The 44,726-nt window shown below is 61.8% G+C and carries 41 protein-coding genes; 23 read left to right on the forward strand and 18 right to left on the reverse strand.

All coding sequences use genetic code 11. The features are described from left to right. Window positions 1-16 precede the first annotated feature (16 nt). Window positions 17-1,132 (forward strand): ISL3 family transposase, encoded by a 1,116-nt coding sequence (locus BFQ01_RS19965; RefSeq protein ID WP_256097652.1) that lies wholly within the window; start codon window positions 17-19, stop codon window positions 1,130-1,132. Window positions 1,133-1,231: 99 nt separating this feature from the next. Next, window positions 1,232-6,301 (forward strand): dermonecrotic toxin domain-containing protein, encoded by a 5,070-nt coding sequence (locus BFQ01_RS19970; protein WP_065926604.1) that lies wholly within the window; start codon window positions 1,232-1,234, stop codon window positions 6,299-6,301. Between the two features lie 31 nt (window positions 6,302-6,332). Here BFQ01_RS19970 and BFQ01_RS19975 read toward each other — a convergent pair whose 3' ends face one another. The 3 genes from BFQ01_RS19975 to BFQ01_RS19985 all read right to left on the reverse strand — a co-directional run bounded on the left by BFQ01_RS19975 (window position 6,333) and on the right by BFQ01_RS19985 (window position 8,946). Continuing rightward, window positions 6,333-6,959: a LysE family translocator gene (locus tag BFQ01_RS19975; RefSeq protein WP_065926605.1), complete on the reverse strand. Its 627-nt coding sequence runs from the start codon at window positions 6,957-6,959 to the stop codon at window positions 6,333-6,335. 14 nt (window positions 6,960-6,973) lie between these two features. Further along, window positions 6,974-8,320 (reverse strand): NCS2 family permease, encoded by a 1,347-nt coding sequence (locus BFQ01_RS19980; RefSeq protein ID WP_065926606.1) that lies wholly within the window; start codon window positions 8,318-8,320, stop codon window positions 6,974-6,976. A 191-nt stretch (window positions 8,321-8,511) separates the two neighbouring features. Continuing rightward, window positions 8,512-8,946 (reverse strand): MarR family winged helix-turn-helix transcriptional regulator, encoded by a 435-nt coding sequence (locus BFQ01_RS19985; protein WP_065926607.1) that lies wholly within the window; start codon window positions 8,944-8,946, stop codon window positions 8,512-8,514. An 81-nt stretch (window positions 8,947-9,027) separates the two neighbouring features. On the opposite strand from BFQ01_RS19985, the gene BFQ01_RS19990 reads away from it, so the two are divergent. Then, window positions 9,028-10,194, forward strand: coding sequence for an aminotransferase-like domain-containing protein (locus BFQ01_RS19990; protein WP_065926608.1), 1,167 nt, complete (start codon window positions 9,028-9,030; stop codon window positions 10,192-10,194). Between the two features lie 10 nt (window positions 10,195-10,204). After that, window positions 10,205-10,807: a glutathione S-transferase family protein gene (locus BFQ01_RS19995; RefSeq protein ID WP_065926609.1), complete on the forward strand. Its 603-nt coding sequence runs from the start codon at window positions 10,205-10,207 to the stop codon at window positions 10,805-10,807. A 60-nt stretch (window positions 10,808-10,867) separates the two neighbouring features. Here the strand turns inward: BFQ01_RS19995 and BFQ01_RS20000 are convergent, their stop codons facing one another. Continuing rightward, window positions 10,868-11,764, reverse strand: a complete 897-nt coding sequence (locus BFQ01_RS20000) for a LysR family transcriptional regulator (protein WP_065926610.1) — start codon at window positions 11,762-11,764, stop codon at window positions 10,868-10,870. A gap of 130 nt (window positions 11,765-11,894) precedes the next feature. Between BFQ01_RS20000 and BFQ01_RS20005 the strand changes: the two genes are divergently transcribed. From BFQ01_RS20005 to BFQ01_RS20015, 3 genes are read left to right on the forward strand one after another with little or no spacing between them, the layout of a single operon-like run. Continuing rightward, window positions 11,895-13,187: a CitMHS family transporter gene (locus tag BFQ01_RS20005; protein ID WP_065926611.1), complete on the forward strand. Its 1,293-nt coding sequence runs from the start codon at window positions 11,895-11,897 to the stop codon at window positions 13,185-13,187. A 1-nt stretch (window position 13,188) separates the two neighbouring features. Then, entirely contained in the window at window positions 13,189-14,514 is a 1,326-nt protein-coding gene (locus tag BFQ01_RS20010; protein ID WP_065926612.1) for an acyclic terpene utilization AtuA family protein, read from the forward strand. Continuing rightward, window positions 14,511-14,837 carry an AtuA-related protein gene (locus BFQ01_RS20015; protein WP_065926613.1) on the forward strand — a complete coding sequence of 109 codons (327 nt, stop codon included), beginning with the start codon at window positions 14,511-14,513 and terminating at the stop codon, window positions 14,835-14,837. Before BFQ01_RS20010 ends, BFQ01_RS20015 begins: the two co-directional genes overlap by 4 nt. A 46-nt stretch (window positions 14,838-14,883) precedes the next feature. Here the strand turns inward: BFQ01_RS20015 and BFQ01_RS20020 are convergent, their stop codons facing one another. Both BFQ01_RS20020 and folE read right to left on the reverse strand, forming a co-directional pair. Then, the gene (locus BFQ01_RS20020; protein ID WP_065926614.1) at window positions 14,884-15,255 is read right to left on the reverse strand and encodes a glutathione S-transferase N-terminal domain-containing protein; all 372 of its coding nucleotides are present in this window, start codon (window positions 15,253-15,255) and stop codon (window positions 14,884-14,886) included. A gap of 101 nt (window positions 15,256-15,356) precedes the next feature. Next, a complete protein-coding gene (gene folE / locus BFQ01_RS20025) occupies window positions 15,357-15,902 on the reverse strand; it encodes a GTP cyclohydrolase I FolE (RefSeq protein ID WP_019826593.1) in 546 nt (181 codons plus the stop codon). 304 nt (window positions 15,903-16,206) lie between these two features. Between folE and BFQ01_RS32990 the strand changes: the two genes are divergently transcribed. The 3 genes from BFQ01_RS32990 (at window position 16,207) to BFQ01_RS20035 (ending at window position 16,886) form a co-directional block, all read left to right on the forward strand. Continuing rightward, window positions 16,207-16,368, forward strand: a complete 162-nt coding sequence (locus BFQ01_RS32990) for a zeta toxin family protein (protein WP_256097765.1) — start codon at window positions 16,207-16,209, stop codon at window positions 16,366-16,368. Beyond that, complete coding sequence (locus tag BFQ01_RS32995; protein ID WP_256097766.1) at window positions 16,293-16,541, forward strand: zeta toxin family protein; 249 nt, start codon at window positions 16,293-16,295, stop codon at window positions 16,539-16,541. Before BFQ01_RS32990 ends, BFQ01_RS32995 begins: the two co-directional genes overlap by 76 nt. A gap of 156 nt (window positions 16,542-16,697) precedes the next feature. Next, window positions 16,698-16,886: a hypothetical protein gene (locus BFQ01_RS20035; RefSeq protein WP_065926615.1), complete on the forward strand. Its 189-nt coding sequence runs from the start codon at window positions 16,698-16,700 to the stop codon at window positions 16,884-16,886. A gap of 52 nt (window positions 16,887-16,938) precedes the next feature. Here the strand turns inward: BFQ01_RS20035 and BFQ01_RS20040 are convergent, their stop codons facing one another. The 3 genes from BFQ01_RS20040 to BFQ01_RS20050 form a co-directional block, all read right to left on the reverse strand. After that, window positions 16,939-17,496, reverse strand: a complete 558-nt coding sequence (locus tag BFQ01_RS20040) for a Smr/MutS family protein (RefSeq protein ID WP_016976371.1) — start codon at window positions 17,494-17,496, stop codon at window positions 16,939-16,941. Window positions 17,497-17,571: 75 nt separating this feature from the next. Continuing rightward, window positions 17,572-17,892: a hypothetical protein gene (locus tag BFQ01_RS20045; protein ID WP_027603931.1), complete on the reverse strand. Its 321-nt coding sequence runs from the start codon at window positions 17,890-17,892 to the stop codon at window positions 17,572-17,574. 141 nt (window positions 17,893-18,033) lie between these two features. Continuing rightward, on the reverse strand, window positions 18,034-18,624 hold the full coding sequence (locus BFQ01_RS20050; RefSeq protein WP_065926616.1) for a cysteine hydrolase family protein: 591 nt from the start codon (window positions 18,622-18,624) through the stop codon (window positions 18,034-18,036). A gap of 240 nt (window positions 18,625-18,864) precedes the next feature. Here BFQ01_RS20050 and prmB point away from each other — a divergent pair, with 240 nt between their 5' ends. After that, window positions 18,865-19,773: a 50S ribosomal protein L3 N(5)-glutamine methyltransferase gene (prmB, locus tag BFQ01_RS20055; RefSeq protein ID WP_065926617.1), complete on the forward strand. Its 909-nt coding sequence runs from the start codon at window positions 18,865-18,867 to the stop codon at window positions 19,771-19,773. 234 nt (window positions 19,774-20,007) lie between these two features. On the opposite strand, the gene BFQ01_RS20060 is transcribed toward prmB, so the two are convergent. Together BFQ01_RS20060 and BFQ01_RS20065 are read right to left on the reverse strand one after the other, a co-directional pair. Further along, window positions 20,008-20,817 carry a hypothetical protein gene (locus tag BFQ01_RS20060; RefSeq protein WP_027603934.1) on the reverse strand — a complete coding sequence of 270 codons (810 nt, stop codon included), beginning with the start codon at window positions 20,815-20,817 and terminating at the stop codon, window positions 20,008-20,010. A gap of 99 nt (window positions 20,818-20,916) precedes the next feature. Next, window positions 20,917-21,879, reverse strand: coding sequence for an alpha/beta hydrolase (locus tag BFQ01_RS20065; RefSeq protein WP_065926618.1), 963 nt, complete (start codon window positions 21,877-21,879; stop codon window positions 20,917-20,919). Window positions 21,880-22,022: 143 nt separating this feature from the next. On the opposite strand from BFQ01_RS20065, the gene aroC reads away from it, so the two are divergent. The 4 genes from aroC to BFQ01_RS20085 all read left to right on the forward strand — a co-directional run bounded on the left by aroC (window position 22,023) and on the right by BFQ01_RS20085 (window position 25,291). Next, window positions 22,023-23,114, forward strand: a complete 1,092-nt coding sequence (gene aroC, locus BFQ01_RS20070) for a chorismate synthase (protein ID WP_027603936.1) — start codon at window positions 22,023-22,025, stop codon at window positions 23,112-23,114. A 10-nt stretch (window positions 23,115-23,124) separates the two neighbouring features. Then, window positions 23,125-24,285, forward strand: coding sequence for an MFS transporter (locus BFQ01_RS20075; RefSeq protein WP_065926619.1), 1,161 nt, complete (start codon window positions 23,125-23,127; stop codon window positions 24,283-24,285). Beyond that, a complete protein-coding gene (locus tag BFQ01_RS20080; RefSeq protein ID WP_065926620.1) occupies window positions 24,282-24,812 on the forward strand; it encodes a 1,2-dihydroxy-3-keto-5-methylthiopentene dioxygenase in 531 nt (176 codons plus the stop codon). The genes BFQ01_RS20075 and BFQ01_RS20080 overlap by 4 nt, the downstream gene beginning before the upstream one ends. Before the next feature lie 209 nt (window positions 24,813-25,021). Then, window positions 25,022-25,291, forward strand: a complete 270-nt coding sequence (locus BFQ01_RS20085; protein ID WP_065926621.1) for a response regulator transcription factor — start codon at window positions 25,022-25,024, stop codon at window positions 25,289-25,291. 62 nt (window positions 25,292-25,353) lie between these two features. Here BFQ01_RS20085 and BFQ01_RS20090 read toward each other — a convergent pair whose 3' ends face one another. After that, window positions 25,354-25,632: a DUF3509 domain-containing protein gene (locus BFQ01_RS20090; RefSeq protein ID WP_027603943.1), complete on the reverse strand. Its 279-nt coding sequence runs from the start codon at window positions 25,630-25,632 to the stop codon at window positions 25,354-25,356. A gap of 396 nt (window positions 25,633-26,028) precedes the next feature. Between BFQ01_RS20090 and BFQ01_RS20095 the strand changes: the two genes are divergently transcribed. The 5 genes from BFQ01_RS20095 (at window position 26,029) to BFQ01_RS20115 (ending at window position 31,733) form a co-directional block, all read left to right on the forward strand. Further along, the gene (locus BFQ01_RS20095; protein ID WP_065926622.1) at window positions 26,029-27,855 is read left to right on the forward strand and encodes a long-chain-acyl-CoA synthetase; all 1,827 of its coding nucleotides are present in this window, start codon (window positions 26,029-26,031) and stop codon (window positions 27,853-27,855) included. 96 nt (window positions 27,856-27,951) lie between these two features. Continuing rightward, complete coding sequence (locus tag BFQ01_RS20100) at window positions 27,952-28,467, forward strand: ankyrin repeat domain-containing protein (protein ID WP_027603945.1); 516 nt, start codon at window positions 27,952-27,954, stop codon at window positions 28,465-28,467. A 41-nt stretch (window positions 28,468-28,508) separates the two neighbouring features. After that, on the forward strand, window positions 28,509-29,039 hold the full coding sequence (locus BFQ01_RS20105) for a hypothetical protein (RefSeq protein WP_065926623.1): 531 nt from the start codon (window positions 28,509-28,511) through the stop codon (window positions 29,037-29,039). Window positions 29,040-29,106: 67 nt separating this feature from the next. Beyond that, window positions 29,107-29,298 (forward strand): PLDc N-terminal domain-containing protein, encoded by a 192-nt coding sequence (locus tag BFQ01_RS20110; RefSeq protein ID WP_003172956.1) that lies wholly within the window; start codon window positions 29,107-29,109, stop codon window positions 29,296-29,298. Between the two features lie 347 nt (window positions 29,299-29,645). After that, window positions 29,646-31,733: an LTA synthase family protein gene (locus tag BFQ01_RS20115; protein ID WP_065926624.1), complete on the forward strand. Its 2,088-nt coding sequence runs from the start codon at window positions 29,646-29,648 to the stop codon at window positions 31,731-31,733. 69 nt (window positions 31,734-31,802) lie between these two features. Here the strand turns inward: BFQ01_RS20115 and BFQ01_RS20120 are convergent, their stop codons facing one another. Then, a complete protein-coding gene (locus BFQ01_RS20120) occupies window positions 31,803-31,955 on the reverse strand; it encodes a DUF3309 family protein (protein ID WP_015885095.1) in 153 nt (50 codons plus the stop codon). A gap of 329 nt (window positions 31,956-32,284) precedes the next feature. Between BFQ01_RS20120 and BFQ01_RS20125 the strand changes: the two genes are divergently transcribed. Both BFQ01_RS20125 and csrA read left to right on the forward strand, forming a co-directional pair. Continuing rightward, a complete protein-coding gene (locus BFQ01_RS20125; RefSeq protein WP_065926625.1) occupies window positions 32,285-33,100 on the forward strand; it encodes an SDR family oxidoreductase in 816 nt (271 codons plus the stop codon). A gap of 127 nt (window positions 33,101-33,227) precedes the next feature. Then, complete coding sequence (csrA, locus tag BFQ01_RS20130; protein WP_065926626.1) at window positions 33,228-33,425, forward strand: carbon storage regulator CsrA; 198 nt, start codon at window positions 33,228-33,230, stop codon at window positions 33,423-33,425. Window position 33,426: 1 nt separating this feature from the next. On the opposite strand, the gene BFQ01_RS20135 is transcribed toward csrA, so the two are convergent. The 4 genes from BFQ01_RS20135 to BFQ01_RS20150 all read right to left on the reverse strand — a co-directional run bounded on the left by BFQ01_RS20135 (window position 33,427) and on the right by BFQ01_RS20150 (window position 38,521). Next, complete coding sequence (locus BFQ01_RS20135; RefSeq protein WP_003236706.1) at window positions 33,427-33,654, reverse strand: YheU family protein; 228 nt, start codon at window positions 33,652-33,654, stop codon at window positions 33,427-33,429. Window positions 33,655-33,713: 59 nt separating this feature from the next. Beyond that, window positions 33,714-34,898, reverse strand: coding sequence for an osmoprotectant NAGGN system M42 family peptidase (locus BFQ01_RS20140; protein WP_065926627.1), 1,185 nt, complete (start codon window positions 34,896-34,898; stop codon window positions 33,714-33,716). 110 nt (window positions 34,899-35,008) lie between these two features. After that, a complete protein-coding gene (gene ngg, locus BFQ01_RS20145) occupies window positions 35,009-36,745 on the reverse strand; it encodes an N-acetylglutaminylglutamine synthetase (protein WP_065926628.1) in 1,737 nt (578 codons plus the stop codon). 3 nt (window positions 36,746-36,748) lie between these two features. Continuing rightward, window positions 36,749-38,521 (reverse strand): N-acetylglutaminylglutamine amidotransferase, encoded by a 1,773-nt coding sequence (locus tag BFQ01_RS20150; protein WP_065926629.1) that lies wholly within the window; start codon window positions 38,519-38,521, stop codon window positions 36,749-36,751. Between the two features lie 310 nt (window positions 38,522-38,831). On the opposite strand from BFQ01_RS20150, the gene BFQ01_RS20155 reads away from it, so the two are divergent. Further along, a complete protein-coding gene (locus tag BFQ01_RS20155) occupies window positions 38,832-43,652 on the forward strand; it encodes an NEL-type E3 ubiquitin ligase domain-containing protein (RefSeq protein ID WP_065926630.1) in 4,821 nt (1,606 codons plus the stop codon). An 8-nt stretch (window positions 43,653-43,660) separates the two neighbouring features. On the opposite strand, the gene mnmC is transcribed toward BFQ01_RS20155, so the two are convergent. Further along, window positions 43,661-44,726, reverse strand: a 1,066-nt coding sequence (mnmC, locus tag BFQ01_RS20160) for a bifunctional tRNA (5-methylaminomethyl-2-thiouridine)(34)-methyltransferase MnmD/FAD-dependent 5-carboxymethylaminomethyl-2-thiouridine(34) oxidoreductase MnmC (RefSeq protein ID WP_083244915.1), incomplete at its 5' end; no start/stop codon positions are given.

The raw sequence follows: 44,726 nt of genomic DNA on the forward strand, positions 1-44,726 counted from the left end.
TCTAAAGATCGATCTGATTCCCCACGCCACCCGATTCCCTTCCTGCGGCGGCTGCCAAAAACCTTGTTCAACCACTCATGAGTATTGCGAGCGAACCGTTCGTGATCTGCCCATTCTCGGTCGCGCGGTGCGCCTCAGCATTTTGCTCAGGCGTGTTGGCTGCCGCGACTGTGGAAAACGCATGGAGGCCGTCAGTTGGCTGGATCGCTATGCCCGCATGACGCGCCGCTTGGCCGAGGCGGTCATTCAGGCCTGCGAGCGCCTTCCCACCCTGCACGTGGCCCAGATGTTTGGACTGCATTGGGACACTGTTCGGTTGCTGGAGCGTCGAGCCTTGCAGGCGGTGTTGAGTGAGTTGCCGAAGGCGCAACCACGACGCCTGATCATGGACGAGTTCGCGTTATTCAAAGGTCATCGTTACGCCAGCGTTGTGCTGGATGCCGATACACGACGAGTGCTGTGGATCGGTGAAGGCCGTAGCCGAGCGGCAGTCAGGCCGTTCTTCGAGGAGCTGGGGCCGGAGGGCTGCGCTCGAATCGAAGCGGTGGCGATGGACATGAATACTGCTTTTGATCTGGAGGTTCGCCAGCATTGCCCGAAAGCGCGAGTGGTCTACGACCTTTTCCATGTGGTGGCCAAATATGGCCGAGAGGTGATTGATCGGGTCCGCGTCGACGAAGCTAATCGGCTGCGTCATAACAAGCCGGCTCGCAAGGTCATCAAGCAGGCACGATGGCTGTTGCTGCGTAACCCACAGAACCTGAAAACGCCGGAACAACAGGTCCATTTGCAGGATTTATTGGAGGCCAACCAATCGCTGATGACAGTTTATTTGATGAAGGCTGAACTCAAAACGCTCTGGACACCGAGCACTGCCTGGACCTGGAGATCGGCCTGGAAGCAATGGCTGCGCCATGCATATGAAAGTGAAATACCGGCTCTGATCCAGTTTGCCAAACGGCTAAAGGGTTATTGGCGGGGCATCGTCAGTCGGGTTCGCTGGCCGATGCACACCGGTCAGTTGGAAGGAATAAACAATCGAATAAAGGTCATCAAACGGATGGCGTACGGTTACCGGGATAGCGAATTCTTCTTCATGAAGATCAAGAGCGTCTTTCCCGGTAATCCGTGATGAACCTTTTTTTTGCCTGCCGGTTTTGCGCTCAACTATGTAGCGCCGCAGTGGTCCGTCCGTTGCCTAGCCTTTTCCTTCCATATACAGGGAGGCGATATGAGCACGGTAACGGACAATCAGTTGGACCCCATCAGAGCCGGGTTGACCCGGCGTATCAACGCAACGGCGCAACCGAGCCGGGTCATCAATGAACTGCACAATGCGGGCCTGCGCTGCGAGGTCACGGCCAAGGGCCTTGGGCAGTTGCTCGACCGTGCGCCACGGATTGGCTCGATCATTCGCCAGGCCTTGCGCGACGCATTCGGTGTCGACCCCGACACCCAGTTGCTCAAGGTGCCCCTGGCGCTTGAGGGCATGCCCCACACGCGGGACTTGGTTGAGGCCAGCCTTGGGCTACTGGCGGCGCGGCAGCAGACGCCCCCGGCCCCCGTCCCGGATGATAGGGCCGGGCAGGCGCTGAGCCAAGCCTTAGGGCCGGACTGGCCCGGTCGCTTCGACACCGTAATGGCCCGCTACTGGGACGGCCTGGCCGCAGACTCATGGCGATCAAGGCGAGCCCGCTGGCATGAGTTGTATCAGGCCTTTCTTGCGAGCCAGGCCGTACTCGCCCATGGCGTGTTCGAGTTGTCGGATCATGGCCTGGACATGGTGCAAAGCCTGCTCGACGCGCCGACGGCCGAAGCGCGCCAACGGGCGGGCGGCGACTGGGCGAGCTTGAACGTATCGTCGCTGTACTGGCCACTGAAAGGCGCGACGCCCGTGGCCTTGAGCGGCGGGTTGCACCTGTACCGTGCGGGCCAGCGTCATCAGCGCCAAGTGATTTTTCTACCGGGGTTGGCCCAGGGATTTCACGAATTCGGCTCCTTGGTCCAATTGCAGGAGGCGTTGCCGGCATTGGTCAGTCGCTACCTGGACGGCTGGTGGCAGCGTTTGCCGCTGCGTCAACGACACGCGGTGCCGGACCTGTTCGTTGCTGAATTTCCCGGGTTCAGCCTGCAGCCGGCAGACCCCATTGAAGACGATGCACTGCAACAGGCCGCCGACGCTTTACTCGCCACCCAATGGCAAAACGAATGGGACACCGTGGCGCAGGTCAACCTGGCCTTGTTGTTTCCCCGGGACGCCATCCGCGGTACCCACGGCAGCCTCGTCGAGCGCTTACGCACGGTTGAGCGGCAGCGGCGGCAGTTGATCCCGCTGCGTCCGTCCTTGCATCGAGCGCTGGAGACTTTGCTGGGCTGGGACGCACACCGATGTCGTGATCACATCCACTTTGCCAGCCTGGCCCGCGAGCTGCCCAAGGGTGCCTGTGAACAGACGGTGGCGCGTTATGAGCAAGGCTTGTTGGCGCTGCTGGACCCTGCCGATGCCAGCCAAGAGACCCCAGCCTGGGCGCAGATGCAGGTGCTGCATCAGCAATGGCAAACCCATCAATCCCAGGCATTGGCGATGCTGGAGGCGCATGAAGCAAGCCTTGGCGACCTGGATTTCTGGAGTCGAAAAGTCGCGGGGCAACCGCCCAGGGGCGTCCTGTTATTGCGGGCCCGGCGCGGCGCGCTCGAGAGCGAGGCACGGTTGCAGTGCCACCTTAAATTGATCAGCGAGGGCCAGCAGCAACAGGTCGCGCAGGGCATGGTCAAGCCCGGCGCCACGTGGGTAACGGGGGTTGTGATTGAACACCAGCGCCTGCTGGGCGCGCTGGTTATCTGCACGGCTGAGGCCGTCCAGCAACCGGTGATGTTGTATGTGCCTGGACGGCAGGGAGGGCTTCAGGCGTTTGCATCGCTGGCAAGGTTGTCCGAAGCACTCAGCGCCAGCTTCAAGGCGATCGACCGTTCGCCGCTGTGGGATTGTCTGCATCGCACCCAGCGCAGTGCCGTCCTGGCCAAGGTCCGAGCGTTGAAGGTCGACGAGCCGGTGAGCGTCGAGTATCCGCAGATCGACGGCGACGGCTTGCTGCTGGCGATCAAAGAGCAGATTAAGGGCTTCAATCAGCTCGACCATCTGTTGGCAGCCGGCGAGCCCGTGTTCAGCGAAGTCAGTGATCCGTCGTTCGCCAGGCTGGCGCTGGCGGATGAGGCGGTCAACAGTCTGCAGGTGCCACCTTGCGAGGCGTTTGAACAGGCCCTCGCCAGCGTGCAACTACTGCGGCTTGCCGCTGCCGAGCGCAAGCGGCTTCCAGCCTGGCTGGAGACCGCGCAGGCTTGGCCGCGCAAGCGTTATCGGCGCCTACAGGCGTCATCCCTGCGCAGTTGGCAGGCGCTGGAGTCAGGCGTATTCGAGCGTTTGCCGGCACTGACGGTGTTTGCCCGCGACGCGTTGATCAAGCGGCTGCAAGATGACGGTTTTTACCCTGGGTTGGATATTGACCAGCCGCTGTTGGACATGCCCGATGATGTCAGCGCCCATTGGGTGGGGCATCCAGAGCGGGCGGTGGGGGAGTCCGGCGCGAAAATCGTGGTCAGCCAGGAGCGGCAGACCTACAGCCTGTTGCAATTGGCGTTGCATAACCTTGATGCGAAAGCGCCCTGGGCACGTTGGCGGCTGCAGAAGGCCCATTATCTGCAGCCAGCCTGGAAGGATCGCCTCAGCCCCGACTACTTGCTGGCCACGCTATCGAGGCTGGACCTCGCACAGCGCTATGCCCAACAGATTCGCCAGGCGTTTTATGGCGACCCCCACAGCGACGATCCACAGACCCTGCGACCAGCATTGCTGCGTGCGTTCAAGCAGGCGGCGCAGTGGCATCTGTTCAGCGCCGCCAACAGTGGCCTGAGCGCGCCCGGCCAGCGTTTGTTCGCGCTGGCATTGGCGGCGCAGAGCCGTGCCGATCTTGAGCGTGACGGCCACAGCGTGCAGTTGTGCACGGTCAGGCTGGAGGCGCTGACACTGCCGGCGCCACGGCATATCGCCGGCGTGGTGGTGATCATTGACGAGGTGGATGATCGCTGCGTGCTGTATTGGCCTGACAGCCCTGAACAACCGAGCATTACCGAATACAGCGGCCTGGCAGAGGCCCGCACGGCGTTGATCGGGCTGGCCTCGACGCCGGGCGCAAAGGCTGCGCTGGCCCAAGGGGTTGCCCCGGGGTGGGAGGCTGATGGCCTCGCGGGGTACCCGAACGACCTGCGTGTTGAGGTCGGTTGGATGGAAGGGCTGCTCCGTTATGCCCTGGGTTCCGACGTGTTTCATCTGGCGCGCTGGTTTAACCGCAGTCGAGTGTTTCCGGCCAAAGACTTGAGTGCGATTGAGGCGGAAATTGACGAGCAGCGCACTCATTCCCCAGACAATTGGTTAGGCATCACTCCCACCGAGGGCAATCACCTGCTTGAGCTACTCGCCCACTCCCGCGTATTGACGGCGCAACGCCAGGCTTATAGCCAGTGCAACTCCGATGACGAATTGAAGGTGTACCGCGCGTGGCGTCTCGGCGAGCAGGCCGATACACGGTGGCGAGGGCTGTTGTCATTCGTGCCGGTGCTGGGGTTGGGGATCAAGCTGTATGAAGTGTTATTGGCTGCGCGGCGGCTTCATCAGCAGCATTCACCTGAAGGAATTTTCGAGTTGGTGACCAGCGTGCATATGTTCGTGCTCGAAGTGGCCATGACGTTGCTCCCCGTGCGGGGTTCCCGAGCCGGCGCCAAGCCGCAGGCGCCCAATATGAGCCGGGTCTTGCAAAGGCTGCATCGTCAGCAGCACTTGGCGGCCGGCGGCAGTTTTTTCATGCGTACCTCATTGCCCGCCAAACGGTTCAAGGGCTTGGAAGGCTACCGCAGTCCGAGCGCAGCAGGCGATGGCATCGCGCTAGGCGGGCGCAACAAAGGCAGCTACCTCAAGGATGGCGAACAATTTGTGGTGGACGGCAGGGACCACTATCCCGTTTATCGTCGGCCGGGTGAGTCTGCTTTGCGTCTGAAAAACCGACAACGCCCAGGAGAAAATGAATGGCTGCTGCAGATCGACGAACCTCGACAGTGGCTGCTGGGCGCCGATGCTCCCGAACCGCAGCCGGGGCCCAGTACGGCGTTGTTCCGGCCCTGGGAGGGGCCTGCACCCGGCACGTTCTGGGCTGTTCGCTCACGCCCGACGGCGGAGCGCGTACGCAGCCAGCCGGTGTTGACCGAGAGCTATTGGCAGGCCTGGGGGCACGAGGTGCCCGGAGTCTCGCCGCAGGTGTTGTCGGCGTCCAAACGCTTGTACCGGGTGTATGGCGAGGCGCCTTTCGATGCCGTGAAGCTGGGGGAGAACTACTTCGAGATAGTGCCCGGTGGCCTGCACGCGCCCCATGATGTGGTCTTTGTAAAAAGCCCCAGGGCCCTGGCCCATAACGCAATGGATGACCTTGACCGCTGGTTGGGCGTCAGTCTGGGTGAACAGCCCATTCCCTTCGTCTATGGCGCAGACGGCCGCTGGACGCCTCATCAACCCCTGTTCAATCGCCCCTTGGCGGAGTCGGTCGGGGCTGTTTTTCCAGGCCTGACCCAGGGGAGTCGGCGTTTCGCCGTGCAGCGTCTGGTGGAAGTGGCCGACAGCAGCCGCTCGATGACAGCGACGCGGTTGTTGAACCTGCGCACCACGCTCGACGATTGGCTGCCCGCCGTGCCGCGAGCGGCGGGGTACACCGATGACTTGCTGAAAATGCTCCGGCCGATCGAGTTAGAGGGCAAGTTCAGTGTGAATATCAGCGTAGATGGCTTAGGGCCTGGGTTTGAGCGGGTGGACTTCCTGGTGCCTTTTAGGCTGGAGCCGCGTCTGCTGGACAAGCGCACAGCGCCGGCCTCAAGCAAGATCATCGTTGCTCAGAATGCAGTCAGGCAGGTGTTGGAGCGTCAGGGGTTTCACCTGGAAACGGTGCCCAAGGGCAATCGCGGCGACTTGAACAACTTTATCGTCACGCACCCTAAATCCAACAACGTATATTTCATCCTTACGCGTTGGACGGATTCGAGCAGCATTCCGTTGTCGTCCAATAGGATCTTGCAGTTATCTGACGTGTGGTTCGACCGCAAGCTCGCCAGCCGGGGCAGCCAACGCAGTGTGCAATACGAAACCGTCAAGAAGGCCATCAAAGAACGTCGCCTGGTCCGGCTGGTGGGGGGCATTCAGCAGGACACGCGCGGGTCGACGTTCACGGTGTTTTTCAGCCGCGTGGCCGGGTTGGACTGACCCCGACGCACCCGCGCTGGGGCTGGCAGGCTCAGCGGCTCAATAGCGAGGCCGCGCCCGCACCACTGAACAGCCCGGCGCTGATGCGGTTGAACCAGCTCTGGCCTTTGCCGCTGCGCAGGTAGCGCGCGGCACCGTGGGCACCCAGGCCGTAGGCCAGCTTACACAACAGGTCGAGCACGGTCCAGGTGGCGATCATTATCAGCAACTGCGGCAGGAACGGCTGCTGGCTGCTGAGGAACTGCGGCAGGAACGCGGCAAAAAACAGGATGTCCTTGGGGTTGCTGGCCCCCAGCACGAAGGCGCGGCCGAACAGCGCGCGAAAACGCGGCACCGGCGCCGCCTCCGGGACGGTCGCGCCGTGGGACGGCTGGCGCGATTGCTGCCAGCTCTGCCAGGCGAGGTAGAACAAATAGAGCGCGCCGACGATCTTCAACGCGCTGAAGAGTTGTTCCGAAGCGAGCAGCAATGCGCCCAGACCCAGGGCCGACGCGCTCAACAGGCAGATCGAGGCAATCACCCCGCCGAGAAATGCCGGGTACGAGCGGCGCAGGCCGTAGTTCAGGCTGTTGCTGATCATCAGCAACGACAGCGGCCCCGGGATCAGGATCACCACCAGCGCAGCGCCGCTGAACAGCAGCCAGGTTTCCAGACTCATTGCATGCTCCTTTTCTATAGAAAGACGAACTTGGCGATAAAGATCGCGCACAACACCCACAGGCTTACGGAAATCTCGCGGTACTTACCGGTGCCGGCCTTGAGCGCCACATAAGTGATAAAGCCCAGGGCGATACCGTCGGCGACCGAGAAGGTCAACGGCATCATGATCGCGGTGACAATCGCCGGGATGCTGTCGGTGGCCTCATCCCAGTTGATATGGGCCATGCTCGCCATCATCAGCATCGCCACATAGATCAGCGCGCCGGCGGTGGCATACGCCGGGATCATGCCCGCCAACGGTGCGAAGAACATGGCCGCCACAAACAACACGCCGACCGTCACCGCCGTCAACCCGGTACGGCCGCCTGCGGCCACACCGGCAGCGCTTTCCACGTAGCTGGTCACCGGCGGCACGCCCACCATGGCACCGAACACACTGGAAGCGCTGTCGGCCTTGAGGGCGCGGGACAGGTTATCGATCTTGCCGTCGGCGTTGACCAGCCCGGCGCGTTGCGCAACGCCCATCAGTGTACCCGCAGTGTCAAACATGTGCACAAACAGGAAGGCAAATACCACGCTGATCATGCTGACATTGAATACACCTTTTATGTCCATGGCCATCCAGGTCGGCGCCAGGCTCGGTGGCGTGGAGAGAATGCCGTTGTAGTGCACCAGGTCGAGGGACCAGCCGGCCAGGGTCACGGCGATGATGCTGATGAGGATCGCGCCGAACACCCGGTGGTAGCTGAGGATGGCGATCAGCAGGAAACACACCGCCGCCAGCAGTGGCGCTGGCTCGTGCAGTGAACCGAGCTTGATCAGCGTGGCCGGGCTGTCGACGATGATGCCGGCGGTTTTCAGGCCGATCACCCCGAGGAACAGTCCGACGCCGGCGCCCATGGCGTGGCGCAGGCTCACCGGAATGCTGTTGAGCAGCCATTCGCGCACCCTCGAAAGGGTCAGGCCCATGAACAGCACGCCGGAAATAAACACCGCACCCAGCGCGGTTTCCCAGTGGTAGCCCATGGTGCCGACCACGGTGTAGGTGAAAAACGCATTCAGGCCCATGCCCGGCGCCAGGCCCACCGGCCAGTTGGCGTACAGCCCCATCAACAGGCACCCCAGCGCGGCGGCGATGCAGGTGGCGACAAACGCCGCGCCGTGATCGATACCGGCGTCGGCCATGATGTTGGGGTTGACGAAGATGATGTAGGCCATGGTGATGAAGGTGGTGAGCCCGGCGATCAGCTCGGTCTTCACTGTGGTGCCATGCAGGCGCAGTTTGAACAGGCGTTCGAGCCAGCCGTTCTGTGAGGGGGCAAGGTCCAGCGGCGAGGCTTCGGATTTGCGGCTATCCACAGCGAGTACTCCTCAAGCATTTTATTGTTATGTCCAGCGCGGGGCGCTGTGAGGTACTGGCGGGTTTTGTTGACCAATAGGTCAGGAACTCGCACGAAGCGAATTATGCTTTTGTATACAAAGAAAGCAAATAATGTTTTCTATTTTCTGCGTGAAAAGGATGAAAGGCAAAGCCAGGGCGCCACCGAGGATCAAGGCTGGCCTGCAAGTGCCTGGTTGACTGCGAGCCAACCGTTTACCGCTTCTTCGCCCGCTTCGGCGAAGGCGCGCTGCAACAACTTCACCTGTTCACGGCGCAGCGATTGCTCGAAACGCTGGCCTTCTTCGGTCAATTCCAACAGGCGTTTGCGCTTGTCGGTCTCGGACGCAACGCTGTCCACCAGGTGCATCTCCTGCAATTGGCGCAAGGGCATGTTCAGCGCCTGCTTGCTCACACCGAGCAATTCCAGCAGTTCCTTGACGCTCAGCGCCGGGTAGCGTGCGATAAAAAACACGATGCGCTGATGCACCCGGCTCAGCCCACGGCGCTCAAGCATTTCATCGGCCTTGGCAGTGAACGCCTGGTAACCGAAGAAGAATGCTTCCATGGCTTGTTGCTGGCTGCTTTGGTTTTTAAGGTCAAGCATATTGACGTATCCACTCAAGCTGTCGTAATTTCGGTCAACCAGTTTGACGTATTTCCAACAGGCTTCGCTAGCGGTGACCTTATGGCCTTCTCTGAACGTGTTACTCGCCTCAAAAGCTCCTTGATCCGTGAAATCCTCGCGGCCGCCCAGCGCCCGGAAGTGATGTCGTTTGCCGGTGGCCTGCCGGCCGAAGCCATGCTGCCGGCGCTGGACTGGGATGATATGCCGCTGAACATCGGCCAATACGGCATGAGCGAAGGCGAGCCGCAGTTGCGTGAACTGCTCGCCGCCGAGGCACGTGCGTTGGGTGTGCCGTGCCAGGCCAGCCAGGTGCTGGTGGTCAGCGGTTCCCAGCAAACCCTGGACCTGGCGGCCAAGCTGTATATCGACAAAGGCACCAGGATCCTGCTGGAGGGGCCGACCTACCTGGCCGCCCTACAGATCTTCCAGCTGTTCGGCGCCGACTGCCTTACCGTGCAACTGGAAGTCGATGGTCCCGACCTGACCAGCCTGCGCGCCAACCTCGAGCGCCATCGCCCAGCATTCGTCTACCTGATCCCGACGTTCCAGAACCCTTCGGCCGTGCGCTACAGCGAGGCCAAGCGCGAGGCTGTCGCGGCGTTGCTCGATGAGTTCGGCGTGACCCTGATCGAAGACGAACCTTACCGTGAGCTGACCTTCGACGGCGGCAGTGCGCAGCCCATCGTCGGCCGCTTGAAAAAAGCCAGCTGGATCTACACCGGCACGGTCTCCAAGACCCTGCTGCCCGGCCTGCGCGTGGGTTACCTGATCGCCAGCCCGGACCTGTTCCCGCACCTGCTCAAGCTCAAGCAATCGGCGGACCTGCACACCAATCGCGTCGGCCAGTGGCAGGCCATGCAGTGGATCGGCACGCAGAAATACCAGCAGCACCTGGTGGAACTGCGCGGTTTCTACCGTGAGCGCCGCGACGCATTCCAGGCTGCGCTGGCGCGTCACTTCGCCGATCTGGCCGACTGGCAAGTGCCCCAGGGCGGATTATTCTTCTGGCTGACCTTGAAACAGCCGCTCGATACCCGCACCTTGTTGGCACCTGCGCTCGATCAGGACGTCGCGTTCATGCCCGGTGAACCGTTCTTTTCCGAGCCGGACCAGCATTTAGGCTCACTGCGACTCAATTTCAGCCATATCGACCCGGCCCGCCTGGACGAAGGGCTCAAACGCCTGGCCGCGGTGGTCCGTCAAGCACAGCACGCGCAAGCGGCATAAGGGGAGCCCCATGTACAAGGTTTATGGCGATTACAAGTCGGGCAACTGCTACAAGGTCAAATTGATGCTCAACCTGCTGGGCATCCCGTATCAATGGGTGGATATCGACATCCTCAACGGCGATACCGAGACCCCTGAATTCCTGGCCAAGAACCCCAACGGCAAGATCCCGGTGCTGGAACTGGAAGACGGCACCTGCCTGTGGGAGTCCAACGCGATCCTCAACTTCCTTGCCGATGGCAGCGAATTCCTGCCCACCGAACCGCGCCTGCGCACACAAGTGCTGCAATGGCAGTTCTTCGAGCAGTACAGCCACGAGCCTTACATTGCGGTGGCGCGGTTTATCCAGTTCTACCTGAACATGCCGGAAGATCGCCTGGAGGAATACAAGACCACCCACAAGCGCGGTTACAAGGCCCTGAAGGTCATGGAGCGTCAGCTGCAAACCACGCCATACCTGGTGGGCGAGCAGTATTCGATTGCCGATATTGCGCTGTATGCCTACACCCATGTGGCCCATGAAGGTGGGTTTGACCTGACGCCTTACCCGGCCGTGCAGGCCTGGTTGAAGCGCGTGGCCAGCCATCCCAGGCATGTGGGCATGCTCGACTGATCACCGCGGTGAAAAAATGTGGGAGGGCGGTGCGACGATTCGACTTGCCCCCTCCCACATTCAGCTCGATGCCGTGCCAGATAATTCATCGTTCAGCAGGTCGAAACAGCGCTGTGCCGCCGGGCTCAATCCCATCCCGCTACGACTGATCAAGCCGATCTCGCGGTTCACCCCGGGATGATCGATGTGGATGCGCTTCAACCCCTCCAGACTGTCCGCCGCCGACTCCGGCAGTACGCTGATCCCCAGGCCCTGACGCACCAGCGCCAGCACCGTCGACATGTAGTTGGCCTCCATCCCGGCGTTCATCGTCAGCCGCGTCTCATCGAACAGCGCATCCACTTGCTCGCGTACGCTGCTGTCGCGGCCGGTGAGGATGATCGGCTGGTCCGCCAGTTGCTCCAGGGTCAATTGGCGATGGTGGGCGAGGGGGTGATCCAGGGGGACGAACGCACACAATCGATCATTCAGCACCGGCACGAACTCCAGGCCATGGCTTAGCCGCGCCCGTACGCCAATACCGAAATCCACTTCGCCTGCGCGGACCTGGGCATGAATGCGATGGGCCACCAGGTCCTGCAGGCGCACTTCGATCCCGGCAAAACGCTCGCGAAACAGGCGCAAGGCCGGGGGCAGGGCGCCGGCGCAGACCGACGGCAGGGCCGCGAGGGTGACCACACCACGGCGCAAGGCCGCGAGGTCGCGGGAGCCGGTGACGATGTTGTCCAGGTCCAGCAGCAGTTTTTCCATCGGCCCGCGCGCGTCCTGGCCGGCAGCGGTGATGCTCACATGCCGGGGGCTGCGGTCGAGCAGGGCGACGCCGAGCCAGTCTTCCAGTTGTTGCACCTGCACGGTGAGTGCCGAAGGCGAAAGATGCAGCTCATGGGCGGCCTTGATAAAGCTGCCGGTGCGGGCCACCGCAAGGAACGCCTGAATGTGCTGGATCGAATTTTTCATTGTTGTTGTTCTCGAGCGTTTTGTTTTTACGAACATGACTGGCTGAACATTCCAATTTACAAAGAGTAACGCGCTTCCAATACTCCAGGGAAAACAATAACCGGCCACCAAGGCCGCTCTGGAGTAACCCATGCTCGCAACCCTGGGTGTCATTACCATCCTGTGCCTGCTCGCTGCCGTCATGAGCAAACGCCTTTCGCCACTGGTGGCTCTGATCGCCTTGCCGATCATCGCCGCGCTGCTCGGTGGATTCGGCCTGCAAACCAGCGCCTTCATCATTACCGGCATCAAGAACGTCGCCCCCGTGGTGGGCATGTTCGTGTTCGCGATCCTGTTTTTCGGGATCATGACCGATGCCGGTATGCTCGATCCCATCATTGATCGCATCCTGCGCACGGTAGGGACACGTCCTACACGGATTGTCGTTGGGACTGCGACCCTCGCCCTGTTGGTGCACCTGGACGGTTCCGGTGCCGTGACCTTTCTGGTGACGGTGCCGGCGATGCTGCCGTTATATACGCGGCTGGGCATCGACAAACGCATCCTCGCCTGTGTCTGCGCGATGGCCGCCGGGGTCAATTTCCTGCCGTGGACCGGCCCGGTGTTGCGCTCTTCGGCGGCCTTGCACGTGCCGGTGGCGGACCTGTTCCAGCCACTGATCCCGGTGCAGATCGTCGGCCTGATGTTCGTCTTCGCCTGCGCCTGGTGGCTCGGCCGGCGAGAAGAAAAACGCCTCGGCCTGGGCGCCGGCTCCAGCGTGGACGCCGTGCCGCAACGGGTGCTCAGCGACGACGACATCAAGCTGCGCCGCCCCCGCCTGTTCTGGGTCAACCTGATCCTGACCGTGCTGGTCATGGTGGTGATGATCGCCGGCTGGGTCGACCCGGTGGTGATGTTCATGCTCGGCACCGTGGTAGCGCTGTGCATCAACTACCCGAACGTGGACGCCCAACGCGCACGCATTGATGCCCATGCGAAAACCGCCCTGACCATGGCCAGTATCCTGCTCGCCGCCGGGGTGTTCACCGGCATCATGCAAGGCACCGGCATGCTCAAGGCCATCGCTGAAGTGGCGGTGGCGCAGATTCCGGCGGGCCACGGCAAGTTGATTCCGGCGGTGGTGGGCTTTTTGTCCATGCCGCTGAGCATGCTGTTCGACCCCGATTCCTATTATTTCGGCGTGATGCCGGTGATCGCCGAAGTCGGCAAGGCCCTGGGCGTCGACCCGCTGCAAGTGGCCCAGGCGTCGTTACTGGGCGTGCACACCACCGGTTTCCCGGTCAGCCCGCTGACCCCGGCGACCTTCCTGTTGGTGGGCCTGTGCAAGATCGAATTGGCCGATCACCAGCGCTTCACCATCCCTTTTCTGTTTGCCGCGTCGGTGTTGATGACCCTGACGGCGTTGCTCTTGGGAGTGATTTGAAATGAAAACCTTGCGCATCGGTTCCGGCGCCGGCTACTCCGGCGACCGCATCGAACCTGCCGTGGAACTGGCCGAGCTGGGCGACCTGGATTACCTGGTGTTCGAGTGCCTGGCCGAACGCACCATCGCTTTGGCGCAACAGGCGCGAATCAGTGACCCGCAGGGGGGGTATGACCCGCTGCTCAGCGAGCGCATGCGCCGGGTGTTGCCCTTTGTCGGCCAGCATGAGGGGCGCCGTCGCCTGCGGGTGATCACCAATATGGGCGCGGCCAACCCGGTGTCGGCGGCGCTCGAAGTGCGGCGGATTGCCCATGAGCTGGGCCTGGGCCTCAAGGTGGTGGCGGTGGTCGGCGATGACGTGCTGGACGTCTTGCGCCCCGAGCAGGTACTGGATAACGGCCGAACCCTGGGTTCACTGGGCGCGCGACTGATTTCCGCGAATGCCTACCTGGGCGTCGACTGCATTCTTGATGCCTTGCGCGCCGACGCCGATGTGGTGATCACCGGGCGGGTGGCCGACCCGTCGCTGTTCCTCGCCCCGCAGGTGTTTGAATTCGGCTGGGCGATGGACGACTGGCAGCGCCTGGGGCGCGGCACGTTGGTCGGGCATCTGCTGGAGTGTGCCGGGCAGGTCAGCGGCGGCTATTTTGCCGATCCCGGTTTCAAGGATGTGGATGACCTCGCACGCCTGGGTTTCCCGTTGGCTGAAATCGATGCTGAGGGTGAGGCCGTGATCACCAAGGTTGCAGGCTCCGGTGGGCGGGTCAGTCGCGCCACCTGCACCGAGCAATTGATCTACGAAGTGCATGATCCTGCGGCGTATCTCACCCCGGACGTGACCGCCGATTTTTCCCAGGTGGGGTTTGACGAGGAGGGCGTTGATCGGGTGCGTGCCCACGGTGCTGCTGGCCGCGCACGGCCCGAGCAGTTGAAGGTGAGCGTCGGTTACCTGGATGGCTGGATTGGCGAAGGGCAGATGTCCTACGGCGGCCCCGGCGCGGTAGCACGGGCGCAGTTAGCGCGGGATGTCGTACTCAAGCGTTTGCAACTGATGGGTGTGAAGATGCAGGACGTACGCGCCGAACTGATCGGCATGGACTCGCTGCACGGTCCGCGCAGCAGCGTAGAGCCCTGGGAAGTGCGCCTGCGCGTGGCGGCCCGCTGTGAAGACCGCAGTGAAGCGGTGCGGGTCGGCAATGAAGTGGAAACCCTCTACACCAACGGCCCGTCCGGCGGCGGCGGTGCCAGCAAGAGCGTACGGCAGGTGGTGGCGGTGGCGTCATTGCTGCTGCCCCGTGACGCGGTCAACCCGAGGATCGAAGCATGAAACTGCACACGCTGGCCCATTCCCGTACCGGCGATAAGGGCGACACCTCGAACATTTCGATCATTGCTTACCGAGCCGAGGATTATCTGCTGTTGTGTGAACAGCTTACCGCCGAGCGCGTGGCCGACTTTTTTGCCGGCCTGCTGGAGCCTTACGCTGCCCCGGTGCGGCGCTATGAACTGCCGAATGTGCAGGCGCTGAACTTCGTACTGCCGGGGATATTGCGCGGCGGCGTAACCCGCTCGCTGGCACTGGATGCCCATGGCAAGTGCCTCGGCTCGGCGTTGCTGGAGCTGGACCTGGATTTGCCAACACCGAACTGAATGTGGGGGGGCAAACTCCCTCCCACATTGGATCTCAGCAGGTCTGTCAGACCGCAGCGAAACGCTTGTCCAGGTAATCGATGATCACCTTGGAGTCATACATCCAGGTGGTCTGGCCATTCTCTTCGATACGCAGGCACGGCACTTTGATCTTGCCGCCTTGCTCCAGCAGGGTCTGGCGGTCCTGCTCGTTGTTCTTCGCATCCTTCAGCGCCACCGGCACATTCAGGCGGTGCAGGGTGCGGCGGGTCTTCACGCAGAACGGGCAGGCGTGGAATTGATACAGGGTCAGGTCCTTGGCCGCTGCGTTCACCTGTGCCTGTTGTTCGGCAGGGCGCTGCTTTTTGCGCGGACGGGTAAGTAAGTCGCCGGCGATGATGACGTGGCCGAGGCCCACTCGAAGTGCTTTGACGAACATGGCTGAAACCTCTTGCCCATGAAGAAGGGGCCGCAGCTTACCTTAATTCTGCAGGCGAAAAAAAACCGGCGATGAACGCCGGTCTTTTCCTACGCAGCCTGTTACTTGATCAGGCTGAGGAATTCACTGCGGGTGGCCGCGTTTTCGCGGAACTCACCCAGCATCACCGACGTGATCATCGACGAATTCTGTTTCTCCACACCGCGCATCATCATGCACATGTGCTTGGCTTCGATCACCACGGCCACGCCCAAGGCGCCGGTCACTTGCATCACCGCGTCGGCGATCTGGCGGCTGAGGTTTTCCTGGATCTGCAGGCGGCGCGCATACATGTCGACAATCCGCGCGACCTTCGACAGGCCCAGCACTTTGCCGCTTGGGATATACGCCACATGCGCCTTGCCGATAAACGGCAGCAGGTGGTGTTCGCACAGCGAGTACAGCTCGATGTCCTTGACCAGCACCATTTCGCTGTTGTCGGAGCTGAACAAGGCACCGTTGGTGACTTCTTCGAGTGTCTGTTCATAGCCGCGGCAAAGGTACTGCATCGCCTTGGCGGCACGCTTGGGCGTGTCGAGCAGGCCCTCGCGGGAGACGTCCTCGCCGAGTTGGCCGAGGATCGCGGTGTAGTTTTGTTCCAATGTCACAGGACTGTTTCCGTATGGGTTTCAGAACGGTACGGTGTATGCCTGTACCAATGTGAAGCGCTGCCCGGCGCGCAACAGCGGCGGGTGATGTGGCGCACATAGTAGCGTAGGTGCGCCGACAGTTGTATTCCCGGACGATACCGATGTTAGAGTCGGCCTCCGTTGAGGAGGACGTGATGACCCCGCTGGAGCGAAGTATTTCTGAGCGCGCCCTGATCTTTGCCAAAGCAAATCGGACCCGCATTGCCCGTGAACTTGCCTCCTGACTAAGTACCCAGGTGAAAATTATCCGGTTTCAGTGTTTATGGCGGGCTCGCCTGGCGCCGGCAAGACAGAAGTGTCCAAATCATTTATTCGCTTGATGGAGGAGGGGGATCCAGTGCATTGCGAATCGACCCCGATGACTTCAGGGAATACTTTCCTGATTACACAGGCGCAAACTCCAGTCTTTTTCAACGTGGCGTAACTGCCATGGTGGAGAGGACTGTCGACCTCGTTTATCAGCAGCGCCAGTCTTTCCTGTTGGACGGAACGCTGGCCAACTTTGCCGTGGCTCGGAAAAATATCCAGCGCGCCCTTGATAAGGAAAACCGGTCTGCACAGGTTATCTACGTCTACCAGAAGCCTGAGCTGGCGTGAGTTTCTGGGGCGTCTTCAAGTCGATGTGCTCATCAAGGACACTGATGGCGGGGGGGCATACATCGGCATCGACCTATCGGCTGAGGAAATTGACGAACTCGTTATACAGCCCTACCATCCTGATCAACTTGAGCAAATTTTGACCGGAGTAGCCTTGTGAAAGGCGAAATTACGGAAGTTGTAGAAAAATATTCATCCACCACCATGTCAGATTTTTTTCGAAGTGGTTCGGTAGAAGAAAAACGTGCTGTTTACAGAAGCGCAGCCGATACTGCGATCACCATGCAAAAGGCAGTGATCTCGCTGGCGAAAGAGAAAAAAGCGAAAGAGCTTTTCGACAACTGACGTTACTGGCAATACCACAATAGCCCAGCTCAATTGCTGGGCTTTTTATTACTTATTCGTCGCGCCCTTCCATCATCGTGCGCTTGAGCATCACATACACCGCACCCGCGCCCCCATGACGGGCCTGGCACGAGGTAAAGCCGAGCACCTGGGCATGCTGGCGCAGCCAGGTGTTGACGTGGCTCTTGATCATCGGCCGCTTGCCGTCCAAGCGCACCGCCTTGCCATGGGTGACGCGCACGCAGCGAATTTCGAACTTGGTGGCTTCGGCGAGGAAGGCCCACAGGGTTTCCCGGGCTTTTTCCACGTTCATGCCGTGCAGGTCGAGGCTGCCTTCGAACGGGATCTGACCGGCCTTGAGCTTGCGCATCTGGCTTTCCTGTACGCCGTCGCGGGCCCACATCAGCTCGTCTTCGGGGCCGACGTCGATCACGAACTGGTCTGACAGGCCATCCACGGTGGTGGCATCGGTGCGCACGGTAGCAGCCTGGCGCAGCTTGGCGATCTGTGCGCGGTCGGCCTTGGGTTTGCCGGTGTCGGCGCGGTCGTGCTTGATCGGCTTGACGCCGCGCAGCTCGTTTTTGAACAGGGAAAAATCGTCGTCTTGCATGTCAGCCTCCGCGAAGGGCGGGCAGTTTACCTAAATCGCGGCGGCCGGGGCGCAGGAAACGCTATCCAAGCGCCATCAGTCGTGCTTTTTCATCAGGTGCGAGGCGATGTTCAGTGACAACGGCTGGCGCATCTTCCGACGGCTGCGGCGCCACAGCCACACGCCCAGCCACAGCACCAGCAGCCCGATCCCCAACAGAATCGCCGAGCCGCCAGGGCTGGCATTCAGTTCGCCAAGGGCCGGCGAGTGGCCAAACAAACCGGCGCCACCAGCGCCGGTCAACAGCAAACCTACTACCGCCAGCAGCGCGGCAATGCCGGCCACCAGGCGCAGACGCCAGTTGCTCGGGCCCTTGGGGCGCAAGCGACGAGCGTCAAAACCATCGGATATCTTCATTCCGACCTTTCCTCCAGGGTATCGGCCCTTCGACCGGAAGATACACAGGTTGTTCCTGTACCCGAGGTAAATGCGCCAAATGAGAGGGCTTTGCGGATGAGCGGGACCTTCAACAGGCCGCACCGCTCACCCGAAGGGCGATCAGATCAGGTCTTTAGTCAGTGCGAGAGTGGCAAAATTGTCAGCCATGATGGCCATCTCGGTCTGCTGCACATGCTCGGCGCTCAGGATGCCACCTTTGTAAGGCAGGTCGCGGGTGGCACAGGCGTCTTCCACCAGGGTGCAGCGAAAGCCCAGGTTCTTCGCGGCACGCACGGTGGTGCTGACGCTGGAGTGGCTCATGAAGCCGCAGACGATCAGGTCCAGGGAACCGAGGTCCTGCAGGTGTTTTTCCAGGCCGGTGCCGTGGAAGGCGCTGGGCAGCAGCTTGCCGATGATGGTTTCGTCACCTTGAGGTTCGAGGCCGGGGATGAACTCACCGCGCTCGCCCTGGGGGTCAAACAGGCCGCCCACGGTACCCAGGTGGCGCACGTGCACGATCGGGCGCCCGGCGTTGCGCGCGGCGGCGACCAGTTGCTTGATATTGCCGACCGCCGCGTCCATGCCGGAGAGGGCGAGCGGGCCACTGAGGTATTCCTTTTGAGCGTCGATGATCACGAGGGTCGCATGGCCAAGGTTGGCAGCTGCGTAACCACGACCGCTGAGTTGAAACATCGTCTTTGGAACGGACATTCTGGGGCTCCTGTGAGGGGGGCTTTTGCGTCATTGTCCACTGGCTGAGCGGTTCTGTGAATCGCTACTATCGTAAGGTACGCCGTTGCTGGCGTGCAGCCATGTCAAGTGGCGGCGATGTTTAACCGAATGATGGCGATTTGGATGAAATCCGACGTATGGCAACAGCTTTTCGTACATCGTCGGTACAGGCGAAGGCTGTTAGAATCGCCAGTCGTTTTTTCCAGGAGTCTGCCCCCCGTGATCACATCTCGCCTGCGCACCTTGCGCGACCACATCCGTTGGGCCGTCAGCCGTTTCCATGGGGAAGACCTGTTTTTTGGCCATGGCACCGACAATGCCTGGGACGAAGCCCGGCAGTTGGTGCTCGGCGCTTTGCACCTGCCATGGGAAATTGCCGACAGCTACCTCGATTGCAACCTGGAAGAAGAGGAAATCTCTCACGTACAGCGTTTGTTGCATCGCCGTATTCATGAGCGGGTGCCCACGGCCTACCTGTTGAAAGAGGCGTGGTTCTGTGGCATGTCGTTTATCGTTGACGAGCGCGTGCTGATCCCGCGTTCACCCATCGGCGAGTTGATCGAAAACCGCTTCGAGCCTTGGTTGGCCCAACCGCCGGCGCGCATCCTCGACCTGTGCACCGGCTCCGGTTGCATCGGCATTGCCTGCGCCTACGAGTTCCAGGACGCCGAAGTGGTACTCGGCGACCTGTCCTTCGAAGCCCTGGAGGTGGCCAACCAGAATATCGAGCGCCATGGTGTCGACGAGCGCGTGTACACCGTGCAGGGCGACGGTTTCGACGGCCTGCCGGGCCAGCGCTTTGACCTGATCGTGTCGAACCCGCCGTATGTGGATGCCGAAGACTTTGCCGACATGCCGGACGAATACCAGCACGAGCCGGAGCTGGGCCTGGCCTGCGGCGACGATGGCCTGAACCTGGTGCGACGCATGCTGGCCGAGGCGGCGGACCACCTGACCGAGAAGGGTTTGCTGATTGTCGAGGTGGGCAACAGCCAAGTGCATGTTGACGCGCTGTACCCGGAAGTGGACTTCGCCTGGCTGGATTTCCAGCGGGGTGGGCATGGGGTGTTCATGCTCACGGCCGAACAGTGCCGGGAACACCAGGCAATCTTCGCCGCTCGGGTTTAACCAACCTTAGGGTAGAAAATGTGGGAGGGGGCAAGCCCTAATGCCAGTCAGTTAAGCGTACATCGCCTCCTGTAGGAGCGAGCTTGCTCGCGAAAAACGTCAACGATAACGCGTGCTTCCTGAATGAGCGCGGCGCCTGTGAGTTTTTCGCGAGCAAGCTCGCTCCTACAAAAAGCCTTAACTGACTGGCATTAGGGGCAAGCCCCTCCCGCATTTCGATGGCTTTCCAGCCGGCTAGCGGTGCGTGGCAATCCAGATCAACAGCCCCGCCTGAAACACGGTGAACGCCACCAGGCAGGTGATGGTAAAGCGCAACCCGCTGTCCTCACGCTTGAACTTGGTGACCTTTTCTTCTTCCTTGCGCAGTTTCACTTCCTGCTCCAACAGGTTGTGCTCGGCCTGTTGCAGCATCTGCGCGGCTTCAAGGATCTCCACGAACTGCACCTTCTCGGTGTTCCAACTGTCCAGTACATCGCTGACCTTGCCCGGCTGCACGTTGCCTTTGAGGTGCTGCACATCGGCGTAGGCCACATCGAAACCCTGGACGCGCAGGAAGTGATCGCGGCGCAGGCGTGTGGCTTCGTTGAGTGCGTCCTTGTTGGCCAGGTCCACGCCGTCGACGCGGTAGCTTGACCATTTTTTCTTCGCCCACGCGGCGCCCTGGGCCACCAGGAAGCGACCGATGCCGCGGTTGGCCGGTTCGATTTCCAGGCTGTTGCCCGGGCCGAAGTGCACGCGGTGTTTATCGTGATCCACCCAGATATCCAGATGGTTCTGCTCGCGGCGCACCCGCTGCCCCGGTAATTGGATCACCATGCGCAACAGGCTGTGGTGTTTGTCATGGCGCTCGGCATAGCCGAACTGTACGAACCGCAGCGGCCTCAGGCCGGTGGCGCGGTCGGTGGCCAGCGGTGCCAGGCGCAGCATCTTGAAATGCTCGGCCTGAACATCCGCCCACGGCAGGGGCGCCGCCGTGTCGATAGCCTCGGTTTTTTCAGCCGGGGTGTCGGCGGTCGGTTCCGGTGTTGCTTCAGTGGTTGTCATGCGGTGCGATCCTGTCCAAGCCCTGCCAGTCGACAGTCTTTTTGCTGTCGACTCTGGGCTTATCGGCCGCTTTTTGCAGGACTGGAGGCAAATTGTCGCTTAACGGGGTTGAAGTCCGTCGATAAAGCCTGCCAAGCGGGTGCCCAGCTCAGCGGCGAGCGGCAATTGCGGGTCATTGTAGGAGGCCAATTGTTGCTTTACGTCGTTGGGCACGATGCGCATCACGTGGTTCATGCCTTCGATCACCGCCAGTTCGGCATCGGGCTTGGCCCTTTTGAGTTGCTCGGCGTCGCCCACACCGACCTGAATATCGTTGGTGCCCTGGATGATCAATGCCGGCATGCGCAGTTTTGCAAACGCCGCTGAAGGGTCGGCGCGAAACAGGCTGATCAGATACGGCTGCACGCTGGGTCGGAAAATGCCCTCCAGCGGGCCTGGCACATCGGCATCCACCTGGCCGGCCTTGAGGTGATCGAGGATTTCATTGCTGCGCAGCAGCAGGGCAGGGGGCAGGTGATCGGCCAGTTGCTGGCGGATCACCTGGTCGACCGGACGGGCGCTGCCGGACAGGGAAATCACCCCGGCCGGGTCGAGTTGCGGTGCGGCCAGTGCCGCCACCAGCGCGCCTTCGCTGTGGCCCAGCACAATCAGCGGGCCCATGCGTGTGTCGGCCTTGAGCAATTTGCCCCAGGCCACCGCGTCGGCCACGTAGGCCTCCAGGGTCAGGTTGCGTTCGTCGGGCGTGGCGGCGAGGCTGGCGGCCACACCGCGCTTGTCGTAGCGCACGCTGGCGATGTTGTGCCGGGCCAGCACCCAGGCCAGGCGCTTGAGGCTGTCATTGCGAGCGCCGTCGGCGCTGTTGCCGTTGCGGTCGGTGGGGCCGGAGCCGGCGATGATCAACACCACCGGCACCGGTTTATCGGACTGCGGCAGCAGCAGCGAGCCAAACAGTTCGCCGCTGCCGGTGTCCAGGCTGATCGGGCGTTGCATTACGACAGGGGAGGCGGCGTCGGCCACGGCGGTAAACAGGGTCAGGGTAAACAGAAGAACTCGCAGCATCATCGCGCCATCATGAGGAAGGTGCCGGTTGGACCAAGGTCTACCGGTAAGGTTTCGAGGATGAACTAGTCGGTTAGCCTGCGTATACTGGCCGCCTTAAGTTATTACGGTTGACTTGATTCAACTGATTTCACGGAGCGCCCTGCATGTCCGGCAATACCTTCGGCAAGCTGTTCACTGTCACCACCGCGGGCGAAAGCCATGGCCCGGCGTTGGTCGCCATTGTCGACGGCTGCCCGCCCGGCCTCGAGCTGTCCCTGGAAGACCTGCAGCGTGACCTCGACCGCCGCAAGCCCGGCACCAGCCGCCACACCACCCAGCGCCAGGAGCCCGATGAAGTCGAGATCCTTTCCGGGGTGTTCGAAGGCCGTACCACCGGGTGCGCCATCGGCCTGCTGATTCGCAACACCGACCAGAAGTCCAAGGACTACTCGGCGATCAAGGATCTGTTCCGCCCGGCCCATGCCGACTACACCTACCACCATAAATACGGCGAACGCGACTACCGTGGCGGCGGCCGCAGCTCGGCGCGCGAAACGGCCATGCGCGTGGCAGCCGGGGCCATCGCCAAGAAATACCTGGCGACCCAGGGCATCGTCATCCGTGGCTACATGAGCCAGTTGGGCCCGATTGAAATCCCGTTCAAGACCTGGGACAGCGTTGAAGACAACGCCTTTTTCTGCCCTGACCCGGACAAAGTGCCGGAGCTGGAAGCCTACATGGACCAGCTGCGCCGCGACCAGGATTCGGTCGGCGCCAAGATCACCGTGGTCGCCGAAGGCGTCAAGCCGGGCCTGGGCGAGCCGATTTTCGATCGCCTCGACGCCGAACTGGCCCATGCGCTGATGAGCATCAATGCGGTGAAAGGCGTGGAAATCGGCGCCGGGTTCGCCTGCGTGTCCCAGCGTGGCACCGAGCACCGCGATGAACTGACGCCGGAAGGTTTCCTCAGCAACAACGCGGGCGGCATCCTCGGCGGTATTTCCTCCGGCCAGCCGATTGTTGCGCACCTGGCACTCAAGGCCACCTCGAGCATCACCACCCCGGGCCGTTCGATCGATGTACACGGCAACCCGGTGGACGTGATCACCAAGGGCCGTCACGACCCGTGCGTGGGCATCCGGGCCACGCCGATTGCCGAAGCGATGATGGCCATCGTGTTGATGGACCATCTGTTGCGCAATCGCGGGCAAAATGCCGATGTGCGCGTGAGTACCCCGGTGCTGGGCCAGCTGTGACGGCGCGGCGGTGACAGCCCTCCCGTACTGGCGCCTCTCCAGCTTCTACCTGTTCTACTTCGCCCTGCTCGGGGCGACGGCGCCGTTCCTGGCGCTGTACTTCGACCACCTGGGGTTCTCCAGCGCGCGCATCGGCGAGCTGGTGGCCATCCCCATGCTGATGCGCTGCGTGGCGCCCAACCTGTGGGGCTGGCTGGGCGACTACAGCGGCCGACGCCTGGCTATCGTGCGCTTCGGCGCGGTGTGCACCCTGCTGAGTTTTTCCCTGATCTTCGTCAGTCACACCTACGCCTGGCTGGCCCTGGTGATGGCCCTGCATGCGTTCTTCTGGCACGCGGTGCTGCCGCAGTTTGAAGTGATCACCCTGGCCCACCTGCAAAAACAGACCTCGCGCTATAGCCAGGTGCGCCTGTGGGGCTCCATCGGTTTTATCCTCACCGTGGTGATCATGGGCCGCCTGTTCGACTGGCTGAGCCTGGATATCTACCCGGTGGTGGTCGTGGTGATCATGGCCGGCATCATCGGTGCCAGCCTGTGGGTGCCGAATGCGCAGCCCGCCAGCCACGGCAATCGCCTGGCCGCTGATGGTTTCCTCAAACAGCTGCGCAGCCCCGGCGTACTGGCGTTTTACGCCTGCGTGGCGCTGATGCAAATGAGCCATGGCCCGTATTACACCTTCCTGACCCTGCACCTGGAACACCTTGGCTATAGCCGTGGCATGATCGGCATGCTGTGGGCCCTGGGGGTGGTGGCGGAAGTGCTGATGTTCCTGGGCATGAGCCGCATCCTCACGCGTTTTTCGGTACGCCGGGTGCTGCTGGCCAGTTTCCTCCTGGCGGCCCTGCGCTGGCTGCTGCTGGGCTCGTTTGCCGAACTGCTGTGGGTACTGTTGCTGGCGCAGGTGATGCACGCTGCCACGTTCGGCAGTTTTCACGCGGCGGCGATTGCCTTTGTGCAGCGCAGTTTTGGCGATAAGCAACAAGGCCAGGGCCAGGCGCTGTACGCCGCCCTGGCCGGCACCGGCGGTGCGCTGGGTGCGCTGTATTCCGGCTACAGCTGGAACCTGCTGGGGCCGACCTTCACCTTTAGTATTGCCAGCGTCGCCGCCCTGGCCGCGGCCGCTATCATCGGTTTTCGATTGCAAGAGCAGAACCAAGGAACCCTTCAATGAGTTATGTCGCCGTCTACCCCGTCGCTTCACCGGATACCCCGAACAAGGTCCTGACCCATGTCGACGACATCGCCGCTACCCTGGCCGAGCACGGTGTGCGGTTCGAGCGCTGGCAGCCTGCCCTGATCGAGAGGGGCGCCAGCGACGCTGAGATGATTGCCGCCTATCAGCCGCAGATCGATGCCCTCGGCTACGGTGCGGTGGCGGTGCTCAGTGTCACCAGCGACCACCCGCAAAAAGCCGAATGGCGTGCCCGGTTCCTGGATGAACGCCGCTACAGCGAAGACGAAGTGCGTTTTTTCATCGCCGGCCAGGGCTTGTTCAACCTGCATGTTGGCGACTACGTGTATGCCGTGCGTTGTGAGAAAAACGACCTGCTGGTGATCCCGGCTGGCATGGCGCACTGGTTTGATATGGGCGAGAACCCCCACTTGGTCATGCTGCACTTGTTCAACACCGCGCAGGGGTGTGTACCGACGTTCACCGGCGACGATGTTGCCAGCCATTTCCCAGGTTTGGACGATTGAACTCAGGTAATTGGAATCTTCAACCCCGGCGAGTTGGAAGTTGTTGTGGGAATAAGCTTAGTTACGCGTAGGGTTTGGCTGTTTATCCAGGGCAATGCGCACTGAAACCATTCGTTATGTAACTCTCTGCGTCGCCAGTGTTTGTGCCACCTGTCAATAGGAGGAATCCGAATGGTGGTAGGGCATCAGCCAATAAAAGGAGAGATGTAATGAATGGCCCAGAGGAGTCGTGTCCGCCGCCGTGTGTCGTAACCAATGCTGTCAGGAGACGCCTGAGCCTGTCCGGTAAGCCCCTGACTCCAGCGGAATTGGAGATCTTACGCTGGGCCTCGGAGGGCAAGACTGTCTGGGAAATCAGCCAGATTCGTGCCACGTCCGAAGCCACCGTCAAATTCCACCTGCGCAATATCTACGGCAAGCTGGAAGTCACTAACCGCGTGCAGGCGATGAATGAGGCGGCTCGCCAAGGCCTGTGCTGACACACATCAATAAAAAGGCCGCGACGCTCAATAGCGTCGCGGCCTTTTCATGACTGCGGTATTTACGCCGAGTGGTAGGTCGGCAGGGCAAAGCGGTTCTGGCTTTGCAGCATGGAAATTTGCGGCAATTCACTGGCTTGTTCGGCCAAGTCGCGACGAATCGCGCTGATCACCCAGGTCAATTGATCGGCGGTGTGCAACTGCTGGTAAGAGATCGAACGCTTGACCTGCTTGCCGTCACTGTTGCGCAGGGTCAACAGAATGCCGCCGTCGGGACGTGGCTGGGTGGTGACATCGTAGTTGGAGAATACTGAAGCGAATTTATCTTGGATCAGGCTCATGTCTATCAGCTCCGTTGGCTCAAGTTGGCAAGCATGGAGTGATAGGTGCAGTGATTGTGCCAGCTCATGATTTATAAAAATATCGTTATAAATCAATAGATTGAAAATATCTTGGATTTTCGATTTCGTGCAATTTGCATGAATGGCCATCATGCATCCTGCATTTTGCGCTACTCGATAGGGTGGGATGGGCGCGTCGATACTCGTAAAGACTGTTTCTGCGCAGCTAAATTCCCTTTTTTGAGGGCATGCCGGTTGGGATACAAAACTTTTCAAATCCCGCGTGTACAGCCGAAGAACGGCTGACGTATTTTCCTGCAATGCATTCGGCCTTCCGCTTACGGAGGTATCGGTGCTTTTGGATCAGACGAAGAATAAGAAAAAGGACGTTCCTCCATGAGTCACCCGCACAACGACATGATCACCTGGGGCAAGCTGCTGAGTAAGGTGCCGGCCATCGTCCGTGCCTTGCCGCGCGTAGTGCGTGGCATGCGTGCCGCCAATGTCACCGACCCCGCGCAGCCTTGCGGGCTGGGCTGGCACTTTGAGCAAGCCACCCTGCGCAACCCCGACGGCAACGCGTTGCTGTACGGCGACCGTGTGCTCAGCTACACCGACGCCAACCAGCGTGCCAACTGTATTGCCCATCACCTGCAAGCCCAGGGCATCGGCAAGGGTGACGTGGTGGCGCTGTTTATCGAAAACCGCCCCGAATTACTCTTGAACGTGCTGGCCGTGGCCAAGCTGGGTGGCATCTGCGCGATGCTCAATACCGCGCAAACCCAGGCGACGCTGGTGCACAGCCTGACCCTGGTGAGCCCGGCAGCCATTATTGTCGGCGCGGAACTGGTGGCCCCCTATGACGCGGTGCGCGATCAGGTGGCCATCGCGGCTGATCGAACCTGGTTCGTCGCCGATCAACCGTCCAGCCTGGTACCGCAGGGTTATATCGACCTGGTGGCTGCGAGCGCCGAGTGCCCGGTGGACAACCCTGCCAGCACTGCGCAGATCTTCTTTAACGACCCTTGCTTCTATATCTACACCTCCGGCACCACCGGCCTGCCGAAGGCCGGCATCATGAAACATGGCCGCTGGACCAAAACTGCCGTCAGCTTCGGCAGCATCGCGCTGGACATGGGCCCTGACGACGTCCTGTATTGCACTTTGCCGCTGTACCACGCCACCGGCCTTTGCGTGTGTTGGGGCTCGGCGATTGTCGGGGCATCGGGCTTCGCCATTCGCCGCAAGTTCAGCGCCAGCCAGTTCTGGGACGATGCGCGCCGATTCAAGGCGACCACCCTCGGCTACGTCGGTGAGTTGTGTCGTTACCTGCTCGACCAGCCACCCGGTGAAAACGACCTTGATAACCGCGTGACCAAGATGGTTGGCAATGGCTTGCGCCCCGGCGTGTGGGCGCAGTTCAAGGCACGCTATGGCGTGGAGCATATCTGCGAGCTGTACGCGGCCAGTGACGGCAATATCGGTTTTACCAACGTACTGAATTTCGACAACACCATCGGTTTCTGTCTCCAGCACTGGGCGCTGGTGGACTACGCCCATGACAACGGCGAGCCGCTGCGTGGCAACGACGGTTTTATGCGTAAAGTCCCCACGGGCGGGCAGGGCCTGTTACTGGCCAGGATCGATGAAAAATCGCCCTTCGACGGCTACACCGACCCGGAAAAGAATCGCCGGGTGGTACTCACCGACGTGTTTGAAAAAGGTGATCGCTACTTCAATACCGGCGATTTGTTGCGCAGCATCGGCTTTGGCCATGCGCAATTTGTGGATCGCCTGGGGGATACCTATCGCTGGAAAGGTGAAAACGTGTCCACCACCGAGGTCGAGAACGTCCTGCTGCAACACCCGCAGATCGCCGAAGTGGTGGCTTATGGCGTCGAGATCGAAAACACCAATGGCCGTGCGGGCATGGTCGCCATCACCCCGAGTGAGTCCCTGGCCTCGCTGGACATGCGCGAGTTGCTGCAATTCGCCCACGGCCAGTTGCCGCACTATGCAGTGCCGCTCTTCCTGCGGATCAAGGTCAAGATGGAAACCACCGGTACCTTTAAGTACCAGAAGGTCAAGCTCAAGGAAGAGGCCTTTGATCCGGACAAGGCCGGCAATGACCCGGTGTATGCCTGGTTGCCGGGGTCGGACTGCTATGTGCCGGTCACCGGGCAACTGTTGGCGCAGATCCAGGGTGGTCAGTTCCGCTATTGATTCTGTCTATGGCCGCTTTTGGTAAAAAGGGCATGACAGTGGGGAACTCCCTCGCGACACTGGCGGCCTATAAAGCACCAGACAAGGAGCCCCCACATGTCAGACCACGCCAAACAAATGACTGAAGACGAAGCCGCCGAATTTGCCGAGCAGGTCTTCGACGTCGCCCGCAAAGGCGACGCCGCCATGCTCGCCGCGCTCCTGGCCAAAGGCTTGCCGGCCAACTTTCGCAATCACAATGGCGATACCTTGCTGATGCTGTCTGCCTACCACGGCCATGCCGAAGCGGTAAAAGTGCTGCTGGAGTTCAAGGCCGACCCGCTGATCGCCAATGACAAGAACCAGCTGCCCATCGCCGGCGCGGCGTTCAAGGGCCACTTGCCGGTGGTCAAGGCGCTGATTGAAGGGGGCACGCCGATCGAGGCCGCCTCGTCCGACGGTCGTACTGCGTTGATGATGGCCGCCATGTTCAACCGCGTCGACATGGTCGACTACCTGCTCAGCCAAGGCGCCAACCCCAAGGCCACCGATGCCCAGGGCGCGACTGCGCTGGCGGCGGCGCAGACCATGGGGGCGAAGGACACGGCGGCGCAGCTGGAGAAACTGGTGTAGGCTGTGCGCCCTCAAAAACCAGCCCGCTACAGGATCACCCCATGAAAACCGCCCTCGTCGAACTTATCAGCAAAATCAGCGCCGGGGTCATGGGCGAGGATGAGGTGGCGCGCATCGCCGAAGAGGCCGCCCAGGCCTACGCCGACCCGGCGGCCTTCCTGGCCGCCAACCCGGATATCAACTACGACGACAGCTTTCCGATCCCGCTGGGGGAGTGGGTGGTGGTCGGCAGCCTGCCGGATACCGTGCTGTTCCAGGCCGATACCTATGGCGACCTGTTTGCGCAGATCGTCGCGTCGTTCGGCCCGGGTGTGTCGTTCAACCTCAAGCCCAAGCAATTGGCCAAGACTGACGGCCTCACCGCCCTGAACCGTATCCAGATCCAGATGAGTGCCCTGAGCCCGGAAGACGGCGGTTATGTGCTGCTCAACTTCAGCCAGTTGCTGGACGACGAGATCCAGGCGGTGCTGGTGTTCGGCAATGACCTGCCGCGCGTGCTGGCGTTGTGCGCCGAAGTCGGCATCCAGGCCGAGCCGTCCCTGGAAGCGATGAAGGTTGCCGTGCACGTCTGAAATAAAACGGAACCCCGGCCAGGGCTGGCTATCCTACAAGGGCATGCCCTCACTTAGGAGCGACACCATGGGTTCCACTTTCAACGGTCTGATCGGGCTGATCATCCTGGCGCTGGATATCTGGGCGATCATCAATGTGTTCAAAAGCGGCGCAAGCACCGGGGCCAAGGTGTTGTGGATCCTGTTGATCCTGCTGCTGCCGGTACTGGGCCTGATCATCTGGGCTATCGCCGGGCCGCGCGGCAACGTGCGGATCTGACCCTCGCTCCCTCCTTGTAGCAGCTGCCGAGCCTTGGCGAGGCTGCGTCAGCGGTGTATCAGACACACCGCACACGCAGCCTCGCCAAGGCTCGGCAGCTGCTACGGTACTTGCTCGTTTCTTCGCTGCATTTTGTGTATCGAAATATTCGCTGCACACAATTTTCACATCTTATCCAAGACAATCCGCCGGCTCTATCTTTCCCTGCCAAGGCCCTGCCTCAGGTGCTTTTAAAGGCGGCGCAGCGGTGCTCGTTCAGTAATTAATAGCCTTGATGCCGTTGATCGGGCACCATTCGCGCCACTGCACTACTTCGTCACTAAACTTCCAATGGGTCCTGAAACGACATGGCAAACCCGGACGCCCTGAGTCAGCAGCGAGCTTCTAATCGCCTGCTGCAACCGACCGTCAAATCCCATCTGGCGTACACGCTGCTCTGCGCACTGGTCATGATGGTGATGCTCTCCCTGCTGCGCCTGGCGCTGCTGGTCTACAACCGCGAGATGATCCTCGACACGCCGGCCTCGACCTTCCTTGAAGCGTTCGCCAACGGCCTGCGTTTTGACATCCGCCTGGTGGTCTACCTGCTGATCCCGCTGCTGCTGGCACTGTTCAGCGTACGGGCCATGGCCGCGCGTGGGTTCTTCCGCTTCTGGCTGACCCTTGCGTCCAGCATCGCCCTGTTCCTGGGCTTGATGGAGATGGACTTCTACCGCGAGTTCCACCAGCGCCTCAACGGCCTGGTCTTCCAGTATGTGAAGGAAGACCCGAAAACCGTGATGAGCATGCTCTGGTACGGTTTCCCGGTGGTGCGCTACCTGCTGGCCTGGGCCGTGGGCACGCTGATCCTGAGCATCGCGTTCAAAGGCGCCGACCGCGCCACGCGCCCACGTGGTCCGTTCAGTGGTGGCAGCATCGGCACGCGCCAGGTGGCGCCGTGGTACAGCCGCATCGCGGTGTTCGTGGTATGCCTGCTGATCGCCGTGGTTGCCGCCCGTGGCACCCTGCGCCAGGGCCCGCCGCTGCGTTGGGGCGATGTGTACACCACCGATTCGAACTTCGCCAACCAGTTGGGCCTCAATGGCACCTTGTCGCTGATCGCGGCGGCCAAGGCCCGGTTCGGTGAAGACCGCTCCAACGTCTGGAAGGCGACCCTGGACCAGCCGCTGGCCACCCAGACCGTGCGTGACATGCTGGTGCTGCCGCAGGAAAAACTGGTCGATACCGACATCGCCGCCGTGCGCCGCGACTACACGCCGCCGGCCGAGAAGACCCTGCCGATCAAGAACGTGGTCGTGATCCTGATGGAAAGCTTCGCCGGTCACTCGGTCGGCGCCTTGGGTCGTCCCGGCAATATCACGCCGTACTTCGACAAACTCTCCAAGGAAGGCCTGCTGTTCGACCGTTTCTTCTCCAACGGCACCCATACCCACCAGGGTATGTTCGCCACCATGGCCTGCTTCCCGAACCTGCCAGGCTTTGAATACCTGATGCAGACCCCGGAAGGCAGCCACAAGCTATCGGGCCTGCCGCAGTTGCTCAGCGCCCGTGATTTCAACGACGTGTATGTCTATAACGGCGACTTCGCCTGGGACAACCAGTCGGGTTTCTTCAGCAACCAGGGCATGACCAACTTCATCGGTCGCAACGACTTCGTCGACCCGGTGTTCTCCGACCCGACGTGGGGCGTGTCCGACCAGGACATGTTCAACCGTGGCCTGGAAGAGTTGAAGGCCCGCGAAGGCGGCAAGCCGTTCTACGCACTCCTGCAAACCCTGTCCAACCACACGCCGTACGCGTTGCCGACGCCATTGCCGGTGGAGAAAGTCACCGACCGTGGCAGCCTCAACGAGCATTTGACGGCCATGCGTTACTCCGACTGGGCCCTGGGCCAGTTCTTTGAAAAGGCCCGCAAGGAGCCGTACTTCAAGGAAACCCTGTTCGTGATCGTGGGCGACCACGGCTTCGGCAACGAACAGCAGATCACCGAGATGGACCTGGGTCGCTTCAACGTACCCATGCTGATGATTGCACCGGGCGTGCAGGAGAAGTTCGGCGAGCGTGACCACACCGTGGGCACCCAGATCGACATCGTGCCGACCATCATGGGCCGCCTGGGTGGCGACACCCTGCACCAATGCTGGGGCCGCGACCTGCTGAACCTGCCGGAAGGCGACAAGGGCTTTGGCGTGATCAAGCCATCGGGCAGCGACCAGACCGTGGCCTTGGTCACCGCAGACCGCATTCTGGTACTGCCCAAGGAAATGCCACCGAAGCTGTGGCAATACGAACTGGGCGCCAACCCGAGCGGTAAGGTGATTGCCGAATCGCCGGACGAGGCTGCACTCAAGCAGAAACTCGAAGCGTTCCTGCAAACCGCGACCAAGAGTTTGCTGGATAACACCGCAGGTGTTGTAAACGGTAAGCCGGACTAATTAACCGGCAATAAAAAAGAGGCCTTTTTCAAGGCCTCTTTTTTTTGCTTCGTTATTATCGCGGGGCGGTTATATCCGGCCCAGCAACAACAGGACCAGCAGTACCACCAGCACTACACCGAGGATACCCGACGGGCCATAACCCCAATTACGCGAGTGCGGGAATACCGGCAGGCCGCCGACCAGCAGGAGGATCAAGATAATGATCAGAATGAGGCTCATGGTTTTTTTCCTTATTGTTTTTCTGCAAAGACCGGTTGTTTAACGATAGGCCTGCAGAGTTAATTACAGACGCCTTAACTACTCCGACTCTGGTGCTTCGCAGAAAATTCCATGTTTTTTTAAAGCATTTCGATCACTCGTTTATTTCTTTTAATTCGCGCTCATCCAGCACTTATTAGTTGAAAAACATTGAACTTAGGCGGACGGCAGGCATCCGACCCGGCCCACGGTTTGCCTGGGGCATTCATCACTCTGATGGTGCGTGGGTGCAGGAAAAACCTTCGCTACACTGCCGATCACTTCTTCTGTGAACCACAAGGCTACTTCCTATGCAAAATCGCATGATGATCACTGGCGCCGGGTCCGGCCTGGGTCGTGAAATCGCTCTGCGCTGGGCCCGTGAGGGTTGGCAGTTGGCCTTGTCGGACGTCAGCGAGCCAGGCTTGCAGGACACCCTGAAGGGAGTGCGTGAAGCCGGTGGCGATGGCTTTATCCAGCGCTGCGACGTGCGCGACTACAGCCAGCTCACGGCGTTTGCCCAGGCCTGCGAAGTGAAGCTGGGCGGCATCGATGTGATCGTCAACAACGCCGGCGTAGCCTCGGGCGGCTTCTTTGCCGAGCTATCGCTGGAGGACTGGGACTGGCAGATCGCAATCAACCTGATGGGCGTGGTCAAGGGCTGCAAGGCGTTCCTGCCGCTGCTGGAAAAGAGCAAGGGCCGCATCATCAACATCGCCTCGATGGCGGCCCTGATGCAGGGGCCGGCCATGAGCAACTACAACGTGGCCAAGGCCGGTGTGGTGGCGCTGTCGGAGAGTTTGCTGGTGGAACTCAAGCAGCAGGAAGTCGGCGTGCATGTGGTGTGCCCGTCGTTCTTCCAGACCAACCTGTTGGACTCGTTCCGTGGGCCCACACCGGCGATGAAGGCGCAGGTAGGCAAGCTGTTGGAGAGTTCGCCGATCTCGGCGGCGGACATTGCCGACTACATCTACCAGCGTGTGGCGCAGGGCGAATTCATGATCCTGCCCCATGAGCAGGGGCGGATGGCCTGGGCCCTGAAGCAGAAGAACCCGCAGTTGCTCTATGACGAAATGACCACCATGGCCGACAGGATGCGCGCCAAGGCACAGGCTGTTAAGGGCTGATCAGGCAGTAGTCTGTCAGGCAATTTACCTGCATGGGTAGGCATTGCCTGATTTTGCCGCGAGGCATTGCTGCGCCCACACCCAGCGCGCATGGTCGGGGTCCTGTCATTCAATAAGGACAACCGCCATGCTGGTCTTAAGCCGCGCCGTAGGCGAAATCATCGCCATCGGTGATGACATCACCGTGCGCATTCTCGAGCTGAACGGTAATCAGGTGAAATTTGGTGTTGTTGCGCCCGTCGGGGTGCATGTCCATCGCGCCGAGGTGTACCAAAAGATCCTCAAGCGTCAAACCCCGCAATCCCAGCCCGCCACCAACCCCTGAGTCAGTCGAACAGATGCTTGGGCACATCGTGCTTGAGCATCAACTGGCACTGCTCGCTGTCCGGGTCGAACACAATCAGCGCCTGGCCCTTGGTCAGCGCCTGGCGCACCCGCAGCACGCGGGTTTCCAGGGGCGTGTCGTCACCATTGTCGGTGCCGTCGCGGGTCACGAAGTCTTCGATAAGGCGGGTCAGGGTGTCGACTTCAAGTGCGTCGTAGGGAATCAGCATACAAGCCTCAGATGATGGATCCCGGCGATCCTACTGCGCCGGGACCGCAGTTGCCAGCGTCAGGACTTCTGGCCGACCAGGCTGTCCACCGATGGCACACGCGTGTCGCTCTCCATCTGCGTTTCGTGCTCGATCTGATGGCTGAACCGATCCAGTGAGCCCTGGGCCGGTTGTGCGTCACTGGCGAACACCGGCGGGCTGAGGATATACGCGCCCAACAGCCGGCTCAGTGCTGCCAGGCTGTCGATATGGGTGCGCTCATAACCATGGGTCGCATCGCAACCGAACGCCAGCAGCGCCGTGCGGATGTCGTGGCCGGCCGTCACCGCCGAGTGGGCATCGCTGAAGTAATAGCGGAACAGGTCGCGGCGCACGGGCAAGTCGTTATCCGAAGCCAGGCGCAGCAGGTGGCGGGAGAGGTGATAGTCATACGGCCCGCCGGAATCCTGCATGGCCACACTGACCGCGTGCTCGCTGGAGTGCTGGCCGGGAGCGACCGGGGCGATATCGATACCGACAAATTCACTCACATCCCAGGGCAGGGCCGCCGCAGCGCCGCTGCCGGTTTCCTCGGTGATGGTGAACAGCGGGTGGCAGTCGATCAGCAGCGGTTCGCCGCTATCGACGATGGCCTTGAGTGCGGCCAACAGTGCGGCGACGCCGGCTTTGTCGTCCAAGTGGCGGGCACTGATATGCCCGCTTTCGGTGAACTCGGGCAACGGGTCGAACGCCACATAGTCACCGATGCCGATCCCCAGGGAATCGCAATCGGCGCGGGTGGCGCAGTAGGCATCCAGGCGCAATTCTACATGGTCCCAGCTCACCGGCATTTCATCCACGGCGGTGTTGAACGCGTGCCCGGAGGCCATCAACGGCAACACGCTGCCACGGATCACCCCGTTGTCGGTAAACAGACTGACGCGGCTGCCTTCGGCAAAGCGGCTTGACCAGCAGCCAACCGGGGCGAGGGTCAGGCGGCCATTGTCCTTGATCGCACGCACGGCGGCGCCAATGGTGTCCAGGTGCGCCGACACCGCGCGGTCGGGGCTGTTTTTCTGGCCCTTGAGGGTGGCGCGAATGGTCCCGCGCCGGGTCATTTCAAACGGGATGCCCAGCTCTTCCAGGCGCTCGGCGACGTAGCGCACGATGGTGTCGGTAAACCCGGTGGGGCTGGGAATGGCGAGCATTTCCAGCAGGACTTTTTGCAGGTAGTTGAGATCCGGTTCGGGGATGGTTCGGGTCATAAAGGTTTCCTTTAGTTGCAAGCTTTGAGCTGCAAGCTTCAAGTTAAAAGCGGTATCTGAGGCTTGCCGGCATTGCTCTAGGCTTGAGGCTTGCAGCTTGTAACTTGAGGCTATCCACTGTGGGGGAATAGCAGGTCCACAAACTTCTCCGCCGTCGGCTGCGGTTCATGGTTGGCCAGGCCGGCCCGTTCGTTGGCTTCGATAAACACGTACTCGGGCTGATCGGCAGCGGCCACCATCAGGTCCAGGCCGACCATGGGGATATCCAGGGCGCGTGCGGCGCGCACGGCGGCGTCCACCAGCGTGGGGTGGAGGATCGCCGTGACGTCTTCCAGGCAACCGCCGGTGTGCAGGTTGGCGGTACGGCGCACGGCCAGGGTCTGGCCCCGGGGCAGGATGCTGCTGTAGTCGTAGCCGGCGGCGTGCAGGGTGCGTTCGGTTTCTGCATCCACGGGGATTTTGCTTTCGCCGTCGGTGGCCGCCTGACGGCGTCGGCTCTGGGCTTCGATCAGCGCGCCGATGGAGTGCTGGCCGTCACCGGTCACTTCGGCGGGGCGGCGGATCGCGGCGGCGACCACCTCGAAACCGATCACCAGGATGCGCAGGTCCAGGCCTTCGTGAAAGCTTTCGAGCAATACGCGGCTGTCGAACTGCCGCGCCGCTTCGATCGCCTGCTGCACCTCTTCGATGCTCTGCAGATCCACCGCCACGCCCTGGCCTTGCTCGCCATCGAGCGGCTTGACCACGACGCGCTGGTGTTCGTCGAGGAACTCCAGATTGTCATCGGCGCTGCCCGCCAGTTGTTGCGCAGGCAGTTTCAAGCCCGCCGCTTTCAACACCTTGTGGGTGAGGCTCTTGTCCTGGCACAGGGTCATGCTGATCGCGCTGGTCAGGTCGCTCAGCGACTCGCGGCAGCGCACGCGGCGGCCACCATGGCTGAGGGTGAACAAACCGGCATCGGCGTCATCCACCTGCACATCGATGCCGCGTCGATGGGCCTCTTCGACAATGATCCGCGCATACGGGTTGAACCCCGCCTGCGGGCCGGGGCCGAGGAACAGCGGTTGGTTGATACCGTTCTTGCGCTTGATCGCAAAGGTGGTCAGCGCACGGAAGCCGAGCTTGGCGTAGAGGTTCTTGGCCTGGCGATTATCGTGCAGCACAGACAGGTCGAGATAGCTCAGGCCACGGCTCATAAAGTGCTCCACCAAGTGGCGTACCAACACTTCGCCCACGCCGGGGCGTGTGCACAGCGGGTCGACCGCCAGGCACCACAGGCTGCAACCGTTTTCCGGGTCGTGGAAGGCTTTCTGGTGATTGAGGCCCATCACGCTGCCGATCACCGCGCCACTGTCTTCGTCCTCGGCCAGCCAGTACACCGGGCCGCCTTCATGGCGCGGTGTCAGGCGTTCGGCGTCGACCGGCAGCATGCCGCGGCCTTGATACAACTGGTTGACCGCCAGCCAATCGGCCTCGCTCTGCACCCGGCGAATGCGGAAACCGCGAAACACGCGGGTGGACGGGCGATAGTCGCTGAACCACAGGCGCAGGGTGTCGGATGGGTCGAGGAACAACTGCTGCGGATCAATCCCGAGGATCTGCTGGGGCGCGGCCACATACAGCGCGATATCGCGCTCGCCGGGCTGTTCGTTGAGCAGCTCCTGGGCCAGGCTGGCCGGGTCCGGGAAGGTATGGCCGATCAATAGCCGGCCCCAGCCGCAATGCACCGCAATCGGCTCGGCGGCCAGCGGGCTACCATCTTCGGCCAGGCGCGCTTGCAGGCGCTCGTAGGTCGGCGCCTGGCCCTTTAACAAGCGTTGGCTGTAAGCCGCTGCATGGGGTTTCATCAATCAGATTCCTTGTTCGCTGAGCCACAGGTTCAACGCGGCCAGTTGCCACAGCTTCGAGCCGCGCAACGGGGTCAATTGACCTTGCGGGTCGGTGAGCAGGCGGTCGAGCATGGCCGGGTTGAACAGGCCGCGATCCTGGCTTGGGTCCAGCAGCAGTTCGCGCACCCAATTCAGGGTGTCGCCTTGCAAATGCTTGAGGCCCGGCACCGGGAAGTAGCCTTTCTTGCGGTCGATGACTTCGCTCGGAATCACCCGGCGCGCGGCCTCTTTCAACACTTGCTTGCCACCGTCGGGCAATTTGAATTTGCCCGGCACGCGCGCCGACAGTTCCACCAGGCGGTAGTCGAGGAACGGCGTGCGCGCTTCCAGGCCCCAGGCCATGGTCATGTTGTCGACGCGTTTGACCGGGTCATCCACCAGCATCACCGTGCTGTCCAGGCGCAGGGCCTTGTCCACGGCGGCGTCCGCGCCGGGCATCGCAAAATGCTCGCGCACGAAGTCGCCGGCGGCGTCGTTGGCGGTCAGCCATTTCGGTGCGACGGTGGCGGCGTAGTCATCGTAGCTGCGGTCGAAGAACGCCTCGCGGTAGGCGGCATACGGGTCGCTGGCGCCATCCACCTGCGGGTACCAGTGGTAACCGGCGAACAGCTCATCGGCGCCCTGGCCGCTCTGCACCACCTTGCAATGCTTGGCCACTTCCCGCGACAGCAGGTAGAAGGCGATGCAGTCATGGCTGACCATCGGTTCGCTCATGGCGCGGAACGCCGCCGGCAGTTGTTCGATGATCTCGCTTTCGGCAATGCGCAGTTGGTGGTGACGGGTGCCGTAGTGCTTGGCGATCAGGTCCGAATACTGGAACTCGTCGCCACGCTCGCCGCCGGCGTCTTCAAAACCGATGGAGAAGGTCGACAGGTCCTGCACGCCGACTTCACGCAGCAGGCCGACGAGCATGCTCGAGTCGACGCCGCCGGAAAGCAGCACACCGACATCCACGGCAGCCCGTTGACGAATGGCCACGGCTTCGCGGGTGCTGTCCAACACGCGGTCGGTCCAGTCTTCCAGGCTCAGGTTTTTTTCATCTTCATGGGGGCCGTAGGGCAGGGTCCACCAGGTTTTCTGCTCGGTGTTGCCTTCGGCATCGATGCGCATCCAGGAGGCCGGCGGCAGTTTTTCAATGCCCGCCAGCAGCGTGCGCGGAGCGGGCACGACGGCATGGAAATTCAAGTAGTGATTGAGCGCCACCGGATCGAGGATCGGGTTGATATCACCGCCCTTGAGCAGCGCCGGCAGGGCCGAGGCAAAGCGCAGGCGCTGACCGGTGCGCGACAGGTACAACGGCTTCACGCCAAGACGGTCACGGGCGATGAACAGGCGCTGGGCATCGCGCTCCCAGACGGCAAAGGCAAACATGCCGTTGAGCTTGGGCAGCAGTGCTTCGCCCCAGGCGTGGTAACCCTTGAGCAGCACTTCGGTGTCGCCGCCGGAATAGAAGGCGTAACCCAGGGCTTCAAGCTCCTGGCGCAATTCCGGGAAGTTGTAGATCGCGCCGTTGAATGCCAGGGACAGGCCCAGTTGGGCGTCGACCATCGGTTGGGCGGAGCCGTCCGACAGGTCCATGATTTTCAGGCGTCGATGGCCCAGGGCAATCGGCCCTTGGGCATGGAAGCCCCACGCGTCAGGGCCGCGGGGTGCCAAGTGATGGGTAATTCGCTCCACCGCTGCGAGGTCCGCAGGTTGGTGATCGAAACGTAACTCGCCAGCTAATCCGCACATAGGTTCCTTACCGGTTTTTCCGTTGGGGAGGGATAGAAAGACCCGCACCAAAATGGCGGGTACCTAGGGACTGACCCGAGGCTATACGCGGAGTTTTAGATCAATAAGTTATATGGCAAACCGCCGCCCCCCATTCGGAACACCCCTGCAGCCTGTGCGGCGTGGGTGAAAGGGGCGGTAATTAAGTCGAGGCGAGATGCAAAAAATCGACGCTTGCGCGGGCTGAACCTGCAGCTATTTGAACCCTTTTGCGCGGTCGCAGCGCTTATCGTCTGGCGTCATTGTTCAACGCGATAAAGGAACATTGCGAATGACGCAAACCACTGATTTGACCCAGGCGCTCGAGCCGGTGCCCCACGACCAATTGATGGCGGCGCTGCTGAATATCACCGGCGACCTGGATAAAGCGCAGGTCTTGCATGACACGCTGCCGGCCTGGTTGGTCAAGGCTGACTCCCACATATTGCAGGCCATCGAGCAGGCGTATGCCGACAGCGAGCGCCCCCGTGAAACCCTGCACCGGGTGCTGAACCGTCTGCAACCGCTGGATAAATTCTGTGCCGAACGGCTCAAGGCTTTCCTGGACGGCAAGGGGCATGGGGGCCTCGACATCGAAAACGACACCCTGGAAATCCCCCGGCGCTCGTTCAGCGGTGTCAGCCAGGACCTGGGTGGCCAGGTGGTCGAGACCGTCACCCTGGAGAAGCACAGCCTGCTGCAAGCGGCCATGCAGAATTTCTCCCAGGCGGCTGCCGAGCCTGGCGGCTCGCCGACCACTGCCGTGGTGCGCATCGGCCCCAGGCGCCGAATTGCGCAAACCCTCAGCGCCCAGACCTTTATCGGCTATTGCCGCGAACTGAACCTGGGAGAGGCCTATCAGACCCATGTGCGCGAAGTGTTCAACCTGGTGGCGCCCGACCAGGACTTCAATCCTTCGGTGACGCAGGTCGGCCAATCCCGTTGCGTGGACATGCAGATCGACCTGCATCTGGCCCATGCCAAGGGCGATATCGATGCACCGACCCGCGCGTTGCTGCTGGGCCTGGTCAAGGCGGATATGCCCGCCGGTGACATCCGGCAATTGTGGTTCAACCAGCAGCCGCTGACCTGGCAAGGCCTGAACATCGACGGCGCCTGCCTGTGGGGGGTATTGGTGTTTTCCAGTGCATCGGCCGAAGGGTTCTCCAGCGGCCCGATCGTGGTGTATATGCCCAACGAGCCCGTGCGGCCGTGGTACCGCTATGAATCACTGGAGCATTTCAAGCTCTACCTCACCCTCAAGCTTCACGTCAGTACCTATCGTGATTTCTTCAAGGGTTACCTGGACGAGTCCGAGCGTTTCGGTTTTTTCGAGCGTTTTGACCAGGAGGCCATCGTCGTGCGGGTGGCGCCGCTCCCGGTCACAGACAAGTTGTCGACATTCTTTTTCAATGCCTGCGTTGGCAAGATCCAGCTGGATGCGCAGGTATTGGCGGTTCCCAATGCCCAAGCCGATGACGACGCGCGTCGCAAGCGTATCCAGGATTACCTGGATGTCGGCTTGACGGTGCTCAACGTCGCCGGGTTCGTGGTACCGGTGGTGGGCCAACTGATGACCGGTGTGGCCATTGGGCAATTGCTTGGCGAGATGTTCGAGGGGGTGGATGACTGGCTGCACCATGACAAGCTCGGCGCCCTCAGGCACCTGACGAACATCGCGGAAAACCTCGCTGCCATGGCGTTGTTCGCCGCGGGTACAAAAGTCGTGGGCCGGCTGTGGCGAACCACACCGTCGGCGGCGGGGTTCTACGACAGCCTCGAAGCCGTGCGGCTGCCCGACACGTCCACGCGCTTGTGGCGCAGTCGTACCGAGCCGTATCGTCACACCGTCTCGCTCGAAGGCACAGTGGCCAGCCCGCGTGGGGTCTATCAGCTCAATGGCCAGTCCTATGTGAATGTCGACGGGGCGCTGTATTCGATTGTCTTTGACGCCCGCACCGGGCGCTGGCGAGCCCGGCATCCGCAGCGGGATTCGGCCTATCGGCCACCCTTGACCCACAACTACCAGGGCGGCTGGCAGTTCTCGTTCGAGCAGGCGGATGAATGGCGCAGCCCTGACTATATCCTGAGGCGGCTGGACCCCAGTCTCAGCGCCTTACCGGCCGGACACCTGCAGGAGATCGCCGCTATCACCGGCTCGACCTTACCGCGCTTGCAGCAACTGGCCAGGCAGAACCTGCCGCTGCCGGAGCGGCTGCGCGACTGTGCGCTGCGGTTCAAGCTGAACCAGGGGGTTCGCGACCTGATCTGGCAAATGGAGCATCAAGCACCGCTCGATGCGGCCACCACCCGTGTGCAGATGCTGGCCCTGCCACTGATGGACGGGTGGCCCCGTGGGCGTTTTTTCGAACTGCTCGACGACGAGGGCTACCTGCTTGAGCGCCATCCAGACACCGCGCCGTTCGATTACGAGGACTTGAGCATCCACCTCACCACGCAACAACTGCGGAACGGACAGATCCTGCCTACCCTGCTGGCCGCACTCGATTCCGAAGAAACCGCGCAATTGCTCGGCGGCACCTTCCACGCCGATGAAGCGCAAGCGGTACTGGCGCGGCGTCTCACCGCCTCGCTCAAGACCACGCATCAGGCGGTCTATGAGCGGCTGCGCATGGATGCCGATTTCATCGATCAGACCGATCACGGCCAGCTCAAGCAGCGCTTGCCGCAATTGCCGATCCGGGTGGCCTGGGAGGTCATGACCCAGGCCTCCACGGCCGAGCGCTGGCACTTGCGCCATACCGGGCGTGTGCCGCTGCGGGTCAGTCAGTGGGCCCGGGAAGCCCTGGAAGCGTTGGAGGAAGACGACGCGCTGGCCGGCCTGTATTTGCCGGAGCTGGCCACCGATGCGACACGGCGCGTGGCCACCGGCTTGCTGCAACGGGTTCCAGGCTGGCCCGAGGATCTGTTCTTGCAGGTGCGCCGCGAAAGCGTACAGGGCGCTGTCCTGGGACAGGTGGGCGATCCAGGCGCTGATATCAGTCGTTTCGTGGTGCAGTCGGCCAAGGGCTTTCGCGCCCACGATGGGCAAGGTAAGGCCTTGGGCGCGCTGGCCGGCGGGCCGGAAGGTTTCTACGAGGCGTTGCTCAACAGTTTGTCTGCCGCTCAACGCGACGCGCTGCGCCTGACCGCGAGCGGCAGGGCCAGCCAGTTGCGGCATGCATTGATTGGCAAGGCCCAGGATGAACGCAATCGCATCGGCCGTTACTTATGGCCCGAGCGCGCGGTACCCGAGGAGCCGGCCCTGTCGTGTGTGCAAGGCTCGCCGCCTGCGCTGCCTCCACAGCCTGCGGGCCTGATGCGCAAAGCTCGCAAACTCTTCCCGTTATTCGATGACCGGCGCCTGTCGACCTTCCTGCAGGACTTGGGCACCGATCACCTGTCCCGGGCCAAAGCCGTGCGCACCCTTGAGCAGCAATATGAGGCACTGCAGCGGGCGCTGAGGCTGTGGGCCAAGGGCAAACCGGCGCAGCCACACTCGGACGTCGCGCTGCAAGACTACCGCCTGGCTCGACACCAGGCCGCACGGGCCATCGAGCGCAGTTGGCAATATGAGTCGCTGGCGCCGGATGAACACCATCGGCAAGTGCCGAGCCTGTCCCTGGACGGCATGGCCATCGGGGCGTTGCCGACCTTGCCGGCGCACGTGCAGTTCGAGCATGTCCGGCAATTGTCATTGAAACGCATGGGGCTCAACGATGACGTTGCGTATTTCCTCAAGCACTTCAAGGGGCTGCGCAGCCTGGAGTTGAACGGTAATCGGCTGACGCGGCTGCCGGAAGTGCTCCAGCACATGCCGTGGCTCAGGCAGCTGTACATGGCCGATAACCACCTGCAACTGACCGAGTACACCCGCACCAAACTTGCGGACCTGAAGAGCCTGGTCGTGCTCGACCTGAGCAACAATCCCCTGGTGGACCCGCCGGTCGTCAACAAGATGTTCGAGTTGCGCAACCTGATGCTGCGCAACTGCCGGCTGACCAGTCTGCCCACCGGCTTTACCCGCGTTCCGTACCTGGAGCAACTCGACCTGCGGGACAATGACATCGCCAGTTTGCCGGCATGGTTGTTCAATGCGCCGCGCGAGCACACCGAAGTCATCAATGTGCGGCATAACCCTTTGGACGCCAGCACTCGTCAGGCCTTGAACCGTTACCGGGACACCATCGGCGTGGGCATGGGCTTCGTGGAGGATGACATTGCGCGACTCAACGAGCAGACCGCACGTGAGCTGTGGCTGGGCGATGAGCGCGCGACGCACTTCGCCGAAAAGGCCGAGACCTGGCTGGGGCTCAAGGATGAACCCGGCTCCGACGGCCTGTTCAAATTATTGGCCGGCCTGGGCGGAGCCGCCGACACCAGCCACGTGCGCGAGGACATGAACCGCCGCATCTGGCGCGTGCTGGATGCCGCCGCAGCCGATACCCGACTGCGGGCCGAGATTTTCGAGCGCGCGGCCACGCCGTTGAACTGTGATGACGCCGCTGCCGTGAGCTTCAGTAGCCTGGAGGTGCTGGTTGAAATCCACGAGGCCGCGCAGCGGGTGGAGGGCGGCAGGGTCACGGCCAAGCCGCTGCTCAGGTTGGCCAGGGGCTTGTTTCGCCTCGACCGCCTGGAGTCCATGGCCAGCCGGCACAGCGCCGAGCATCCGACGCTCGATCCGCTGGAGGTCAGCCTGGCTTATCGCACCGGGCTGGTGGAGCGCTTTCATTTGCCCGGGCAGCCCCGGCATATGCGCTTCGCCAGCCTGGCTGGGGTAACCGAGCATATGCTGGAGGTTGCCGAAGCGCAGTTGAAGGAGGCCGAGCTTTCCCCGCAACTGCTGAACTATATGGTGAAGCTGCCATTCTGGAGCAGTTACCTGAGGCGCACCCATGGCGGTTCGTTCGACACCCTGACCCAGCCCTTTGGCGAGCGCATGGAAGCGGTGTGGGCGCAAAGGGAAAGCTTGGGTGACGCTGACTATCACACCCAGATGGGCGCGATCCAGCGCGCGCGGGAAAGCGCCGAGCTCGTCGAGCTCAAACGCCTGACCCAGGAGGCGTTGAGGTTCGATGCGCTGGGCACCTGCGAATTGTCCCCGGCGGGTTGAAGCGCCGCCTACGGGGTCGTTTTTGCAACGTTGCTGCGAATCAACCCGCGCACCGCAAAGCGATTCGGGTGACAGGCCTCGGCCACGCTGCGGGGCAGGGGCAGCGGTTCGTTGTCCAGCCATGCCGCCAGCAACTCGCCGGACAGCGGCGCGGTGATCAGGCCCCGGGAGCCGTGGCCGCTGTTGATGTACAGGCCGTCCAGCCACGGGCAAGTGGCCTGTGGCGTGTGGCGGGCATCTTTGCGCAGCACGTCGTAGGCCTGGGCGAATGCCAGGCTGTCGGCCAGCGGCCCGACAATCGGCAAGTAGTCCGGGCTGGTGCAGCGGAAGGCGGCGCGGCCCTCCAGGGTCTCTGCGGCAAGGTCGGCGGCGTGCAGGCGCTGGGCCAGGTCCGGGGAAATCTCTTGCAGCAGCTCAAGGTTACCGGCGTGCTCGGCGGCGGTAGGGGTGAGGTCATCGTTGTTGAAATCAAAGCTGGCCCCCAGGGTGTGTTCGCCCAGGCGAGCCGGCGCCACGTAGCCCTCGGCACACACCACCGTGGCCAGGGCCTGGCTGGCGGCGGTCTGGGGCAGGCGGGTGATCTGCCCGCGAATCCGCTTGAGGGGCAACTCGGCGCCGGCGGCAAATCGTTTGACCTCAGCGGCCCCGGCCAGCACCACCACGGGGGCGCTGGCCAGCAGCCGATCACCGTCCCAGGCCTGCCAGTGGCCGTCGACTTTGCGCAGGTCCAGCACCTCATGATGGGCCAGCACCTCGATACCTGGCTGGCGCGCCTGCCATTGGCACAGCGCGGGTGGATGCACCCAGCCGCCTTCGGGGAAAAACAGCCCGCCCTGTTCCAGGCCCACCCCGGCGCGAGCCTGGGCTTGAGCCTTATCCAGCAGATGCAGCAGCTGCGGGGCGAATGCCTGGGCCAGTTGCGCCTGGCGTTCGGCCTCCTTGGCATTGAAGGCCAGTTGCAGCACGCCGCAGCCGTCCCAATCCACCCCGCGTTGCAGGTGCTCCAGCAGGCGCCGGGTGTACCCGAACCCGCTGACGATCATCTGCGACAACGCCGTGCCGTGTGCCGACAGC

Source organism: Pseudomonas sp. 8 R 14, assembly GCF_900005955.1.
Taxonomy (GTDB): domain Bacteria; phylum Pseudomonadota; class Gammaproteobacteria; order Pseudomonadales; family Pseudomonadaceae; genus Aquipseudomonas; species Aquipseudomonas marginalis.

What these genes read in the sequence shown, in the direction of transcription:
- BFQ01_RS20045 (WP_027603931.1), bottom strand. Translation starts at nt 17,892, where the DNA reads ATGAAGATATCCGATGGTTTTGACGCTCGTCGCTTGCGCCCCAAGGGC.
- BFQ01_RS20110 (WP_003172956.1), top strand. Translation starts at nt 29,107, where the DNA reads ATGGGTTCCACTTTCAACGGTCTGATCGGGCTGATCATCCTGGCGCTG.
- BFQ01_RS19985 (WP_065926607.1), bottom strand. Translation starts at nt 8,946, where the DNA reads ATGCTTGACCTTAAAAACCAAAGCAGCCAGCAACAAGCCATGGAAGCA.
- BFQ01_RS20050 (WP_065926616.1), bottom strand. Translation starts at nt 18,624, where the DNA reads ATGTCCGTTCCAAAGACGATGTTTCAACTCAGCGGTCGTGGTTACGCA.
- BFQ01_RS20155 (WP_065926630.1), top strand. Translation starts at nt 38,832, where the DNA reads ATGACGCAAACCACTGATTTGACCCAGGCGCTCGAGCCGGTGCCCCAC.
- BFQ01_RS20015 (WP_065926613.1), top strand. Translation starts at nt 14,511, where the DNA reads ATGAAACTGCACACGCTGGCCCATTCCCGTACCGGCGATAAGGGCGAC.
- BFQ01_RS20005 (WP_065926611.1), top strand. Translation starts at nt 11,895, where the DNA reads ATGCTCGCAACCCTGGGTGTCATTACCATCCTGTGCCTGCTCGCTGCC.
- BFQ01_RS32990 (WP_256097765.1), top strand. Translation starts at nt 16,207, where the DNA reads ATGGCGGGCTCGCCTGGCGCCGGCAAGACAGAAGTGTCCAAATCATTT.
- ngg (WP_065926628.1), bottom strand. Translation starts at nt 36,745, where the DNA reads ATGAAACCCCATGCAGCGGCTTACAGCCAACGCTTGTTAAAGGGCCAG.
- BFQ01_RS20095 (WP_065926622.1), top strand. Translation starts at nt 26,029, where the DNA reads ATGAGTCACCCGCACAACGACATGATCACCTGGGGCAAGCTGCTGAGT.
- csrA (WP_065926626.1), top strand. Translation starts at nt 33,228, where the DNA reads ATGCTGGTCTTAAGCCGCGCCGTAGGCGAAATCATCGCCATCGGTGAT.
- BFQ01_RS20020 (WP_065926614.1), bottom strand. Translation starts at nt 15,255, where the DNA reads ATGTTCGTCAAAGCACTTCGAGTGGGCCTCGGCCACGTCATCATCGCC.
- BFQ01_RS20105 (WP_065926623.1), top strand. Translation starts at nt 28,509, where the DNA reads ATGAAAACCGCCCTCGTCGAACTTATCAGCAAAATCAGCGCCGGGGTC.
- BFQ01_RS20120 (WP_015885095.1), bottom strand. Translation starts at nt 31,955, where the DNA reads ATGAGCCTCATTCTGATCATTATCTTGATCCTCCTGCTGGTCGGCGGC.
- BFQ01_RS19970 (WP_065926604.1), top strand. Translation starts at nt 1,232, where the DNA reads ATGAGCACGGTAACGGACAATCAGTTGGACCCCATCAGAGCCGGGTTG.
- BFQ01_RS19995 (WP_065926609.1), top strand. Translation starts at nt 10,205, where the DNA reads ATGTACAAGGTTTATGGCGATTACAAGTCGGGCAACTGCTACAAGGTC.
- BFQ01_RS20135 (WP_003236706.1), bottom strand. Translation starts at nt 33,654, where the DNA reads ATGCTGATTCCCTACGACGCACTTGAAGTCGACACCCTGACCCGCCTT.
- BFQ01_RS20125 (WP_065926625.1), top strand. Translation starts at nt 32,285, where the DNA reads ATGCAAAATCGCATGATGATCACTGGCGCCGGGTCCGGCCTGGGTCGT.
- BFQ01_RS20150 (WP_065926629.1), bottom strand. Translation starts at nt 38,521, where the DNA reads ATGTGCGGATTAGCTGGCGAGTTACGTTTCGATCACCAACCTGCGGAC.
- BFQ01_RS20000 (WP_065926610.1), bottom strand. Translation starts at nt 11,764, where the DNA reads ATGAAAAATTCGATCCAGCACATTCAGGCGTTCCTTGCGGTGGCCCGC.
- BFQ01_RS19975 (WP_065926605.1), bottom strand. Translation starts at nt 6,959, where the DNA reads ATGAGTCTGGAAACCTGGCTGCTGTTCAGCGGCGCTGCGCTGGTGGTG.
- BFQ01_RS20140 (WP_065926627.1), bottom strand. Translation starts at nt 34,898, where the DNA reads ATGACCCGAACCATCCCCGAACCGGATCTCAACTACCTGCAAAAAGTC.
- BFQ01_RS20060 (WP_027603934.1), bottom strand. Translation starts at nt 20,817, where the DNA reads ATGACAACCACTGAAGCAACACCGGAACCGACCGCCGACACCCCGGCT.
- BFQ01_RS20085 (WP_065926621.1), top strand. Translation starts at nt 25,022, where the DNA reads ATGAATGGCCCAGAGGAGTCGTGTCCGCCGCCGTGTGTCGTAACCAAT.
- BFQ01_RS20010 (WP_065926612.1), top strand. Translation starts at nt 13,189, where the DNA reads ATGAAAACCTTGCGCATCGGTTCCGGCGCCGGCTACTCCGGCGACCGC.
- BFQ01_RS20090 (WP_027603943.1), bottom strand. Translation starts at nt 25,632, where the DNA reads ATGAGCCTGATCCAAGATAAATTCGCTTCAGTATTCTCCAACTACGAT.
- aroC (WP_027603936.1), top strand. Translation starts at nt 22,023, where the DNA reads ATGTCCGGCAATACCTTCGGCAAGCTGTTCACTGTCACCACCGCGGGC.
- BFQ01_RS20040 (WP_016976371.1), bottom strand. Translation starts at nt 17,496, where the DNA reads ATGCAAGACGACGATTTTTCCCTGTTCAAAAACGAGCTGCGCGGCGTC.
- BFQ01_RS20080 (WP_065926620.1), top strand. Translation starts at nt 24,282, where the DNA reads ATGAGTTATGTCGCCGTCTACCCCGTCGCTTCACCGGATACCCCGAAC.
- BFQ01_RS19990 (WP_065926608.1), top strand. Translation starts at nt 9,028, where the DNA reads ATGGCCTTCTCTGAACGTGTTACTCGCCTCAAAAGCTCCTTGATCCGT.
- BFQ01_RS20115 (WP_065926624.1), top strand. Translation starts at nt 29,646, where the DNA reads ATGGCAAACCCGGACGCCCTGAGTCAGCAGCGAGCTTCTAATCGCCTG.
- BFQ01_RS20065 (WP_065926618.1), bottom strand. Translation starts at nt 21,879, where the DNA reads ATGATGCTGCGAGTTCTTCTGTTTACCCTGACCCTGTTTACCGCCGTG.
- BFQ01_RS20100 (WP_027603945.1), top strand. Translation starts at nt 27,952, where the DNA reads ATGTCAGACCACGCCAAACAAATGACTGAAGACGAAGCCGCCGAATTT.